General features: G+C 68.1%; 51 protein-coding genes and 1 riboswitch (2 of these 52 running past the window's edge). Of the genes, 25 read left to right on the top strand and 26 right to left on the bottom strand.

Annotated features, from left to right (window positions below; genetic code table 11):
* The 4 genes in view from ABD206_RS01210 to ABD206_RS01195 are tightly spaced (at most 5 nt apart) and all read right to left on the bottom strand, a layout consistent with a single transcriptional unit that may run on beyond the window.
* On the bottom strand, positions 1–1,030 hold the 5' portion of the coding sequence (locus ABD206_RS01210) for a hypothetical protein (protein ID WP_344068070.1). The gene continues 77 nt to the left of window position 1, outside the view; only the first 1,030 of its 1,107 coding nucleotides appear in the window; the start codon lies at positions 1,028–1,030; its stop codon lies beyond the left edge, outside the window.
* Entirely contained in the window at positions 1,027–2,289 is a 1,263-nt protein-coding gene (locus tag ABD206_RS01205; protein WP_344068067.1) for a sensor histidine kinase, read from the bottom strand. The genes ABD206_RS01210 and ABD206_RS01205 overlap by 4 nt, the downstream gene beginning before the upstream one ends.
* Positions 2,286–2,948 (bottom strand): response regulator transcription factor, encoded by a 663-nt coding sequence (locus ABD206_RS01200; RefSeq protein WP_344068064.1) that lies wholly within the window; start codon positions 2,946–2,948, stop codon positions 2,286–2,288. Before ABD206_RS01200 ends, ABD206_RS01205 begins: the two co-directional genes overlap by 4 nt.
* Positions 2,949–2,953: 5 nt before the next feature.
* Positions 2,954–4,252 (bottom strand): class I SAM-dependent RNA methyltransferase, encoded by a 1,299-nt coding sequence (locus tag ABD206_RS01195; RefSeq protein ID WP_344068062.1) that lies wholly within the window; start codon positions 4,250–4,252, stop codon positions 2,954–2,956.
* A 36-nt stretch (positions 4,253–4,288) separates the two neighbouring features.
* Here ABD206_RS01195 and ABD206_RS01190 point away from each other — a divergent pair, with 36 nt between their 5' ends.
* Entirely contained in the window at positions 4,289–4,936 is a 648-nt protein-coding gene (locus tag ABD206_RS01190) for a Maf family protein (protein ID WP_344068059.1), read from the top strand.
* A gap of 78 nt (positions 4,937–5,014) precedes the next feature.
* Positions 5,015–6,781, top strand: coding sequence for an acetyl/propionyl/methylcrotonyl-CoA carboxylase subunit alpha (locus ABD206_RS01185; protein ID WP_344068056.1), 1,767 nt, complete (start codon positions 5,015–5,017; stop codon positions 6,779–6,781).
* Between the two features lie 48 nt (positions 6,782–6,829).
* Here the strand turns inward: ABD206_RS01185 and ABD206_RS01180 are convergent, their stop codons facing one another.
* Entirely contained in the window at positions 6,830–8,278 is a 1,449-nt protein-coding gene (locus ABD206_RS01180; RefSeq protein WP_344068053.1) for an NAD(P)H-quinone dehydrogenase, read from the bottom strand.
* A gap of 28 nt (positions 8,279–8,306) precedes the next feature.
* Between ABD206_RS01180 and ABD206_RS01175 the strand changes: the two genes are divergently transcribed.
* Both ABD206_RS01175 and ABD206_RS01170 read left to right on the top strand, forming a co-directional pair.
* Positions 8,307–9,140 carry a purine-nucleoside phosphorylase gene (locus tag ABD206_RS01175; protein WP_344068050.1) on the top strand — a complete coding sequence of 278 codons (834 nt, stop codon included), beginning with the start codon at positions 8,307–8,309 and terminating at the stop codon, positions 9,138–9,140.
* Positions 9,137–10,795 carry a phospho-sugar mutase gene (locus tag ABD206_RS01170; protein WP_344068047.1) on the top strand — a complete coding sequence of 553 codons (1,659 nt, stop codon included), beginning with the start codon at positions 9,137–9,139 and terminating at the stop codon, positions 10,793–10,795. The genes ABD206_RS01175 and ABD206_RS01170 overlap by 4 nt, the downstream gene beginning before the upstream one ends.
* Before the next feature lie 208 nt (positions 10,796–11,003).
* On the opposite strand, the gene ABD206_RS01165 is transcribed toward ABD206_RS01170, so the two are convergent.
* The 6 genes from ABD206_RS01165 to ABD206_RS01140 form a co-directional block, all read right to left on the bottom strand.
* Entirely contained in the window at positions 11,004–12,164 is a 1,161-nt protein-coding gene (locus ABD206_RS01165) for a mannitol-1-phosphate 5-dehydrogenase (RefSeq protein ID WP_344068044.1), read from the bottom strand.
* The gene (locus tag ABD206_RS01160; RefSeq protein ID WP_344068041.1) at positions 12,164–12,601 is read right to left on the bottom strand and encodes a PTS mannitol transporter subunit IIA; all 438 of its coding nucleotides are present in this window, start codon (positions 12,599–12,601) and stop codon (positions 12,164–12,166) included. The genes ABD206_RS01165 and ABD206_RS01160 overlap by 1 nt, the downstream gene beginning before the upstream one ends.
* 91 nt (positions 12,602–12,692) lie before the next feature.
* Positions 12,693–14,369: a PTS mannitol transporter subunit IIBC gene (locus ABD206_RS01155; RefSeq protein ID WP_344068038.1), complete on the bottom strand. Its 1,677-nt coding sequence runs from the start codon at positions 14,367–14,369 to the stop codon at positions 12,693–12,695.
* Positions 14,370–14,383: 14 nt separating this feature from the next.
* Positions 14,384–16,054 (bottom strand): phosphoenolpyruvate--protein phosphotransferase, encoded by a 1,671-nt coding sequence (gene ptsP, locus ABD206_RS01150; protein ID WP_344068035.1) that lies wholly within the window; start codon positions 16,052–16,054, stop codon positions 14,384–14,386.
* 2 nt (positions 16,055–16,056) lie between these two features.
* Positions 16,057–16,329 (bottom strand): HPr family phosphocarrier protein, encoded by a 273-nt coding sequence (locus ABD206_RS01145; RefSeq protein WP_344068032.1) that lies wholly within the window; start codon positions 16,327–16,329, stop codon positions 16,057–16,059.
* Between the two features lie 47 nt (positions 16,330–16,376).
* Positions 16,377–16,703, bottom strand: coding sequence for a PTS sugar transporter subunit IIB (locus ABD206_RS01140; protein WP_344068030.1), 327 nt, complete (start codon positions 16,701–16,703; stop codon positions 16,377–16,379).
* A 171-nt stretch (positions 16,704–16,874) separates the two neighbouring features.
* On the opposite strand from ABD206_RS01140, the gene ABD206_RS01135 reads away from it, so the two are divergent.
* Together ABD206_RS01135 and ABD206_RS01130 are read left to right on the top strand one after the other, a co-directional pair.
* Positions 16,875–18,806 (top strand): BglG family transcription antiterminator, encoded by a 1,932-nt coding sequence (locus ABD206_RS01135; protein ID WP_344068028.1) that lies wholly within the window; start codon positions 16,875–16,877, stop codon positions 18,804–18,806.
* Positions 18,807–19,235: 429 nt separating this feature from the next.
* Positions 19,236–20,099 carry a DUF559 domain-containing protein gene (locus ABD206_RS01130; protein ID WP_344068026.1) on the top strand — a complete coding sequence of 288 codons (864 nt, stop codon included), beginning with the start codon at positions 19,236–19,238 and terminating at the stop codon, positions 20,097–20,099.
* Positions 20,100–20,360: 261 nt separating this feature from the next.
* Here ABD206_RS01130 and ABD206_RS01125 read toward each other — a convergent pair whose 3' ends face one another.
* The 9 genes from ABD206_RS01125 to ABD206_RS01085 form a co-directional block, all read right to left on the bottom strand.
* Positions 20,361–21,476 carry an adenosine deaminase gene (locus tag ABD206_RS01125; protein ID WP_344068024.1) on the bottom strand — a complete coding sequence of 372 codons (1,116 nt, stop codon included), beginning with the start codon at positions 21,474–21,476 and terminating at the stop codon, positions 20,361–20,363.
* Positions 21,477–21,512: 36 nt separating this feature from the next.
* Positions 21,513–22,841, bottom strand: a complete 1,329-nt coding sequence (locus tag ABD206_RS01120; RefSeq protein ID WP_425561148.1) for a thymidine phosphorylase — start codon at positions 22,839–22,841, stop codon at positions 21,513–21,515.
* Between the two features lies 1 nt (position 22,842).
* Positions 22,843–23,250, bottom strand: coding sequence for a cytidine deaminase (locus tag ABD206_RS01115; RefSeq protein ID WP_344068021.1), 408 nt, complete (start codon positions 23,248–23,250; stop codon positions 22,843–22,845).
* A 5-nt stretch (positions 23,251–23,255) separates the two neighbouring features.
* Positions 23,256–24,539, bottom strand: a complete 1,284-nt coding sequence (locus ABD206_RS01110) for an ABC transporter permease (RefSeq protein WP_344068018.1) — start codon at positions 24,537–24,539, stop codon at positions 23,256–23,258.
* Positions 24,536–25,789 (bottom strand): ABC transporter permease, encoded by a 1,254-nt coding sequence (locus tag ABD206_RS01105; RefSeq protein ID WP_344068015.1) that lies wholly within the window; start codon positions 25,787–25,789, stop codon positions 24,536–24,538. Before ABD206_RS01105 ends, ABD206_RS01110 begins: the two co-directional genes overlap by 4 nt.
* Positions 25,786–27,282 (bottom strand): ABC transporter ATP-binding protein, encoded by a 1,497-nt coding sequence (locus ABD206_RS01100; protein ID WP_344068012.1) that lies wholly within the window; start codon positions 27,280–27,282, stop codon positions 25,786–25,788. The genes ABD206_RS01105 and ABD206_RS01100 overlap by 4 nt, the downstream gene beginning before the upstream one ends.
* An 86-nt stretch (positions 27,283–27,368) precedes the next feature.
* Positions 27,369–28,451, bottom strand: a complete 1,083-nt coding sequence (locus ABD206_RS01095; RefSeq protein WP_344068009.1) for a BMP family lipoprotein — start codon at positions 28,449–28,451, stop codon at positions 27,369–27,371.
* Between the two features lie 162 nt (positions 28,452–28,613).
* Positions 28,614–29,597, bottom strand: coding sequence for a nucleoside hydrolase (locus tag ABD206_RS01090; RefSeq protein WP_344068006.1), 984 nt, complete (start codon positions 29,595–29,597; stop codon positions 28,614–28,616).
* Positions 29,594–30,709, bottom strand: a complete 1,116-nt coding sequence (locus ABD206_RS01085; RefSeq protein ID WP_344068002.1) for a mannose-1-phosphate guanylyltransferase — start codon at positions 30,707–30,709, stop codon at positions 29,594–29,596. Before ABD206_RS01085 ends, ABD206_RS01090 begins: the two co-directional genes overlap by 4 nt.
* A gap of 174 nt (positions 30,710–30,883) precedes the next feature.
* Here ABD206_RS01085 and sdhC point away from each other — a divergent pair, with 174 nt between their 5' ends.
* The 8 genes from sdhC to trpS all read left to right on the top strand — a co-directional run bounded on the left by sdhC (position 30,884) and on the right by trpS (position 38,438).
* Positions 30,884–31,318, top strand: coding sequence for a succinate dehydrogenase, cytochrome b556 subunit (sdhC, locus tag ABD206_RS01080; protein WP_344068000.1), 435 nt, complete (start codon positions 30,884–30,886; stop codon positions 31,316–31,318).
* Positions 31,318–31,773: a succinate dehydrogenase hydrophobic membrane anchor subunit gene (locus ABD206_RS01075; RefSeq protein ID WP_344067998.1), complete on the top strand. Its 456-nt coding sequence runs from the start codon at positions 31,318–31,320 to the stop codon at positions 31,771–31,773. Before sdhC ends, ABD206_RS01075 begins: the two co-directional genes overlap by 1 nt.
* Positions 31,774–31,807: 34 nt before the next feature.
* The gene (gene sdhA / locus ABD206_RS01070; RefSeq protein WP_344067996.1) at positions 31,808–33,643 is read left to right on the top strand and encodes a succinate dehydrogenase flavoprotein subunit; all 1,836 of its coding nucleotides are present in this window, start codon (positions 31,808–31,810) and stop codon (positions 33,641–33,643) included.
* Positions 33,643–34,419 carry a succinate dehydrogenase iron-sulfur subunit gene (locus tag ABD206_RS01065; protein ID WP_344067994.1) on the top strand — a complete coding sequence of 259 codons (777 nt, stop codon included), beginning with the start codon at positions 33,643–33,645 and terminating at the stop codon, positions 34,417–34,419. The genes sdhA and ABD206_RS01065 overlap by 1 nt, the downstream gene beginning before the upstream one ends.
* Before the next feature lie 36 nt (positions 34,420–34,455).
* Positions 34,456–35,202: a YqjF family protein gene (locus tag ABD206_RS01060; RefSeq protein WP_344067992.1), complete on the top strand. Its 747-nt coding sequence runs from the start codon at positions 34,456–34,458 to the stop codon at positions 35,200–35,202.
* A gap of 9 nt (positions 35,203–35,211) precedes the next feature.
* Complete coding sequence (locus ABD206_RS01055; protein ID WP_344067990.1) at positions 35,212–36,444, top strand: YihY/virulence factor BrkB family protein; 1,233 nt, start codon at positions 35,212–35,214, stop codon at positions 36,442–36,444.
* 37 nt (positions 36,445–36,481) lie between these two features.
* Entirely contained in the window at positions 36,482–37,330 is an 849-nt protein-coding gene (locus tag ABD206_RS01050) for an exodeoxyribonuclease III (protein ID WP_344067988.1), read from the top strand.
* Between the two features lie 103 nt (positions 37,331–37,433).
* Entirely contained in the window at positions 37,434–38,438 is a 1,005-nt protein-coding gene (trpS, locus tag ABD206_RS01045) for a tryptophan--tRNA ligase (protein ID WP_344067986.1), read from the top strand.
* A 248-nt stretch (positions 38,439–38,686) separates the two neighbouring features.
* Here trpS and ABD206_RS01040 read toward each other — a convergent pair whose 3' ends face one another.
* Positions 38,687–39,526, bottom strand: a complete 840-nt coding sequence (locus ABD206_RS01040; protein ID WP_344067984.1) for a DUF559 domain-containing protein — start codon at positions 39,524–39,526, stop codon at positions 38,687–38,689.
* Between the two features lie 267 nt (positions 39,527–39,793).
* Here ABD206_RS01040 and ABD206_RS01035 point away from each other — a divergent pair, with 267 nt between their 5' ends.
* Positions 39,794–40,351: a GNAT family N-acetyltransferase gene (locus ABD206_RS01035; RefSeq protein WP_344067982.1), complete on the top strand. Its 558-nt coding sequence runs from the start codon at positions 39,794–39,796 to the stop codon at positions 40,349–40,351.
* Between the two features lie 36 nt (positions 40,352–40,387).
* The gene (locus ABD206_RS01030; protein ID WP_344067980.1) at positions 40,388–41,269 is read left to right on the top strand and encodes an Fpg/Nei family DNA glycosylase; all 882 of its coding nucleotides are present in this window, start codon (positions 40,388–40,390) and stop codon (positions 41,267–41,269) included.
* 4 nt (positions 41,270–41,273) lie between these two features.
* Here the strand turns inward: ABD206_RS01030 and glpK are convergent, their stop codons facing one another.
* Together glpK and ABD206_RS01020 are read right to left on the bottom strand one after the other, a co-directional pair.
* A complete protein-coding gene (gene glpK / locus ABD206_RS01025; RefSeq protein ID WP_344067978.1) occupies positions 41,274–42,812 on the bottom strand; it encodes a glycerol kinase GlpK in 1,539 nt (512 codons plus the stop codon).
* Positions 42,813–42,865: 53 nt separating this feature from the next.
* Entirely contained in the window at positions 42,866–44,569 is a 1,704-nt protein-coding gene (locus ABD206_RS01020) for a glycerol-3-phosphate dehydrogenase/oxidase (RefSeq protein ID WP_344067976.1), read from the bottom strand.
* 108 nt (positions 44,570–44,677) lie between these two features.
* Positions 44,678–44,838, top strand: a riboswitch (FMN riboswitch).
* A 55-nt stretch (positions 44,839–44,893) separates the two neighbouring features.
* Between ABD206_RS01020 and ribD the strand changes: the two genes are divergently transcribed.
* From ribD to ABD206_RS00985, 7 genes are all read left to right on the top strand, one after another.
* Positions 44,894–45,940 (top strand): bifunctional diaminohydroxyphosphoribosylaminopyrimidine deaminase/5-amino-6-(5-phosphoribosylamino)uracil reductase RibD, encoded by a 1,047-nt coding sequence (gene ribD / locus ABD206_RS01015; RefSeq protein WP_425561147.1) that lies wholly within the window; start codon positions 44,894–44,896, stop codon positions 45,938–45,940.
* Between the two features lie 4 nt (positions 45,941–45,944).
* The gene (locus ABD206_RS01010) at positions 45,945–46,589 is read left to right on the top strand and encodes a riboflavin synthase (RefSeq protein ID WP_344067974.1); all 645 of its coding nucleotides are present in this window, start codon (positions 45,945–45,947) and stop codon (positions 46,587–46,589) included.
* Positions 46,586–47,857 (top strand): GTP cyclohydrolase II, encoded by a 1,272-nt coding sequence (gene ribA, locus ABD206_RS01005; protein ID WP_344067972.1) that lies wholly within the window; start codon positions 46,586–46,588, stop codon positions 47,855–47,857. The genes ABD206_RS01010 and ribA overlap by 4 nt, the downstream gene beginning before the upstream one ends.
* Before the next feature lie 43 nt (positions 47,858–47,900).
* Positions 47,901–48,377 carry a 6,7-dimethyl-8-ribityllumazine synthase gene (gene ribH, locus ABD206_RS01000; protein WP_344067970.1) on the top strand — a complete coding sequence of 159 codons (477 nt, stop codon included), beginning with the start codon at positions 47,901–47,903 and terminating at the stop codon, positions 48,375–48,377.
* Positions 48,378–48,416: 39 nt separating this feature from the next.
* Positions 48,417–48,776: a Fe-S protein gene (locus ABD206_RS00995; RefSeq protein ID WP_344067968.1), complete on the top strand. Its 360-nt coding sequence runs from the start codon at positions 48,417–48,419 to the stop codon at positions 48,774–48,776.
* 202 nt (positions 48,777–48,978) lie between these two features.
* Positions 48,979–50,427 carry an MFS transporter gene (locus tag ABD206_RS00990; protein WP_344067966.1) on the top strand — a complete coding sequence of 483 codons (1,449 nt, stop codon included), beginning with the start codon at positions 48,979–48,981 and terminating at the stop codon, positions 50,425–50,427.
* A gap of 109 nt (positions 50,428–50,536) precedes the next feature.
* Positions 50,537–51,652 carry a 5-methyltetrahydropteroyltriglutamate--homocysteine S-methyltransferase gene (locus tag ABD206_RS00985; protein ID WP_344067964.1) on the top strand — a complete coding sequence of 372 codons (1,116 nt, stop codon included), beginning with the start codon at positions 50,537–50,539 and terminating at the stop codon, positions 51,650–51,652.
* Between the two features lie 51 nt (positions 51,653–51,703).
* Here ABD206_RS00985 and ABD206_RS00980 read toward each other — a convergent pair whose 3' ends face one another.
* Complete coding sequence (locus tag ABD206_RS00980; RefSeq protein ID WP_344067962.1) at positions 51,704–52,732, bottom strand: VOC family protein; 1,029 nt, start codon at positions 52,730–52,732, stop codon at positions 51,704–51,706.
* 175 nt (positions 52,733–52,907) lie between these two features.
* On the opposite strand from ABD206_RS00980, the gene ligM reads away from it, so the two are divergent.
* On the top strand, positions 52,908–54,311 hold the full coding sequence (gene ligM / locus ABD206_RS00975) for a vanillate/3-O-methylgallate O-demethylase (protein ID WP_344067960.1): 1,404 nt from the start codon (positions 52,908–52,910) through the stop codon (positions 54,309–54,311).
* On the opposite strand, the gene ABD206_RS00970 is transcribed toward ligM, so the two are convergent.
* Both ABD206_RS00970 and ABD206_RS00965 read right to left on the bottom strand, forming a co-directional pair.
* Entirely contained in the window at positions 54,251–55,162 is a 912-nt protein-coding gene (locus ABD206_RS00970) for an IclR family transcriptional regulator (protein ID WP_344067958.1), read from the bottom strand. The genes ligM and ABD206_RS00970 overlap by 61 nt on opposite strands.
* Positions 55,163–55,311: 149 nt before the next feature.
* A complete protein-coding gene (locus ABD206_RS00965) occupies positions 55,312–56,682 on the bottom strand; it encodes an aminomethyl transferase family protein (protein ID WP_344067956.1) in 1,371 nt (456 codons plus the stop codon).
* 296 nt (positions 56,683–56,978) lie between these two features.
* Here ABD206_RS00965 and ABD206_RS00960 point away from each other — a divergent pair, with 296 nt between their 5' ends.
* Positions 56,979–57,671, top strand: the 5' portion of a protein-coding gene (locus tag ABD206_RS00960; RefSeq protein WP_344067954.1) for an ABC transporter ATP-binding protein. It continues 90 nt past the right edge of the window; only the first 693 of its 783 coding nucleotides appear in the window; it begins with the start codon at positions 56,979–56,981; its stop codon lies off the right edge, out of view.

The raw sequence follows: 57,671 nt of genomic DNA, 5'->3' as shown, positions 1-57,671 counted from the left end.
GCCCCCGGCCGCTGTCGGATCGCCCGACGACCGTCACCGCGACGCGCTCGTGCGGCGATGTCCGGATGAACAGACGATCCGAGCGCGCCTCGTGGAGCGTGGCGGCCAGCTCCCGCCGGATGATCTCGAGCTCTTCCCCGTCGATACCCTCGAGGCCACCCTCGTCCAGCACCGTCACGGTCGCGCCGCGACGCCGAGCCGCCTCGAGCTCGTGGCGCACCGCGTCGTCGAGCAGGCGCGCGGCGCGGAGCTCATCACGCAGGCTCCCCTCCGCCAGACGCGCCTCGACTTTCTCCTCGGGGCTGAGCGCCCCGCCCTGGGCGATCGTGTGCGTGAGGATCGGCCCGGCGACCGACAGTGCCCGCTGGATCTGCACGCGACGCTCGCGTTGACGCACGGCGTGCGCCGCCTGCCACGCGGCGGCCGAGCGCTGCAGTTCGACGAGCTTGCCGGTATCCACCGTCGCGCGATCTGTCAGCAGCACGATCAGCTGGGCCATCGCCACCCACACGATCGATCCGAGCAGTCCGCTCAACAGAGCCGGGACGGGCCCGAGCGCCGCTGAGGAAATGGCGATGAGGATGGCCGTGCCGATCCACGCGAAGACGGGGCGTCGCCGCACCATGACGACCACCATGAGCGCGCCGATGCCGCCCAGGTACCAGGTCACGTACGGTGCGTTGCGGGCGCTCTCCGGTACGGAGAAAGTGAGCGCCGCCGGCACGATCGCGGCGGTGACCACCGCGAGCAGCGCGCCGAGGATCGGCATCCGCACCACGCGCGCGCGCAGTCCCTTCAATCCGGCGGACACCGCGGGGTCCGCGGAGACCGGCCCGGTTTCGGTCTTCTCGGCGGCGGCCCGACCTCCCCACAGCACGACGATGACCGTCGCAAGGATGTAGAAGACGACGGATCCGATGAGGATGAACGGCCTGTTGACGTCACCGCCCGCCCACCACAGCCCCCGCGCGGCCAGATAGACCATGAAGGCGAAGGCGAGCCCGATGAGGAGGCGACGGACGCTGATCATGCGAACGACTCCTGCCAGGTCAGGCGGACAAGGGTGCCGGACGCGTCCGAGGTGATGTGCACGGTGCCGCCGACCGCCGCCACGCGGGCGATGATCGAGCCACGGATGCCCAGGCGATCATCGGGAACACTGTCCATGTCGAACCCGTCCCCGCGATCACGTACCTCGAGATGGATGCGAGAGGACACCGCCTCCTGCCGGGCGGTCACCACCAGGCCGATCCCGGCGGCGTGCTCGACGGAGTTGGCGATGGCCTGCATCGTCGCCAGCGTCAGCGCGGTCGCGACCCGTCCCGGGATCCGGAGCGCGTCATCGCCGAACGTCCGCTGCACGACAAGGTCGATGCCCAGACCTCGCGCGCCGCTCTCGACATCCTCGACGATCTCCTCGAAGGTCCGCGGCGCTTCGCTCCCGAGGCCCGCATCACCTTCCGCGTTGGCCAGACGCGTGAGTGCTTCCTGGGCCATCGCGACGGCGAGCGCCTGCTCGCGCGGAGACCGTGCGCGCTCTGCCGCGATCAGGGCGGCCAGCACACTGTCGTGCATCAGGGCGGCCACCGAGACGCGCTCATTCTCGGCGGCATCCGTGGCCGCGACCCGCGTATAGGAGACGACGGCAGCCTGCCGGGCGCGGTCGACGTTGTCGGCGATCGATCGGAACATCCACGCCAGGGTGACGAAGACCGTCCCGAGGATGATCGCGAACGAGACATCCAGCAGCGTCTGCCACCAGAACTCGGGCGCGAAGCGCACCTGCACGAGCCAGGTCACACCGAACAGCACCGGGACGAAGGCCGTCCACACCAGCTGCCACACCACCGAGAACACTTTGATGGAGGCCACCGTCGCCACCGTGACCAGGTACCACGTCCATGGTTGGGTCGACTCCTGGCCGGGAACCTCCATTCGGGGCAGCAACGGCCAGACGATGAGGGTGACGACGTAGATCGCTCCGAAGGTGATGGCCGCCGGCTGGATGCTGCGGCCGACGATGTAGGTCGTCAGGAGTGCCGCGAGGGCTCCGAAGTCGGCGACGACCGCCACGAGGAACCAGGGCCCGGTCTCGGCGCTCGCCGCGACCGCGAGGATGAACGCCTGGATGCCGAGCGCGGCCGAGCCGACGGCGAGCAGGATACTCGTCATCCGCTCGATGCGTCGTCGGGTGAAAGACCCGAGTCCGGCCGTCGGGTCGCTTCCGAGCGGAATCTGGCCCCAGGCCGTCGACAGCGACGACGTACGCGCGTTCGCTGCCGTCGTCATCCTCGGGCGTCCGCTCCTTCGGACTCGACGAGTCCATCCTCGATGGCCCGGCGCAGCAGCTCGAGTTTCGTCCGCGCGGGGCGGCCGACCTCGACGTACTTCGTGCGCACGCGCGTGATGTTCTCCTTCGCCGTGGAGTAGGCGATGCCGAGGCTGTCGGCGACGATCTTCAGCGGCAGCCCCGCGGCGTAGAGCCGCAGCACGTCCCGCTCCCGCGCGGACAACTGCGCATCGGCGAAGTCGCGGTCGCCGTCGACGGCGCTGGCCCACTCGACGTTGTGCAGCGGCTCACCGTCGGCCACGGAGCGGATCGCCGAGATCACATCGTCGATGGGAGAGGACTTGCTGACCACGCCGATGGCGCCGGCGACGAGCGACTCGCGAACCGCCGATGGGCGGTCGGCGACGGAGTGGACGAGGATGCTGGAGCCGTCGGCGACCAGACGCGCGACGTTCTCTGTCACGGTCGTGCCATCCCCCAGCGTCAGGTCGAGGACGACGACATCAACCGGCGCTGCCTGCGTCGATCGGCGCCAACGGACATACTCCGAGACCGTGCTTCCCGAGAACACGACATCCAACCCGCCGTCCCCCGCGCAGGCTGCTTCGACCCCCAGTCGCACGGACTCGTGATCATCGATCAACGCCACCCGTGTCATAGATGTCACTCTACCGACGACGAGGGGGCGAGGACGGCTACCGCCTCGAGGTGATGCGAGTGCGGGAAGAGGTCGAGCCCGTGCACCCGCGTCACCTCATAGCCGCGGCTGACGAATCGACCGAGATCCCGGGCGAGGGCGACCGGGTCGCACGCCACGTAGACGACCCTCGCCGGCGTCAGCGCCGCAAGCGCGTCGACGACGTCTTTGCCGGCGCCCGTGCGCGGCGGGTCGAGGACGACGGTCCCCCGCGACAGCCGCGATCGCTCGGCCGTCGTCGCCGCGTCGCGCAGGCGCCGGATCCAGCGGTCCACGCGCGCGGTCTCGGCGCGGGCTCCCACCCATTCGGCGAGATTCTCCCCCGCGTGCTCGGTCGCGCGCTCGCTCGCCTCGACGGAGGTCACTCGGGTGGCGGGTCCCGCAAGGTCGCCCAACAGTGCCGCGAACAGTCCGACGCCGCCGTACAGATCCAGGTGCCAGCCCTCGGGATCGACCGCTCCGGATCCGAGCATCTCCGCCACCACGGTCGTGAGAGTGGTCGCGGCCAGGCGGTGCACCTGCCAGAAACCGTCGGCATCCACGCGGAATGATCGTGCGCCGACACGCTCGGTGATGACGTCGTGGCGCTCAGGCCGCGCCGCTGCCCGGCGACCGGCCACGTCCGGGCGGTGCAGGGTCCGCACGTCCCCGCCGGCAGGCTGCACGAGATCGATCCGTCCCGGAGAACCGGCACGAAGCCCCGCCGCGGCCTGCTCGATCTCGGAGGTCGCCAAGGGCAACGAGGAGACGGGGATCACGCGATGACTCCGCGCGGCGTACGGACCGATCGCACCGTTCTCATCGACGTGGAGGGTCACGCGGGTCCGCCAATGGGCGCCATCCGCCTCCTCAGCGACAGTCCGCTCACCCATCCGCGCCGCGCGGGGTCCTTCGAACGAGACGGGAACCTCCAGCCGCCCGGTGCGGGCCAGCGCGGTCGCCAGGATGCCGCGCTTGAGCTCGCGCTGATGCGCGAGCTCAATGTGCCCGAAGTCGGCACCCCCGGCCCGGTCCGCGGGATCACGCGAGAGATCTGCCTCGGCCCAGATGTGGGGGCGGCGGTGCGGCGAGGCATCCAGAACATCGAGCAGCTCCGCACGCCAGAACGCCGGCTTGGAGACATCCGTGAGCCGCACGCGCACGCGTTCGCCCGGGATCGCGTCGGGAACGAACACCACACGCCCCTCGTGACGGCCGACGAACACGCCACCGTGGGCGACGTCCGCGATCGTCAGATCGACGATGTCCCCCGCAGCTCCCGTCATCCTTCGAGCTTCCCACATGCCCGGTAGCGTGAGGGCGTGCGCGTGCTGCTGGCCTCTACCTCCCCCGCCCGTCGGATGCTGCTGCGTCAGGCGGGCATCGAACCCCTGACTATGGCGCCCGACGTCGATGAGGATGCTGTCATCGCCGAGCTCGAGCGCACCGAGGCGCGCACCCTGCCACCCGACGAGCACGTCCTGGTCCTGGCCCGCCGCAAAGCCGCGGACGTCGTGGCGCGCCTGGCCGCGGAGGACCCCGAGTTCGAGGGGATCGTCATCGGCGGGGACTCGATGTTCGAGATCGACGGGCAGGTACTCGGAAAGCCGCATCTGCCGGAGGTCGCGACGGCACGATGGCACGCGATGCGCGGCCGCACCGGGATCCTCCACTCCGGCCACAGCGTGCTCCTTGTCACCCCGGGAGCCTCGGCGACGGAGGCGCACGCCGTCGCCGAGGCCGCCGTGTCGTTCGCCGCGGACGTCACGGACGAGGAGATCGATGCCTACGTCGCGACCGGCGAGCCACTCCAGGTCGCCGGTGCGTTCACGGTGGACAGCCTCGGCGGAGCCTTCATCGAGAGGGTCGTCGGCGACCCGTCCACGGTGGTCGGGATGTCGCTGTCCACGGTGCGGCATCTGGCCGCGGAACTGGGAGTCTCCTGGACATCCCTCTGGAACCGCTCGTAGACACCCCCGCACAGGATCTCCCGTTTCTTGTCGAGAAGATCCAATTTGGACCCCCCTGCTCTCGGTAGGCTGACATCCATGCCTCATATCGCCAAGGTGCTCGTAGCGAACCGCGGCGAGATCGCCGTCCGTGTCATCCGTGCCGCGCGAGACGCCGGAAAGAGCTCCGTCGCCGTCTACGCCGACCAGGATCGCGATGCGCTGCACGCCCGCCTCGCGGACGAGGCCTACGCCCTCGACGGCGTCACCAGCGCCGAGACCTACCTCTCGATCGAGAAGATCCTCTCGGTGGCGCGCCGCTCGGGCGCCGATGCGGTGCACCCCGGCTACGGGTTCCTCGCGGAGAACGCCGACTTCGCCCGCGCCGTGATCGCGGCGGGCCTGGTCTGGATCGGTCCCGCGCCCGAGGCGATCGAAGCCCTCGGCGACAAGGTCACCGCACGGCACGTCGCCGAGAAGGTCGGAGCACCCCTGGCTCCGGGCACCCCGGGACCGGTCGAGACAGCGGACGAGGTGCTGGCGTTCGTCGACGTCCACGGTCTGCCGATCGCAATCAAGGCCGCCTACGGCGGTGGCGGGCGCGGTCTGAAGGTGGCGCGCACCCGCGACGAGGTGCCCGAGCTCTTCGAGTCCGCCACCCGCGAGGCCATCACCGCATTCGGTCGCGGCGAATGCTTCGTCGAGAAGTACCTGGATCGCCCGCGCCACGTCGAGACGCAGTGCCTGGCGGATGCCTCCGGCAACGTCGTGGTCGTCTCGACCCGTGACTGCTCGCTGCAGCGACGCCACCAGAAGCTCGTCGAGGAGGCACCCGCCCCCTTCCTCACACCCGAACAGAACGAGATCCTCGTGAGCTCGTCGAAGGCGATCCTGCGCGAAGTGGGATACACCGGCGCCGGCACCTGCGAGTTCCTCATCGGAGCCGATGGCACGATCTCATTCCTCGAGGTGAACACCCGCCTCCAGGTCGAGCACCCGGTCTCCGAGGAGGTCACGGGCCTGGATCTGGTGCGCGAGCAGTTCCGCGTCGCCGAGGGCGAGGAACTCGGCTACGACGACCCCGTCGCGGTCGGCCACTCGATCGAGTTCCGCATCAACGGCGAGGACCCCGGTCGCAACTTCCTTCCCCAGCCCGGCGACATCCACGTCTTCAAGACCTTCGGCGGCCCGGGCATCCGCCTCGACTCCGGTGTGACCGCCGGCGACAGCGTCAGCGGGGCGTTCGACTCGCTGCTCGGCAAGATCATCGTCACCGGCCGCGACCGCGCCGAAGCCCTCGAGCGCGCCCGCCGCGCCCTGGACGAGTTCGAGGTGGCGGGTCTTCCCACGGTGCTCCCCTTCCACCGCAAGATCGTGCGCGATCCGGCGTTCACGGCCGAGGACGGCACGTTCGGTGTCTACACGAGCTGGATCGAGACCGCGTTCGACAACGACATCCCCGCGTGGGATGGCGAGGCGGGTCAGCCCGCGGCCGCCGAATCCCGCCACACTGTCGTCGTCGAGGTCGCGGGCAAGCGCCTCGAGGTGCGTCTGCCGGATCGGATCGTGAGCGCTCCGGCCGCGCAGGGCCGCCCCGTCGCGGTTCCGCCGTCGCGCCGCTCGCACGTCGCGAAGGGCGTCGGCGGTGCAACCGGTGACGCGGTCACCGCACCGATGCAGGCGACGATCGTGAAGATCGCCGTCGAGGACGGTCAGCAGGTCGTCAAGGGCGACCTGGTGCTGGTGCTCGAGGCCATGAAGATGGAACAGCCCATCCAGGCGCACAAGGACGGTGTCATCGGCGCGATCAACGCCACCCCCGGGACGACGGTCTCGGCCGGTCACGCATTGCTGACGATCTCCTGACCTCTGCCGGCCCGCGATGGGGCGGCGTCAGAGAAGGCCGTGTGGGCCTCACTCCTCGGGTTCGTCGACGTCCACGATGTGCATGGCGCGGGCCGCGTCCGTGATGCTGGTGGTCAGCGACGGATAGGCGGCGAACACCCGCGAGAGCTGATCGACCGTCAGCCGCCGCTCCACCGCGATCGCCACCGGATAGATGAGCTCAGACGCACGGGGACCCACAATCACGCCGCCGACGACAGTGCCACTGCCCTGGCGGGCGATGAGCTTGACGAAGCCGTCGGTGATTCCCATCATCTTGGCGCGCGGGTTGCCCGCCAACGGCAGCTTGTGGACGACACCGTTGACACGACCTGCCGCCACATCCGCCTCTCCCCATCCGATCGTCGCGATCTCGGGGGCGGTGAAGATGTTCGCCGTGATGCGGCGCTTCTCGAGTGGGATGACGACATCGCCGAATGCGTGGAAGACCGCGGTGCGGCCCTGCATCGAGGCGACGGATGCCAGCGGGAAGAAATTCGTGCAGTCGCCGGCGGCATAGATGTTCGGCACCGAGGTGCGGGCGACGCGGTTCACACGGATGTGGCCGCTCACGGTCATCTGAACGCCGGCATCCTCCAGGCCGAGCCCGGCGGTGTTCGGGATCGATCCGACGGCCATGAGGCAATGGCTGCCTTCGACCACCGTGCCGTCGCTGAGGGTGACCACCACTGCATCACCGTTGCGCACGACGGACTTGGCACGGGATTTCGGGAGAAGATTCATGCCACCGCGCGCAAAGACACTCTCGAGCACCTGCGCGGCATCCTCGTCTTCGCCCGGAAGCACGCGATCGCGGCTCGAGATCAGCGTGACCTTCGCTCCGAGGTTCATGTACGCCGAAGCGAATTCCGCCCCGGTGACGCCGGACCCCACCACGATGAGGTGCTCGGGGAGCGTCTTCATGTTGTAGAGCTGGGTCCACGTGAGGATGCGCTCGCCGTCGGGCTTGGCACTCTGCAGCTCGCGCGGGGACGCTCCCACCGAGACGACGAGGGTGTCCGCCTCGATGCGGTCGAAGTCGGTGCCGCCGGGACCGGTCGACACGATCACGGCGTGGTCGTCGTCGACGCGGCCATGGCCTTCGATGATGTTCACACCGGCGGACACGAGCGACGCGCGCATGTCCTCGGACTGCTGACCCGCGAGGGCGAGCAGGCGCTTGTTCACCTGCGCGAGGTTGATCGCCACTTCGGGCTTGAGGGGTTTACCCGACTCTCCGCGGGCGAACAACTGCACCCCGAGATCCCCGGCCTGGGCGATGGCCACCGCCGCGTCAGCGGTGGCGATCAGTGTCTTGGAGGGAACGACGTCGGTCATGACGGCCGAGCCGCCCACGCCCGCGCGCTCGACGAGCGTGACGTCGGCCCCGAGCTGCGCGGCGGCCAGCGCCGCTTCGTATCCGCCGGGGCCACCGCCGATGATCGCCACGGTCTGGGTGCGCTCGAAACTCAGGGACATGAGCACCATTCTTTCCTAGAGTGGACCCATGGCACAGTCTGCGGCACACCCGCTCGATGATCCGAACGCCGACCCCTTCGAGATCGCCCGCGTAGCCGCGGACGACATCGCACGGCTGACCGGTGTCGACCACCATGACATCGCACTGACCCTCGGGAGTGGCTGGGGCAAGGCAGCCGACCTCGTCGGCGAGACCGTGGCGACCATCCCGGCTCCCGAGATCACCGGGTTCTCCGCGCCGGCTCTGGCGGGCCACGTCGGGTCGGTGCGCAGCATCCGCACCCCGAAGGGCAAGAACGTGCTCGTGATCGGTGCGCGCACGCACTTCTACGAGGGCCACGGCGTGCGTCGCGTCGTGCACTCGGTGCGCACCGCGGCAGCGGCGGGCGCGAAGATCATGGTGCTCACCAACGGCGCGGGCGGCATCAAGAACACGTGGACGCCCGGACAGCCGGTGCTCATCAGCGACCACATCAACCTCACGGCGGCCTCGCCGCTGGAGGGCGCCACCTTCGTCGATCTGACCGACCTGTACTCCACCCGGCTGCGGGATGTCGCCCGGATGGTCGACCCGACCCTCGACGAGGGCGTGTACTGCCAGTTCCGCGGCCCCCAGTACGAGACGCCCGCCGAGGTGCGCATGGCCAAGACGATCGGCGGACAGATCGTCGGGATGTCGACGGCGCTCGAGGCGATCGCCGCACGCCAGGCAGGGATGGAAATCCTCGGGTTCTCACTCATCACGAACATGGCCGCCGGCATCCAGACCACGCCCCTCAGCCACCAGGAGGTCATCGAGGCAGGACAAGCCGCGGAGCCGGTCATCTCGGCGCTCCTGGCCCGCGTGATCGGGCAGCTGTGACGAGCGTGGATGCCGCGCGAGCCTGGCTCGCGCAGGATCCCGACCCCGTCACCGCCGCCGAGCTGGCGGCGCTCATCGATGCCTCCGACGGGGGCGACGCGACAGCGGGCGCGGATCTGGCAGACCGCTTCGGCGGACGACTCGCGTTCGGCACGGCGGGTCTTCGCGGCAGGCTCGGCGCCGGCCCGAACCGGATGAACCGCGTGCTCGTGACGCAGGCGGCCGCAGGGCTTGCCGCATTCCTGCTGTCCCGTGCCGGTGATGGCGAGACCCCGAGCGTCGTCATCGGCTACGACGGTCGCCGCAACTCCGACGTCTTCGCGAGGGACTCGGCGGAGGTCTTCGCGGGCGCAGGCGTGCGTGCGATCCTCCTCCCGCGCCTGCTGCCCACCCCCGTGCTCGCCTTCGCGGTGCGGCACCTGGATGCCGCCGCCGGCGTCATGGTCACCGCATCCCACAACCCACCCGACGACAACGGCTACAAGGTGTACCTCGGCGGCGCCGACGAGGGGTCGCAGATCGTCTCCCCCGCCGACGCCGAGATCGCGGCCTTCATCGACGAGATCGCCGCCGGAGACATTCGGGATCTGCCCCGCTCGACCGCGTACGAGATCTCCCCGGAGTCCGTGGTGGACGCGTACGTGGCCGCCACCGCCGCCGTCGCACCCGCAGCAGCGGGAGCAGCCGATCTGCCGTGGGTCTACACCGCGATGCACGGAGTCGGGTGGGAGACGCTCTCGACGATCCTCGAGGTCGCCGGCTATCCGGCCCCGGTCGTGGTCGCCGAGCAGATCGAGCCGGACGGCGCGTTCCCGACGGTCGCGTTCCCCAACCCCGAGGAGCCCGGCGCGATGGATCTCGCGTTCGCGACAGCACGGGCAAGCGGAGCCGAGCTGGTCATCGCGAATGATCCGGATGCCGACCGCCTCGCCGTCGCCGTTCCCGACGACACGGTCGAGGGAGGCTGGCGCAGACTGACCGGAAACCAGACCGGGCTCCTGCTCGGCTGGCGCGCGGCGCGCACCGCGGACACGACATCCGGAGCGACCCTGGCCTGCTCTCTGGTGTCCTCCCCCGGACTCCAGACCATCGCCGAGCGCTACGGTTTGGGGTTTTCTGCCACGCTCACCGGATTCAAGTGGATCTCGCGGGCCCCACACCTCGCATTCGGATTCGAGGAGGCCCTCGGCTACCTGGTGAACCCCGAGACGGTGCGCGACAAGGACGGCATCTCCGCCGCGATCGCCCTCCTCGGCATGGCCTCGGAGGCCCGTGCGGAAGGGCGCACCCTCGCGGACCTGTTGGGCGACTTCGAGCGGGAGTTCGGAGTGTTCGCCAGCGATCAAGTGTCGGTGCGGGTCGAGGACCTGTCGATCATCTCCGACACGATGGCGGCTCTCCGTGCCGCTCCCCCCACGCAGGTGGGGGGTGTGCCGGTCGCATCGATCGACGACCTGCTGCACGGCGCCGGAGACCTCCCGCCGGGGGACGTCCTGCGCCTCTGGCTGGAGGACGGTTCCCGCGTGATCGTGAGGCCCAGTGGCACCGAGCCCAAACTCAAGGTCTACCTGGATGTGCGCGCCGACACGTCGGCCGAGGCATCCGCGCGCTTGACAGCCCTCTCCGCCGGCGCCCGAGAGCTCGTCGCCGCCTGAACCTCGCGGGCTCGTCCCCGACCGCCCCGCGTTGCTAACTCCTCAATTCCCGGCGCAAGTGGCCGAGATCACCCACCTCCGGGGCCGACGAGCCGAAATCTTGAGGAGTTGGCAACAAGATCGCCGGGTGAACCGCCGGCAAGGGGGTTGGTGCCCCCGGGCGAGAAGTGGGAGGTACGGTCACACTCTCAGCCCGGGGACACCAACGTCAGGGGGCCGAGATCTGCGCCTTCTGGTGGGAGCTGATCACGGCGAGTACGTCGACGAACAGCGGATGCTGCGCTTCCAGACCCGTGATGCGGGTCACGGCGGCAGATGCGTCCAGATCGCGAAGGATCTCCTGCAGCTCGACAGACTGCGGGTCGGCCTCGTCGACGAAATCGAGCGCCGCGTCGACGGCCGCGAGCAGACCGGACACCGACATGCCGCGCTCGGCGGCCTCGGCGGCCGGGCCGATGAAGCGCTCATGACGTGAGAGCTTGCGCAGTGGCTGGCGACCGACCCGCCCGACCGTGTCGGGCAATGCCGGGTTCTGGAACCGCGCCAGAATCTTCGCCCGGTAGGCCGCGAGCTCCGCGACGGGCAGCTCGTGCTTCGCGGTGAGAAGAGCAGATGTCTCTTCCAGCGCGGCGACGACCTGGGCGGCAACCTCGGCGTCGGCCAGGGCCTGCGCGATGGTCTCGTATCCCGCCCGCGCGCCGAGGTAGGCGGCGGCGGCGTGCCCCGTGTTGACGGTGAAGAGCTTGCGTTCGATGTAGGGGGCCAGATCGTCGACGAAGTGCGCGCCGGGGATGACCGGCGGGGCATCCCCGAAAGGTCCCCGCTCGATCGCCCACTCGTAGAACGGCTCGACGGTGACATCCACTCCGCCGCCCTCGGGCTGGGCGGGAACGATACGGTCGACGGCCGTGTTCGCGAACACGGCCCGGGAGCTCAACGCCTCCCAGGTCTCGCCGGCGGCCGCCGCGACTTCCTCACGGAGCAGGTCTGTCGCGTTGATCGCGTTCTCGCACGCCATGATCTGGAGAACGGGCGCGGATGCCTCGCGGGCGGCGAGGCCGGCGGCGATGTGCGGCGCGACGAAGCGCAGCACGGTGGGGCCGACGGCGGTGGTGACGACCTCCGCCGTCGCGATCTCCGCGATCAACGCCTCCGCGTCGGTAGCGGAGTTGATGGCACGGAATCCGGTGACGGCCTTGTCGGTTCCACCCTCACCGACCTCGTGCACGGTGTAGCGGTCGACGGCGTTGATCGCATCGACCAACGGGGCGGCGACATCCGAGAAGACAAGCTCGTAGCCGCCCTCGTGCAGCAGCAGACCGACGAATCCACGCCCGATGTTGCCGGCGCCGAAGTGGACCGCTTTCATCAGACACCCGCCGCCGAAACGAGGGCGAAGAGCTCTTCGGGGCTGGCAGCTGCCTTGAGCTTGGCGACATCGTCCTCGTCGGAGAAGAGGATCGCGATCTGCGACAGGATGCCGAGGTGTTCATCACCCACACCGGCGATGCCGACGACGAATGTCGCCGTCTCCCCTCCCCAGTCGACGCCGCCGTCGTAGCGGACGACCGACAGTGCGGAGGCGAGGATCTCTTCCTTCGCGTCGTTCGTGCCGTGCGGGATGGCGAGCTCGTTGCCCATGTACGTGGAGACCGTCTGCTCGCGAGCCTGCATGGCGTCGTAGTAGGCGGGGGTCACCGCGCCGGCGGCGACGAGCAGGTCGGCCGCCTCTTTCATCGCCTCGTCGCGCGAGACGGAACCCGGGTGAATGCGCACCCGATCGATCGTGAGGACGTCACTGGTCATGATCGTCACCTTTCTGCGTCCATTGTCACGGTGTGCTGATCCGGTAGGTGCGGGGCCGGCCGAGGACCGACCCCGCACCTCTCAGATCGGGTTACGCACCATCCTGGTGCTGTTCCTTGACCAACTGCACGACCTCGTCATACCGCGGCGAGTTCATGAAGTTGTCGACGGAGACGTGGACCGCGTCCGGCGTCTTCTGCCGAGCTCGGTCGGTGAGCTGGTTCTGCGTGATGACCAGGTCGGCCGAGGCATCCAGGTTCGCGATCGCCTTGTTCGTGACCGTCACATCGGTGACGCCGGCCTTGGTGATCTTGTTGCGCAGGACGCTCGCGCCCATCGCCGACGAACCCATGCCCGCGTCACAGGCGAACACGATGTTCTTGACCTGCTTGGTCTGCAGCGCTCCGCCGCTGGCTGCGCCATCGGTCGCCCGGGCGGTCTCGGCCTCGTCGTACGCGGCCTCCGCGTCGGCGAGGGCAACGCCTTCGGCGCCTGCGCTCGCACGCAGCGCGTCCAGAGCCGCCGACTCCTTGCCCTTGTTCGCCTCGGTCTGCGCGATCGCAGCGCTCAGGTCTCCCGCGAGGCCCGACTCGAGGTCACGCTTGCGCGTGGCCCGCAGGATGATCCCGGCGATGAGGAAGGTCACCGCCGCGGCGGCGAGCACCGAGAGGTACACCACGAGCAGGTTGCCGATGCCGCCGGCCGCGGGGCTGGATGCCGCCGCGGTGACCGCGATGATGCTGCCGGGGGCCGCCGGGAAGGCCAGGCCGCCGCCGAAGAGCATGTTGACCGTGACGCCCGTGGCACCACCGGCGATCAGCGCGAGGATGGTGGCCGGCTTTGCCAGCGCGTACGGGAAGTAGATCTCGTGGATACCACCCAGGAACTGGATCACCGCGGCGCCGGGGGCCGACGCCTTGGCGGCTCCCACACCGAAGAAGGTGAACGCCATCAGCAGTCCGAGGCCCGGTCCGGGGTTCGCCTCGATGAGGAACAGGATCGACTTGCCGGTCTCAGCGGCCTGCTCGATGCCGAGCGGCGTGAACACACCGTGGTTGATGGCGTTGTTCAGGAACAGCACCTTCGCGGGCTCCACGATGATCGACACCAGGGGCAACAGGTTGTACGAGACGAGCCAGCCGACCGCCGCGCCCAGCACAGCGCTGATGCCGAGCATGAGCGGACCGAACACGAAGAATCCGACGATCGCGAGCAGCATGCCCAGGATTCCGGCGGAGAAGTTGTTCACCAGCATCTCGAAGCCGGGCTTGATCTTGCCGTCCCAGATTCGGTCCATCCACTTGGTGAGCAGCGCCGCGAGCGGGCCCATGATCATCGCGCCGAGGAACATCGGGATGTTCGTTCCGACGATGACACCCATGGTGGCGATCGTGGCGACCACACCGCCGCGCTCACCGTAGACCATGCGGCCGGCGGTGTTGGCGATCAGCAGCGGCAGCAGGTACACGATCATCGGGCTGACAAGTCCCACGTACTGCGGGAAGGTCGCACCGTCCGGAAGCTCGGCGAGGGCTGTCATGGCGCCCTGCCAACCGATCGTGTCAGCGTTGCCGAATCCACCGAGCAGCGGTGCGATCGGCTCCCACCAGCCCAGCCATCCCAGCGGGATGAAGAGCATGGTGATGAATCCCCAGGCGATGAATGCCGCGATGTTGGGCATGATCATGCCCGACAGGAACGTGCCGAATCGCTGTACCGCGACCCGCGCCTTCCCCGGGCTACTCGCCGATGGCGACATCGTTGTCATTGCGATCTCTCTTTCTAGGATGCGGAGGCGGCTCGTGCCGCCTCCCGCGCGGATGCCGCATCGGTCGCGGCAAGGGCTGCCTCGGCGATCGCCTTCGCGTCGTCGAGGGAGTACTGCAGAAGGGTCGCCCGCACGTCGGCCAGCGCCGTGGGCGCCATGGACAGCGAGGTCGCACCCAGACCCACGAGCACGACCGCGAGCATCGGGTCGGCTGCGGCCTCACCGCAGATGCCGACCGGACGCCCGGTGCGCGCTCCCGCGGCGCCGACCTCACGGATGAGGCGGAGGACGGCGGGGTGCCACGGATCCTGGTAGCCCGCGACCGAACCGAGCAGGCGGTCGGCGGCGAGCGTGTACTGCGTCAGATCGTTCGTGCCGATGGAGGCGAATTCGGCCGACGCGAAGATCTGATCGGCCATGAGAGCCGAGGACGGGACCTCGACCATGACGCCGGCGGTGCGGATGTCGTACTCGTGCGCGAGGGCTACGAAGTACTCGGATTCCTCGACGGTGGCGACCATCGGAGCCATGACCCAGAGGTCGGCGCCGTTCCCGGCGGCGCGGGTCTGCGCGTCGGCCTCGGCGAGCGCGGTGAGCTGCTCGCGCAGGATGTCTTCGCTGGCCCGCAGTGCACGAAGACCACGAAGCCCCAGCGCGGGGTTCTCCTCGTGCGCGTCGTTGAGGAACGGCAGCGGCTTGTCGGCGCCGGCATCCAGGGCCCGCACGACGACCTTCTTGCCCGCGAAAGCGGTCAAGAGCTGCGCGTAGGACTCGCGCTGCTGTTCGATCGTGGGGGCTGAGCTCGAGGACAGGAAGAGGAACTCGGTGCGGAACAGGCCCACACCTTCCGCCCCCAACGCGACGGCCTCGGCCGCCCCCGCGGGGGTGCCAAGGTTCGCCAGCAGAGGGACCGCCGTGCCGTCCTTGAGGGCGCCATCGGTGATCGGGGCATCGGCGGCCGCGGCGCGCGCGCTGGCGCGGTTCGCGGCACGGGTGAGTTCGTCGGCGGTGGGCTCGGTCACCACGACGCCGGCGGCGGCATCCGCGATCACGGTGTCACCATCGGGGAGGTCCGCGGCTGCCGCGACACCGACGACAGCGACGATGCCCTTCTCCCGGGCGAGGATCGCGGTGTGCGATGTCGGACCACCCTCGGAGGTCACCAACGCCAGCACCTGCTCGAGGTTCAGCAGTGCGGTGTCGGCCGGGGCAAGATCCTTGGCCACCAGGACGAAGGGGTGACCGGGGTCCGGCACACCCGGGGCCGCGACACCCTGCAGACGGGCGATCACGCGCTGGGCGACGTCATCGAGGTCAGCGGCGCGCTCGCCGAGGTATCCGCCGACGGCTTCGAGCTGGGCGCGGAACGAGGCGAAGGCCTCGAACACGGCACGCTCCCCCGTCTTTCCCTCATCCAGACGCTGGTCGACCTCGTCCTCGAGGGTGGGGTCCTCGGCCATCATGGCCTGCGCCTCGAGCACCTCCTGTGCGGCGCCACCGGCCTGTTCCCCGCGCTCCTCCAACTCCCGCGCGACGGCGGCGACGGCCTCGCGCACGCGAGACTTCTCCTCGTCGACGGGCAGCGCACTCGGCGCCTCATCCGGGGCGGGCAGCGGCTCCGCCATGCGTGCCACCGGGCCGTGGGCCACGCCCAGGCCGATGCCGACTCCTCGCAGCTGAGCCATCATCACGCGTCGTGGTCGGTGGTGAGCAGCTCTGCCAGCGTGTCGAGGGCGGCTTCGGCGCCTTCGCCGTCGGCGGTGAGGGTGACGTAATCGCCGTGCTCGGCGCCGAGCGCGATGACGCCGAGGATGCTCGCGGCGTTGACCGGCGCGCCGGCGTCCTTCGCGACGGTGATGGGGATGCCGGCCTCCTTTGCGGCCTGGGCGAACATCTTCGCGGGACGGGCGTGCAAACCGTTGGACGAACCGATCCGGACGGTGCGGGTGATCTGAGACATGAGTTGTACCTCCGCTGCGTTAGGGGTGTGGGGGTGCTGACGCGGTGTCAGCCGGAAGACTCGACCGCCGCAGCATCGATCGCGTCATCCACGAGGGCGAGGGTGCGGGTGCCGTCCCGGTCCTCGAAGACATCGGAAGGGAGGAGAGCGACAAGGCTCCCCCGCGCGCGGGCGGAGCCTGCGAGCTCGGGGAACCGATCATCCAGATGCGGCCCCACGAGCACCAGATCGACCGTCTCCGTGGCGCGCTCCAGCGTGTCCGGGGTTCCGGCTCGAACACTGAATTCGCGCCCCGCCGCGGCGGCAGCGGCACGCAGCCGCTGTGCGACGAAGGTGCTCGACGCTCCCGCGCCGCACATCACAAGGATCCTCATCGATCCGCCTCCTTCTCGGTTACCGATTCTTGTGAGGAAGCTGAGAGCGGACAACCAGTCCTTCTTCCGCCCCCGCGGAAGAAGGACTGGATCACCCCCCACGGCAGGGGCGCACATGGTTGACTTGCTCGTCGAGGACGCGTGCGGCCAGAGCCGCCGCCGAGGAGTTCCATGAGCAGACCCCGTCAGGATCGGATGCTGAGCCTGCTCGTCCGCGAGGGCGAGTGGGTCACCGCATCGACCCTTGCGGACGCACTCGGGGTCACGCCCCGCAGCATCCGCACCTACGTGACGGCGATCAATGCGCGTGTCCCCGGGGGCTCGGCGATCGAGTCCGGGCCGTCCGGCTACCGAGCCGGAGCGGATGCCGCCGTCGCGCTTCGCGCGTCTGCCGCCGCCGACGCCGGGACGCCGCGAGACCGGCTCTACACGCTCGTGCGTGCGCTGCTCGGGAGCGCCGACGGGATCGACGTCTTCGAGACCGCGGACCGACTCCACGTCAGCCCGGCAACCCTTGAAGCCGACCTCGGTCGCGTGCGCAGCCTCCTGGGCGGGACGGGAATCACCCTGGAGCGACAGGCGTCCACCGCGCGACTGCGCGGCACAGAGGTCGCTCAGCGGCGACTGCTGAGCACCCTGGCCCACGACGAGATGGAGGCCGGCGCATTCGACTTCGACGCGCTGCGCCGCACCCTCGGCGGAACGTCCGTGGGAGCGAAGGTGCTGGGACAGTTCAAGGTCGACCTGGTCGCACGGCTGGGCGAGCTCGGCTACTACGTGAACGAGTTCGGCATCGTCGATGTGCTCATGCACATCGCGATCGCCGCCGACCGCGTTTCGCAGGGTCGGGCACTCGAGGCATCCGGCACCGAGACCGCGACCGAGGACCGCCGCACGATCGCTGGGCTGCTGGACGAGCTCGTGCGCGAGCACCTCGACGTGGTGCTCGGGCAGGGTGACCTCGACCATTTGGCTGTGCTGGTTCTCACGCGCGTCGTGGCTCCCGGAGCCGCGGCCCCCCGGGAACGGGCGCGGGAGAACCTCGACCCCGAGCTCGAGCAGGTCGTCCGGGACGTCGTCGAGTCGGCCGCAAGCGAGTTCCTCGTCGACATCGCGCACGAGGACTTCATCCTGCGCCTCTCGCTGCACGTGCAGAACCTGCGCCAGCGCGCCGATGCACAGGCGTGGTCACGCAATCCGCTCACCCGTTCGCTGAAGACGAGCTACCCGATGATCTTCGAGGTCGCCGTCTACATCGCCGGCCGGCTCGACGAACGCGTCGGGCTCTCGCTGCTGGACGATGAGATCGCCTACATCGCGATGCACGTTGGCGGGCATCTCGAGCGCACCCGGTCCCGGGAGCAGCTCTTGACCGCCACGATCGTGTGTCCTGGGTACTACGAGCTGCACGAGCTGCTGCGCTCGAGCGTCGACCGCTCGCTGGGGCGGTCCATCGAGGTGGTGGGAGTCGACACGCGCGCGGATCCGCAGTGGGACGACATCCACACCGATCTGATCCTCAGCACGATCGATCCGCCGACGCCGTCCGACCGCGTCATCCGGGTGCAGCCCTTCTTCACGGACGCCGACCTCGAACGCGTCCAGTCCGGTGCGAGTCGCGTGCGGCGGGGGCGCCGCCTCGCGCGCTTGCGGGCAGAGCTGGCCCGCTACTTCCCGGCGGGGGCGTTCACACGGGACCTCGGCGGTGTCGCCGATCAGGAGGAGGCGATCCGGCGCCTCGCCGAGCCGCTGACGGCGCAGAACGTCATCGACGACGAGTACATCGAGCGCGCCATCCATCGGGAGCAGCTGTCGTCGACCGCGTTCACCGATGCCCTGGCGATGCCCCACGCGATCGAGATGACGGCGACGCGCACCGCGATCTCCATCGGCATCGCAGACCCGTCCCTCGGCTGGGGGGACGCGCGGGTGCAGGTGGTGGCGCTCGTCGCTTTCTCAGAGTCCGACCGCGCGGCCTTCCAGACGGTCTTCGAGCAGTTCGTCGAGGTGTTCTCCGAACGCGAGAGCGTGCAGCGCATCGTTCGTCGCGCGGCGGATCTGCCATCGTTCCTGGACGAGCTGACCGCCGTCATCGACGGCTGAGCCCGGTCCGCGTGGTGGCGGGACCGCGGCGTCGTCGCACGTGGCCCACCTCTCCCGGTGCCAACTCCTCAACATTCGTGCGGAACGGGCGCGGAGACTGCGCTCAGCACCGACAGTCGTCGACTCTTGCGGAGTTGGCGACGCGACATTTGCACAGTCGTGGGGCGCGACGTCAGCCGTGCCTGGGTACCGCAGCGATCTGTGAAGGGAGGAACTCTGCGGATGGCTCGTGATCCCCGCTGCCAACTCCTCACGTTCCCTGTCCACAGGTGGTGAAAGCGCGTCGATACCCAGACACCCGATGGCTTTTGAGGAGTTGGCGCCGCTGCGCACGCCATCGCCTCCTCCCGCCGGGTCGTGACGCGCGATCTCTCTCCCATCGCGTCGCGCAGAGCCCGACACGGCACATCACACCTGTTGGGTGGCGGCATGACAACCGACGCGGAGCGGCAGGCGGACATCTACTTCAGCGCCCGGCACATCACCACAGCCCAACTGACCCATGACGGATGCAGTGACCGCGCAATCCGCGAATTCGTCGCCAGCGGCATCCTTCACCGAGTGCGACGTGGAAGATTCGTCGCAGCCGGTACACCGGCCGACCTCGAGGCTGCGGCCCGGCTCGGCGGGCGGCTGGACTGCGTCTCTCTCTTGCGCGCTCTCGGCATCTTCGTTGCGCGGCATCACGCCCTCCACATTCAGATCACCGATCAATCCAGCAGGCTGCCAGTCCGCCCGACGGACGTCACTGCACATTGGCGCCAGACGAGTGCCAACCCCACTGCCCTCGCAGCGGACCTCATCGAAGCCCTCGCGCAGGCATGCCGGTGCCAGCATCCCCGCGACGCGATCGCGACGCTGGACAGCGCCTGGCACCTCGGCTTCGTCGATGAGGCCGGACTCACGAAGGTGTTCAGTCGCCTTCCGCGACGACTTCGCAGACTTCGCGACCTGCTCGACCCTCGATGCGAATCAGGCCCGGAAACACTGATGCGTCTGATATTGCGCGGACTCGGATGCGACGTTGAGGCGCAGGTACCGATCGCAGGAGTCGGGCATGTCGACTTCGTCGTCGACGGGTGGCTCATCATCGAATGTGACAGCAAGGCTCACCACTCAGGCTGGGACGCACAGCGCCGCGATCGCAGACGGGACCTGGTCGCGGCGTCTCTGGGGTACACCACCATCAGACCAGTCGCCGAAGACATCCTGTTTCGCCCCGAGACGGTGCTGGAGTACGTCAAGGCCACCCTCGCCCACCGCCCGGGAGCGAACTCCTCAAGGTCGCGCTGATGTTCCGCCAGAATCGGGACATACGGCATCGGAGACCTCGAATTCGAGGAGTTGGCGCCAACCGCTCGCCGTCGAGTTCACCGCTCGACCTCCTGACCCGCGAGCGAAAGCACACTCAGGAGCCAGTGGCACCCGTCGGCAACTCCTCACATACGAGACCCGGACGCGGGTTGATGCGCGAATCAGGCTGCTGGCGGCTCGAAATTGAGGAGTTGGCTCCGGTGTGGTGTGGTGTGGTGTGCGGCGGCGCGCTCGGCCGGACTAGCGGTCGAATCCCTCGCCGATGAGCTCGATCAGCTCCTCGCGCTCCTCGACGGGGAGGAAGGCCCCGGCTGCGGCGTTGAGCTGGAAGACCTCGAGGTCGTCCAGGTCGTACTCGAACGCCTGGGCGAGCAGGGCGAGTTCGCGCGTGAGCGAGGTGCGGCTCATCGTGCGGTTGTCGACGTTCACGGTCACCGCGAAGCCGAGCTGGTAGAGGAGGTCGAACGGGTGGTCGGCCAACTCGTCGCCCCAGGCCTGGATAGCACCGGTCTGCAGGTTCGACGAGGGCGAGAGCTCGAGCGGGATCTCCCGGTCGCGCACCCAGCGGGACAGGTCACCGAGCTCGACCATCACGTCCTCGCGGTCACGGGAGATCACGGAGAGGTCGTTGGCCAGACGCACACCGTGCCCCAGGCGCAGCGCGCGCCCGTCGATGAGGGCCGAACGGATGGAGTCCAAGCCCGCCGCCTCCCCCGCGTGCACAGTGACGGGGAAGAACTCGCTCGCCAGGTAGTCGAACGCCGCCCGGTGACGCGAGGGCGGGAAGCCATCCTCGGGGCCCGCGATATCGAACCCGACCGCCCCGCGCTCGCGCCAGTCGACGGCGAGCTTCGCGATCTCCAGAGACCTGTCGGTGTGCCGCATCGCCGTGATGAGCTGACCGACGCGGATGTCACGCCCCGCGCGCTCAGCGGCATCCTCACCCTCTTCGATGCCGTCCTGCACGGCCTCGACGACCTCGTCCAGGCTCAGGCCCCGCTGCAGGTGCTGCTCAGGAGCCCAGCGCACCTCACCGTAGATCACTCCGTCGGCGACCAGGTCCTCGACGAACTCGCGGGCGACGCGACGGAGCCCCTCCGTCGTCTGCATAACCGCGGTCGTGAGGTCGAAAGTCTTCAGGTACTCGACCAGGGACCCCGAGTCGCAGCTCTCGGCGAACCAGTCTGCGAGATCTTCGGCGCTGTCCTCGGGAACCTCGAGCCCGACCTCATCGGCCAGTTCGAGGATCGTTTCCGGGCGCAGCGCGCCGTCGAGATGGTCGTGCAGCGACACCTTGGGGAGGCTGCGCAGGGACAGGCCCTGCAGAACAGCATCGCCGTGCTGATCGATCGACATGGTGCTCCTTTGACGAACGGTCCGAGGGAAGGCGGGTCAGGCGGTGACGCGCTCGAGGACGAGGGGCACGGAGTCCGGAGGCGTCTCCCCAATGTCCCACGCGCTCCCCAGCGCGTCCAGCGCTCGCGCAAAACGGGCCGGGTCGTCGGCGGACAGCGTCATCACGGGCGCGCCCGCGACCACCGCATCCCCCGGCTTCACGTGCAGATCGATGCCCGCGGCGTGGATGACGGGATCCTGCGCCCGCGCGCGCCCCGCGCCCAGGCGCCAGGCGGCCACGCCGAATGACAGCGCATCCATCCGCGTGATGTAGCCCGCTCGCGGCGCGGTCACGACGTGCGTCTCGCGTGCGACGGGAAGCGCGGCATCCGGGTCACCGCCCTGGGCGCGGATCATGGATCGCCAGGAGTCCATGGCCCGCCCCTCTCGCAGCGTGCCCTCGACGTCGGCGTCGGGCAGGCCGGCAAGCGCCAGCATCTCCCTCGCCAGTGCGAGGGTGAGCTCGACGATGTCGGCGGGGCCGCCTCCGGCGAGCACCTCGACCGACTCGCGCACCTCGTTGGCGTTGCCGATGGCGAATCCGAGCGGGGTCTCCATGTTCGTCAGGAGCGCCGTGGTGGCGACCCCGGAATCCGTGCCGAGCGCGACCATCGTGCGCGCGAGCTCCCGCGCCCGCTCCGGCTCGCGCATGAACGCCCCCGATCCGAACTTCACGTCCAGCACGAGCGCGTCGGTTCCCTCGGCGATCTTCTTGGACATGATGCTCGAGGCGATGAGCGGGATCGCTTCGACGGTCCCGGTCACATCACGCAGGGCGTAGAGCTTCTTGTCGGCGGGGGCAAGGCCGGACCCCGCCGCGCAGACGACAGCGCCGACATCGCGCAACTGGGTGGTGAGTTCATCGTTCGAGAGCGCAGCACGCCAGCCGGGGATCGACTCGAGCTTGTCGAGGGTTCCCCCGGTGTGTCCCAGTCCGCGCCCGGACAGCTGCGGCACGGCGACTCCGAAGGATGCCACCAACGGGGCGAGCGGCAGGGTGATCTTGTCGCCCACTCCCCCGGTCGAATGTTTGTCGACGGTGCGCTTTCCGAGGCCGGCGAAGCTCATCCGCTCACCCGAGGCGATCATCGCCTCGGTGAGCACGCGGATCTCGTCGCGATCCATGCCGTTCAGGAGCACCGCCATCGCGAACGCGGCCATCTGCGCGTCGGCGACGTAGCCACGGGTATAGGCATCCACCATCCAGCGCAGCTCGGCCTCGGGCACCGCCCCGCCGTCGCGTTTGGCGCGAATCACGTCCACGGCATCGAACGGCTCGGCATTCACAGCGGCACCACCATCCGCGAGGGGTCGGGTGTGACGCACGTCACCGCGCGTACTCCTCGAGGTCGCGGGGGCCGAACGCATCCGGCAGCACCTCGTCGATGGTACGGATGCCGGACACGGTCTCGAGCAGCATCCCGGGAGCGGAGTGTTCGTACAACAGCTGACGGCACCGACCGCACGGCATGATGATGTCCTCATCGCCGTTCACGCAGGAGAACGCGATGAGCTTGCCACCGCCGGTCATGTGTAGCTGCGAGACCAGTCCGCACTCGGCGCACAGGCCCACACCATAGGAGGCGTTCTCGACGTTGCACCCCGAGATGATCCGTCCGTCGTCGACGTACGCGGCCACCCCGACGCTGTAGTTCGAATACGGCGCATAGGCGCGCTTCATCGCATCCACCGCGGCCTTGCGCAGCGTCTCCCAGTCGATCTGGTCCGTCGACATCGCTTTCACTCCTTGATGTAGGGCTTGCCCGCGGCCTTCGGGCCGATGACCTTGCCGGCCACAACCGCCACGGCCACCAGGGTCACGACGTAGGGGGTCATGGCGATGAGGTCCGGCGGCAGCTGGGACCCGGCCTGACCCGCCCAGATGCGGAAGTTGCTAGCGAAGCCGAACAGAAGCGCCGCGATCGCCACACCCCACGGGTTCCAACGCCCGAGGATGACGGCGGCCAACGCGATGAATCCCTGACCGGCGCTCATCTCCCGGACGAATGCGCCGACGGAGCCGATCGTGAGCGACGCGCCGCCGAGTCCGACGACGAGGCCAGCGATCGAGATCGTCCAGAAGCGCCAGACGTTGACCTTGATGCCGACCGTGTCGGCCGCGAGCGGATACTCGCCGAGCGCCCGGACGCGCAGACCCCACTTGGTGCGGAACAGCACGAACCAGGTCGCCGGCACGAGCACGAACATGATGTAGGTCGTGATCCGCTGATCGAACAGCACAGGCCCGATGACGGGAATGTCGGAGAGCAGCGGGATCGCGATCGCAGGGAGCGTGCCGGGATTGTTCCACTCGGCCGAGTTCGGGGCGAGGACGGCGGAGTACATGAAGTTCGTGACGGCGATCACCAAACCGATCAGCACCACGCCCACCACGACCTGGTCGACGAGGTAGGTGATCGAGAAGGCGGCGAGCACCATGGCGATCAGGGCCCCGGCGACCATCGCGCCGATGAGGGCGGCGATGTAGCTACCGGTGAGCGAGGCGACGACGGCGGCGACGAATGCCCCCGCGAGCAGCTGTGCCTCGATCGCGATGTTGACGATGCCGACGCGCTCGCCGATGACCCCGCCCAGAGCACCGAAGACGATGGGCGTCGACAGGGCGATTGCACCGGTGAGGAGGAACACCACCGGCACCGAACCACCGGCACCGACCCATGAAATCAGCGCGACGAGGAAGGCGAGTCCCGCGACGACGATGAGCCACATCGGTACGACCACGCGGCGGTAGGCGTACCAGAACGCGACCAGCGCCGCAGCGACCGCGACGAGCCCCATGAGGATGCCGACCAAGCGGACGTTGACGACTAGGGGCGTGAGCTGGACGGCATCGCCCGTGGCCGACCACTGGAATGCCACTTCAGCGTCACTGCCGAAGATCCCGAACGGCACGATCGTGATCGCTGCGAGGACCGCCAGGAGCACCGGGGTGCGCCAGGCCCGGGGCGGCAACGCGTCGATGTGTGCGTCCGCCGGGGGCGCCGAGATCGTGGGCGCGCTCATGCGTCCGACTCCTTCGCTTCGAGCTCGGGCATTTTTCGGGTGTTGAGCTCCACGGTCTCGCGCGGTTCGGGAAGGAACCGGAAGATCGCGCGCACCAGCGGCGGCGCCGCGATGAACAGCACGATGAGCCCCTGGATGACCCCGAGGATCTCCGGCGGCACATCGGCCAACTGCATCGCGGGGCCTGCGGCGCGCAGCATCCCGAACAGGATCCCCGCGAGGAGGACGCCGACCGCCTGTGAGCCGCCGAGCAGGGCCACCGTGATCGCATCGAAGCCGATCCCGGCGTCGATCGTCGGCCCGAAATTGCCGTCGCGGCCGAGCGACTGGTTGATGCCGGCAATGCCGATGAACAGGCCCGAGAGCACCATCGCGACGACGTAGGTGCGCTTCACGTTGACACCGGCCGAGCGCGCGGCATCCGGGTTCATGCCGACCATGCGCAGGCGGAAGCCGAGCGAGGACCGCTCCATGAGCCACCAGTAGACGACGACGGCGAGGATGCAGAGCACGAAGCTCCAGCGCAGGTCGAAGGCATCGCCGAACAGGTGTGGGAAGACCGCGGTCGCGTCGGGGGCGATCGTGGTCGGGTTGGTGCCGGAGTCCATATCGTGCAGCACGGGGGTCCGCATGAGGTAGGTCGCCAGGTACACCGCGATGTAGTTCATCATGATCGTCACGATGACCTCATGCGCCCCGGTCGTGGCCTTCAGGAGCCCCGCGATGCCCGCCCAGAGGGCAGCTCCGACGAGCCCGAACAGGACGGCGACCACCAGGTGGATGCCGTAGGGCAGGTGCAGCTGGAACGACGCCCACGCCGACCAGATCGCGGCCATCACCATCTGCCCCTGGCCACCGATGTTGAACAGCCCCGATCGGAAGGTCAGCGCGACGCCGAGGCCCGCGGCGATGAGCGGGCCCGCGAACCGGAGCGATTCCATGAGAGGACGGATCGCGGACTCGAACGAGGTCGCGTTGTAGTTGTAGATCGCGCCGCGGAACAGCGCGGCGTATGCGGCGCCGATCGCCTGGCCGGCCGCGACGAAGAAGTCCCCGGGACGTGCGAAGAAGTAAGGCAGGGTCTGCTGCACCTCTTCGTTGGTGAACACGATCATGATGGAAGCCACGATCAGCGACAGGACGATGGCCGCCAGGGTCCGGACGATACCGCCGGAGGCGATGTCGTGCAGCACCTCGCCGAGCGTCGGACGGCGTCGGGTGGTCTTCGCGGCAGGGGTCGCGGTGGTCATTCGTGAACTCCTGCCATGAGGCGACCGAGCTGCTCTCGGGGTGTGTCGGCGGGGACGATGTCGATGATCGCGCCACGGTACATGACGGCGATGCGGTCGGCGAGCGCGACGACCTCGTCGAGCTCGGTCGAGATGATCAACACCGGTACTCCCTGATCGCGCACCTCGATGATGCGCTCATGGATGAACTCGATGGATCCCACGTCCACACCGCGGGTGGGCTGAGAAGCCAACAGCAGTTTGAGGTCGCGGCCGAGCTCCCTCGCGAGGACGACCTTCTGCTGGTTGCCGCCGGACAGACGTCCCGCGAGCACACCGGCGTGGGGCGTGCGGATGTCGAACTCGGCGATCGCCTCGTCGGCGAACCTGTCGCGCGCGGCGAAGTCGATCGAGCCCGCCTTCGTGAACGGACCCGAGAACGAGCGGTCGAGCATCAGGTTCTCGGCCACCGTGAACTCTGCGACGAGACCGTCAACCTTGCGGTCTTCGGGGACGAAGCCGACACCGCGGTCGAGGACGCTGCGCACATGGGAACGTGACAGCTCCTCTCCGTACAGGCGCACATGGCCCGAGGACCGCTCCAGGAGTCCCATGATCGCCTCGGCAAGCTCGGTCTGGCCGTTGCCCTGCACACCGGCGATCGCCAGGACTTCCCCCTCCCGGATCGAGAAGGTGATGTCATCGAGCAGCGGCTGCCCCGAGGCGCCGAACACCGTCAGGCCCGAGACCGTGAAGGCCTCGTCGCCGAGCTGCGGCGGGTTCTTCGAGACGGTCAGCTCGACGTCGCGGCCGACCATGAGCGACGCGAGTTCGTCGGTGGATGCCTCGGGTGAGGCCGAGCCGACCACCTTGCCCAGGCGGATGACGGTGATGGTGTCGGCGACCGCCTTCACCTCGCGCAGTTTGTGCGTGATGAAGACGATCGAAGTGCCACTGTCGGCCAGGCGACGCATCGTGGCCATGAGCTCGTCTGTCTCCTGCGGGGTGAGCACCGCGGTGGGCTCGTCGAGCACGAGGACCTTAGCCTCGCGCGAGAGCGCCTTGACGATCTCGACCCGCTGCTGCACTCCGACGGGAAGATCCCCGACGAGTGCGTCGGGATCGATGTCGAAGCCGAAGCGGTCGGAGATCTCACGCACGCGGCGGCGCGCCTCCGGCAGGTCGATGACGCCGGCCTTCGTGGGCTCATGCCCCAGCATGACGTTCTCGGCCACCGTGAAGACGGGGATGAGCATGAAGTGCTGATGCACCATGCCGATGCCCGCGCTCATCGCCTGACCGGGCCCCGAGAAGTGTTGGGCGACATCGTCGAGGAGGATCTCGCCGTCATCGGGCTGATACAGCCCGAACAGGACGTTCATCAGGGTCGACTTGCCGGCCCCGTTCTCACCCAGCAGAGCGTGGATCTGACCGGGCTCGACGACCAGGTCGATGCTGTCGTTGGCGACGAGCGCGCCGAACCGCTTCGTGATGCCGCGAAGTTCGAGTTTCATGGTGACCCCATCCTGCCGGAAACCTGCTGACGACGACACGCGCCGGGGTGGATGCCCACCCCGGCGCGTGTGAGTACCGCTCGGCGTTACGGCGTGGCGAGCGGGTCGATCGAACCGTCGATGATGCCGGCCTGGATCGCCTCGAGCTCTGCGACCGTCTCGGCCGAGACCGAGTCCTCGAAGTCATAGAACGGGCTGAGGGCCGTTCCGTCGTTGGCGAGGGTGCCCACGTACGGGTCGACCGAGAAGGCCTCACCGGCGACCAGCGAGTCGATGACGTCGTAGACGGCCTGCGTCATGCGCTTCTCGACCGAGGTCAGGACGATGTCCGCCAGCTCGGGCTGGGTCAGGGCGATGTCCTTGTCGACGCCGAGCATCACGGCGCCCGAGTCGGCCTCGCGGATCGCCTCGGCGGTCGCGGTGAACAGGCTCCCGGCGACGGGGAAGATCACGTCGGCGCCCTGGGCGAGCTGACCCTCGGAGATCGTCTTGGCGACACCCGTGTTGGCGAAGTCGCCGACGAAGTCACCGGTCGCGGCGGCGGGGTCCCAGCCGACGACGGTCACCGGGGTACCGGTCTCGGCCTCGTAGTACTTCGCGCCGTTGTAGAAGCCGTCCATGAATGCGGTCACAGCGTCGATCTGCATACCGCCGTAGGTGCCGACCACCTTGGTGGTCGAGTAGGCGGCCGACAGGTAGCCGGCGAGGAAGCTCGACTGGTCCATCGCGTACGTGATGGGCTTGAGGTTGGTCTGACCCTGGTTCCAGCCGTCGATCCAGACGAAGTTCGCGTCGGGGTTCTCGTCGGCGACCGTGAAGATCACGTCGTTCAGCGAGAAGTTGAAGCCGACGGCGAAGGTCACGTCACAGCCGGCCTCGACCATGGCGGTGAGGTTGGGAGCGAAGTCTTCTTCGCTGCCGGACTCTGCGTCGGCGATCTCGACACCCAGCTCGTCCTGAGCCAGCACGAGGCCCTCATAGGCGGCCTGGTTGAAGCTCTTGTCATTCCAGCTGCCCTCGTCCGAGACGGCGCAGGCCAGGAAGTCGGTGCCTTCGGGGGCGGTGGTGGTGTCGCTGTCGGGCGCTGCTGCGCAGGCCGAAAGCAGAAGGCCGGCGACGCCGACCAGTGCGCCAGCGGTCAAGAGCCGCTTGGGGGTGAATGCAGTCACTGCTGTCCTCTCGTGAAGGGCCCGGACATCTCGCGGACGCGAGGACGGGCAGATACGAGAAACCTATGGTCTGACACTGCGTCTCGCCCAGTCCGAACGGCGTCGCGTCGCGAAGAGTTACAGATTCGCGATTGTCCTGTAACAGGATTGTTCTTTTTGGCCCTACCAGCCCTGAATCGGCAGGCTCGGGAGGACCTCGGCGCGGACCAGATCGCACACGTAGGCGAAGAACGCGTCGGCATCCACAGCCTCGATCACCCGGGCGTTGGATGCCAGTCCGTGCACGCCCCACGACATCGCCGAGTAGCCGCGCGTGAGGTCGGAACCCGTCTCGATGTCGACGGCGTAGTCGGCGGCCGCGGTCACGAGTTCGGGGTGCAGCAGCACGGCGGCCGTGAGCGAGTCGGGGTGGGTCGACCCGGGGATGCCGACGGACTCGTCGAACGCGAGCGTGGTCTCCACGATGGTGAAGAAGAAGCGCGCCAGCGTCGTATCGATCGCGGCGATCTCCGCCAGTCGCTCGCGGCTGAAGACCGCGTCTCGAATCGTCAGCGGGTGCCACGGCACGACGGTGATGTTCATGCCCGCAGCGAAGACGGCCTTGGCCGCCTCGGGGTCGACGTAGAAGTTGTACTCAGCGGCGGCGGTGATGTTGCCGCGTCCGTTGTTGGAGCCCCCCATGATGAACAGCTCTCCGACGTTCGCGGCGAATTCGGGATCCTTCACGAGCGCGGTGGCGATGTTGGTGAGCGGACCGATCGCGACGATGCGGAGCTCCCCGGGGTTCTCCGCGGCCAGGCGGATGAGCGCGTCGACGCCGTGCTCATCCGAGACCTCGGGAGCGGCATCCACCGACAGCCCCCCGGAGCCGTCGCCGTGCACGTTCTCCGCCGAGACCCACTCGCGCACCAGGGGTCGGCGGCACCCGAGATGGATGGGCACCTCCCCCAGGCGCCCGGCGACGGCGAGGGTCAGCTGGGCATTGCGCACCTGCTGGTCGAACCCGACGTTGCCGGCCACCATCGTGATCGCCTTCAGATCGGGGGTCGGGTCGAGCAGACCCACCAGCAGCGCGACGCAATCATCCTGCGCAGTGTCGGTGTCGATGACCAGGGGGATGCGCGCGCCCGCCGCGGCCGCGCTCACAACACGTCTCCTCGTCCGGTGAGCTTGAGCGCTTCGACCACGCCCTTCACGCGCTGCGCGTGCTCGCTCGTCGTGACCAGCAGCGCATCAGGGGTGTCGACCACCACGATGTCCTGCACGCCGATGAGGCTCACGATGCGGTCGGTGTTCGAGACGAGGATGCCGCTGGCGGCATCGGTCAGCACGCGGGCGTTCTCCCCGAGGATGGCCAGCTCGTTCTTGCGACCGTGGGAGTTGAGCTTCGCCAGGCTCGCGAAGTCGCCCACGTCGTCCCAGTCGAAATGACCGGGGATCACTGCGAGCTTGCCACGCTCGGCGGCGGGTTCAGCAACGGTGTAGTCGATCGCGATCTTCTGGAGTTTCGGCCAGATCCGGTCGACGGCAGGACCGCGGCGGTCGCGGTCATCCCACGCCTCGGCGAGCTCGATCAGCCCCGCGTGGAGCTCCGGGGCATTCGTCTGGATTTCGGCGAGGAGCACATCGGCGCGGGAGATGAACATGCCCGCGTTCCACAGGTACGAGCGATCGGCGAAGTAGGCCTTGGCGGTGTCGAGATCGGGCTTCTCCACAAACCGTTCGACGGTCGCGGCTTCCGGGGCGCCCTGGACCACCAGCTCGTCGCCCTTCTTGATGTAGCCGAAACCGACGGCCGGCTCGGTCGGTTGGATGCCGATTGTGCAGATGAGACCCTGGCGGGCGACCTCCACCGCCTGCTGCACGGCGAACTCGAAGACACGCGTCCCGCGTATGACGTGGTCGGCCGCGAATGATCCGATGATGACATCCGGCTCGCGGCGGACGAGCACCGCCGCCGCGAGGCCGATCGCGGCCGTCGAATCGCGCGGCTCGGATTCCAGGAAGACGTTGAGGTCGGGGACGCCCGGCAGCTGTTCCTCGACGGCTGCGCGATGTGCGCGCCCGGTGACGACCGCGATCCGGTCGTGTCCGGCGAGTGGCTCAAGCCGGTCCCAGGTGTCGCGCAGCAGCGAATGACCGGATCCGGTCAGGTCGTGGAGGAATTTGGGTGCCTCGGCGCGAGAGAGCGGCCAGAGGCGACTGCCGACACCTCCCGCGGGGATGACGGCGTAGAAGTCGGCGATCGCGTCGGACATGGCCTCCAGCGTAGTGCCGAAAGAAGGGGGCATCCGGGTGGCGGTTAGGCGGACCTAAGCGACGTTGTGATCCGTACCCCAATAAGATGAACGTGCGCCGAGTGACGCCGAGGGCTCTTCAGCCCCGAGGGGCAGTGATCGCCCCGCCTCGTGTTCGATCCAGGGAGGACGCCCGTGTCTGCACCAGCACGCGTCACGCCGTCGATTAGTGAAACCACCTCGAAGACGCCGCGCGGCACGCTGTACCGCGGGCACGAGGGAATGTGGTCCTGGGTGTTGCATCGCATCACCGGCGTGGCCATCTTCTTCTTCCTGCTGGTCCACATCCTCGACACCGCACTGATCCGCGTCTCGCCCGAGGCGTACAACGCGGTGATCGGCACCTACAAGAACCCGATCATGGGCATCGGCGAGGTCGCGCTGGTCGGCGCGATCGCGTATCACGCCTACAACGGGCTGCGCATCATCGTCGTCGACTTCTGGTCGAAGGGCGCACGCTACCAGCGCCAGCTCTGGTGGATCGTCATCGGTCTGTGGGCGGTGACGATGCTCGGGTTCACTCCGCGTCACCTCATCAACGTCTTCTCCACGATGGGAGGCGGTCACTGATGAGCACCACGATCGCAGAACCGCGCGCACCGCACGCCGCACCGAAGGGGCGCGGGATCAACCTCGAGAAGTGGGGTTGGTTGTACATGAGGGCCTCGGGCGTCGTCCTCGTCGTCTTGATCTTCGGCCACCTGTTCGTCAACCTCATGGTCGGGGACGGCATCCACGCCATCGACTTCGCGTTCGTGGCCGGAAAGCTCTCGGATCCGTTCTGGCAGTGGTGGGATGTCGCGATGCTGTGGCTCGCGCTGATCCACGGCGCGAACGGCATGCGCACCATCACGAACGACTACGTGACCCACCGCACCACGCGCAGCATCCTGCAGTGGGCGATCTGGCTGGCCGCGGCTTTCCTGATCCTGCTCGGCACCCTCGTCGTGTTCACCTTCGACCCGTGCCTCGGCTTCGACCCGGCCACCGCGTCGGAGACCATCATCGAACTCTGCGCCGCGTAAGCGCCCCGGAACGATCGAAAGCACAGCACACCTCGTGACTACTTCCAGCACTGCAGAGAGCACCAGCGTCGTCAAGGACGGCGTGCACTACCACCAGTTCGACGTCGTGATCGTGGGTGCCGGCGGCGCCGGCATGCGCGCGGCAATCGAGGCCGGCCCGGGCGCGAAGACCGCCGTCATCACGAAGCTCTACCCCACCCGCTCCCACACCGGGGCGGCGCAGGGCGGGATGGCGGCAGCCCTCGCCAACGTCGAAGAGGACTCCTGGGAGTGGCACACCTTCGACACCATCAAGGGCGGCGACTACCTCGTCGACCAGGATGCCGCGGAGATCCTCGCCAAGGAGGCCATTGACGCGGTCATCGACCTCGAGAACATGGGCCTGCCCTTCAACCGCACGCCCGAGGGAAAGATCGACCAGCGCCGCTTCGGCGGTCACACCGCCGACCACGGCAAGACCCCGGTGCGCCGCGCCTGCTACGCCGCTGACCGCACCGGTCACATGATCCTGCAGACGCTGTTCCAGAACTGCGTCAAGCTCGGCATCAACTTCTTCAACGAGTTCTACGCCCTGGACCTCATCACGGTGAAGGACGAGAACGGCGACACCCAGGTCGCCGGCGTCGTCGCCTACGACCTGGCCACCGGTGAGCTGCATGTCTTCCACTCCAAGGCCGTGATCTTCGCGACCGGCGGCTTCGGCAAGATCTACAAGACGACCTCCAACGCCCACACCCTCACCGGTGACGGCGTCGGGATCGTCTGGCGCAAGGGCCTGCCGCTGGAGGACATCGAGTTCTTCCAGTTCCACCCGACGGGTCTGGCCGGCCTCGGCATCCTTCTCACCGAAGGTGCGCGCGGCGAGGGTGCGATCCTGCGCAACGCCTCGGGAGAGCGCTTCATGGAGCGCTACGCCCCCACCATCAAGGACCTCGCCCCTCGCGACATCGTCGCCCGCTGCATGGTCAAGGAGGTGCTCGAAGGACGCGGCGCCGGCCCCCACAAGGACTATGTGTACCTCGACTGCACGCATCTGGGCGCCGAGGTGCTGGAGACGAAGCTCCCCGACATCACCGAGTTCGCCCGCACGTACCTCGGCGTCGACCCGGTCGTGGAGCCGGTGCCCGTCATGCCGACCGCGCACTACGCGATGGGCGGCATCCCCACGAACATCAAGGGCGAGGTGCTGCAGGCCAACGACAAGATCGTTCCCGGCCTGTACGCCGCCGGCGAGTGTGCCTGCGTCTCGGTGCACGGATCAAACCGCCTGGGCACCAACTCGCTGCTGGACATCAACGTCTTCGGCAAGCGCAGCGGCCGCAACGCCGTCGAGTACGTCCAGAGCGCCGACTTCGTGCCGCTTCCCGAAGACCCTGCCGCCGAGGTCCGCGAGATGATCGAGGGCCTGCGCAACAACACCGGGACCGAGCGCGTCGCGGTCCTGCGCAAGAAGCTGCAGGAGGAGATGGACGCCAACGCCCAGGTGTTCCGTACCGAGGAGACCCTGACCAACGTCATGGGCACGATCCACGATCTGCGCCAGCGCTACAAGAACATCCACGTCGACGACAAGGGCTCGCGGTTCAACACCGATCTGCTCGAAGCGGTCGAACTCGGGTTCCTGCTGGATCTGGCCGAGATCGTCGCCTACGCCGCCCGCAACCGCAAGGAGAGCCGCGGCGGCCACATGCGCGAGGACTTCCCGGACCGCGACGACGAGAACTTCATGCAGCACACGATGGCCTACCTCACCGGGGATCCGCACTCCCCCGACCCCGAGGACCACATCCGCCTGGATTGGAAGCCCGTCGTGTTCACCAAGAACGAGAAGGGCGAGTTGAATTACCCGCCTCTGGAGAGGAAGTACTGATGTCGGCAGCTGTTGTCGAGCAGGATGCCACCACCGGAGCGAGCGCCGGCGCGGGCGAAGCCCCGATCCAGTCGTACCTCGTCACCTTCATCATCCGCCGCTTCGACCCGGAGCTCGACGAAGAACCGCGCTGGGTCGACTACGACGTCGAGATGTACCCGACCGACCGCGTGTTGGACGCCCTCCACAAGATCAAGTGGGAGGTCGACGGGTCGCTGACTTTCCGCCGCTCCTGCGCACACGGTATCTGCGGCTCCGACGCGATGCGCATCAACGGCCGCAACCGTCTGGCCTGCAAGACGCTCATCAAGGATCTCGACATCTCGAAGCCGATCTACGTGGAGGCCATCAAGGGTCTGCCGCTGGAGAAGGACCTGGTCGTCGACATGGAGCCCTTCTTCGCGTCGTACCGCGAGGTGCAGCCCTTCCTCATCTCGGGCTCCGCTCCCGAGGCCGGCAAGGAGCGCATCCAGTCGATCGCCAATCGCGAGATCTTCGACGACACCACCAAGTGCATTCTGTGCGCCGCGTGCACGTCATCGTGCCCCGTGTTCTGGACCGACGGCCAGTACTTCGGCCCCGCGGCGATCGTCAACGCGCACCGCTTCATCTTCGACTCGCGCGACGACGCTGCGGACGTGCGCCTGAACATCCTCAACGACAAGGAAGGCGTGTGGCGCTGCCGCACGACCTTTAACTGCACCGAGGCCTGCCCTCGCGGCATCGAAGTGACCAAGGCGATCGCCGAGGTCAAGCAAGCCGTCCTGCGCGGCTGAGCGGTCCGCGGTTGTGAGTCGAGGCATCCCGCGGTCATGACCTCACCTGTCAGCCGGGTCGCTCCTCCCCTGCCGGGGCGTGCGATCGTGCGACAGACCTGGAGCGACGTGTCGTTCCTGCATTGGCAGGTCGACACCGAGCTGGTGCGCCCGCATCTGCCGCAGGGAGTGCACCCCGACGAGTTCGAGGGGACGAGCTGGGTTGGGCTGGTGGGGTTCGTTCTGGGCGACCATCGGTTCCTGCCGCTGCCGCCGGTCCCCGTCCTCGGCACCTTCGCCGAGGTCAACGTCCGGCTGTACACGATCGACGACGACGGCAACCGGGGCGTGGTGTTCTGCTCCCTCGACGCGCACCGGCTTCTGCCGGTCCTCGCCGCGCGCGCGATGTTCTCTCTGCCCTACATCTGGGCGCGCACGGGAGTTCGCCGCGGCGGGGATGTCTTCGACTACGCGGTGCTGCGGCACGGTCGCACCCACACCCGCAGCCGATTCACCGTGCGCGCCGCCGGCGAGCGCGATGACTCCGACCTGGCGACCTTCCTCACCGCCCGATGGGGCTTCCACGAGCGCACCTACGGCCGCACAATCTACGCGCGCAACGTGCACGCCCCGTGGCCGGTCGAGCGCGGCATCCTGGAGCGAATCGACGATGGGCTGCTGGCTGCCGCAGGCTTCGCGGATGCCGCGGGGCGTCCGCCCGACCTCGTCCACGTCGCGCGCGGCGGCGTCGTCACGGACTTCAGTGCGGGCAGGCCGGTCGGCAGCGAACGACACTCTGGGTAGCGTGGAGGTGTGACTACTCCCGACGACCCGCACGTGCGCGATTCCGCGCGCGAAGCGGAGGCGCACGAGCAGACGCTGCGCGCGCGCTGGGATGCCACACAGGCCGAGCTCAGGGACCGGTTCGAGCAGCCGATCTCGTTCGCGACCCGGGTGACACGAGAGACCCTCGCGTGGTTCCCGGTTCGCGTCTGGCGCACCTTCCTGATCAACAACGGCTTCCTGCTCGCGGCCGGGGTCAGCTACCAAGCTCTCTTCGCCATCTTCGCGGCTGTCTACGTCGCCTTCGCACTCGCAGGGATCTGGCTCGGCGCGAGCGCGGATGCCGTTCAAGGTCTCATCAACCTCATCGACCTCTACCTCCCCGGCCTCATCGATGACGAGGGCCCGATCTCGCCGGACGCTGTCCAGCAGATCGCCGCCCAGTCGGCGGGTGTCTTCGGGATCACGGGTCTGATCGCCCTGGGCGCCTTGATCTGGACGGCGATCGGGTGGGTGACCTTCTCACGGCGCGCGGTCCGCGAGATGTTCGGCCTTCCGCCGGATCGGCGCCCCTACCTGCTGCTCAAGGCCGGCGATTTCGTCGCCGCACTCACGTTCGGCATCGCTCTTCTCATCGGCGGAGCGCTCGGCGCCGCGGGCACCTGGGCACTCACGACCATCTTCGAGCTGCTCGGCCTCGACACGACATCCTGGTGGGTCTCGGGCGGCGTGCGGGTCGGCACGCTGCTGATCGCTTTCGCCGTCAACGCCGCAGCGCTGGCGGCCATGTTCCGATTCCTCACCGGAACGAGCCTGCGATGGCGGCGGGTCTGGCCCGGCTCCCTCCTGGCGGGAGCCGCCACGACCGTGCTCCAGTTGGGCGGCGGGTGGCTGCTGAGCTACACCCCCACCAACGCGTTGCTGGCCACCTTCGCACTGTTCGTCGGTCTTCTGCTGTGGTTCCGTCTGACGGGGATCGTCATGCTCGTGGGGGCGGCCTGGATCGCCGTGAGTGCTCGAGACGACAACGTGGCGCTGGTGCCCAAGACCGAAGCCGAGCGGCTCGCAGAGGAACACGCCGCACTGCTGCTTGCGGCGCAGGTGCGTCTTCGCACCGCCGAGGCCGCGCGGGACGTGGCGCCGTGGTACCGCCGCTGGCGAGCCGACCGCGACGTGCGGCGTGCCCGGGATGAGCTCGACGAGGTGGAAGCATCCGCTCCCCCGCCTCTGAAGAGACCGAGCGCGCTCGACGGCTTCGTCTGAGTCGGGCGCTGTCTGCCGGGGCGCCTAGGCTGTTCGGGTGCCTCGAACCATCCGCATCGCCTCGGTCAACGTCAACGGGATCCGCGCGGCGGTCCGCAACGGAATGGGCGGATGGCTGGAGACGGCGGATGTCGACATCCTGACCCTGCAAGAGGTGCGCGCCGGCGACGCCGACCTCGAAAAGTGTCTGCCCGGTTGGGAGATCGTCCACCACGAGTCGCACCAGAAGGGCCGTTCCGGTGTGGCGATCGCGAGTCGTGTCGCGCCGATGGCCTCGCGATCGGTACTCGGACCTGAACCGCTCGATCAGTCCGGCCGCTGGATCGAGGCCGACTTCGATGTCGACGGCGAGCCGCTGACGGTGGTCAGCGCCTACGTCCACTCGGGTGAGGACGGCACCCCCAAGCAGGAGGCGAAGTACGCGTTCCTCGACGCGATGGAGGCACGGTTGCCGGTTCTGGCCGAGCATTCACCGTTGGCCGTGGTGATGGGCGATTTCAACGTCGGACACCGCGAGCTCGACATCCGCAACTGGAAAGGCAATCTCAAGAAGGCCGGCTTCCTTCGCCGCGAGCGCGCGTATCTCGATCGCTTCACCGGACCCGCGGGACAGACCGTGCAGTGCATCGACGAGACCGAAGGCACCGGTCTCGGGTGGGTGGATGTCGGTCGCACCTGGGCGGGTGAGGTCGACGGGCCCTACACGTGGTGGTCGAACCGCGGACAGGCCTTCGACAACGACACCGGATGGCGCATCGACTACCACCTCGCGACCGCGGAGCTGGCAGCGCGGGTCTCGGCGTACCGCGTCGATCGCGCAGCCTCGTACGCCGAGCGCTGGAGTGACCATGCGCCGGTCGTGGTCGACTACACACTCGGACTGTAGGCGGCGCCGCGCGCAGCAGCCGAGGATGTCGAACGGCACCTGAGCGCACCTCCTGTCGCAGTCGGCCGCGGAAGGACGTGGAGCGCCGGACTAGACTCATCGGGTGAACAAGCCCCGCCTGTACTCCGGAATGCAGCCCTCCGCCGACTCGCTTCAGATCGGCAACTACATCGGGGCGCTCATGCAGTGGCGGGACCTGCAGGAGGCCTACGAAGCATTCTTCTCGGTCGTCGACCTGCACGCCCTCACCCAGCCGAACGACCCCGCCGAGCTCCGCGCGAAGACGCGTCGCACCGCGGCCCAGTACATCGCCGCCGGCATCGAGCCGTCCAAGTCGACACTGTACGTGCAGTCGCACGTACCCGCGCACGCGGAGCTCGCGTGGATCCTTTCGACCCTCACCGGCTTCGGTGAAGCCGGGCGCATGACCCAGTTCAAGGACAAGTCGCAGCGTTATGGCACGGACGCGACATCCGTCGGGCTGTTCACCTACCCGGTGCTGATGGCCGCCGACATCCTGCTGTACCAGACCGACATCGTGCCGGTGGGCGACGATCAGAAGCAGCACGTGGAGCTCACGCGCGACCTGGCGGAGCGGTTCAACGGCCGCTACGGCGAGGCGTTCCGGGTGCCGATGCCGGTCATCCAGCAGGACACCGCGCGCATCTACGATCTGCAGAACCCGACCGCCAAGATGTCGAAGTCCGCGGAGTCGGAGGCGGGCGTTCTCTGGCTTCTCGATGACCCGGCCAAGAGCGCGAAGAAGATCATGCGCGCCGTCACCGACAACGAGGGGTCGGTCCGCTACGACCGGGAGAACAAGCCCGGCGTCTCGAATCTGCTGGTGATCTACGCGGCACTGACCGGCCGCCAGATCCCGTCGATCGAGGACGAGTACGCCGGTCGCGGCTACGGGGACTTCAAGAAGGGCCTGGCCGAGGTCGTGGTCGGCGAGTTCGAGCCCGTGCGCAACCGCGCCCTGGAGCTGCTCGATGACCCCGCCGAACTCGACCGGGTGCTGGCCGCCAACGCCGCCCGCGCCGAGGAGGTCGCCAACACGACCCTCGCCGACGTCTACGACAAGATCGGCCTCCTCCGCCGCGTCTGACCGGCCGCCCCGCGCGCTTTCTTCCCGCCGCGCGCCGCGGCGCGGCACGGCACGGCATCCACCTGCGAGGTCCCGCCGGGTCGGCATCCACTCGGCCTCTGCTCGTGGGTCTTCCCTGCCGTACTCAGGCTGGCAGACCGCGTCAGTGCCCGCCGGCCGCGTCGAACCGGGGTGCTTGGTATTGGATGTCTGCTCATAGCCTGAGTACGGCAGGTTGACACACCTCCAACTGACCTGGACGCAGGAAGTCAACGACGACGCTTCAGCATTCCCACGACTGCGGCGGCGACGCGACCCGGAGTCTCGGTGATCATCGCCGCCGTCGGTCGGATGCGTGCATACCCCAGGGCCGCGAGCGCGAGGTCACGCTCACGATCCTTCACCTGCGCCGCCCACTCCGAGTGGTGAGCACGACTGTCGCACTCGACCACCAGCCATCCGTCGACGAGAAAGTCCACACGTCCGACCCCACCGATCACCACCTGCGCTTCGAAGCCGCATCCCAAGGAGCGCAGGATGAGCCGCATGAACGTTTCGGGACCAGATTCTGCGCTCGAGTCGATCAGCGGCCGAAGAACGGCGAACTTCTGAGGGAGCAGCGAGAACACCTCGGCGATGTCTGCACCATCGACGATTCCGCGATGCAGCGCACTATCGATGGACGCCACCGCCGCGCGTGGACCCTGGCAGAGCACCGAGTGGGCGAGCGCCACGGTGAGCGGGGCACACATCTCCTGCCCGACACGGAGCGCGCGGGGTGTCCAGTGCAGCACAGGAGCGCGCGTGGACCTGTCGGCGAGCCTGACCCACCGCGAATCAGGCGAGCGCATCCGACTCGCGTTCGCCTTCATGTGGACGTGCAGTCTTGTGTTCTTCAGGACATAGACCCCATGCAACTCAAGGAGTGAGAGGCAGGTGAGCTGGCCGCCCACCCGAACCGCCTGCACGATCGGTTCGGGCGCGTCAGGGGTGACGTATCGATCGCGCCGGGCGCGGATCAATTCACCCGAACGCACGGCCTCCTCGACGGAATGGCGAGACATCCCGTCGGCGATCAGCTCGGCTCGTGTGAGAAAGTCAGCATGCACAGGGCCACCCTCGCTGCGCGGATCGTAGCGAGAGGCCACACCGCCTACACGACGAGAACGGCGACGGCGATACCGAGCCTGGGGAGGAAAGCCGACAGCGCACCAGCAACCACGACTCAGGCTGGGAGGTGCGATTGCACAGCAACTGGCCCGTAATGACGCAGCGGTGGGTTTGCCCGCAGCGCACACAGCCTGAGTACGGCACCATTCGACCCTGAGGACGGTACGAGACGCAAGCCCTGCCGCGCCCGCAGGTACAGTCGTGGGGTGGATGTGATCGTGCTGCGTACCGAACGGTTGGAGCTCTCTCCGCCGACGGAGGCCGACATCGACGCGCTATACGAGGCGTGTCAGGATGACGCGATCCAGCGCTATACGACCGTGCCCTCGCCCTACACCCGGGCCGACGCCGAGAACTTCGTCGCCCTGATTCCGGAGTGGTGGGCCGACGGCAGCGAAGCGAACTGGGCGATCCGCCTCGGCGGGAAACTCGTCGGCATGATCGGCCTGCACAAGATCTCGCTCGGCGCCGCCAAGTTCGGCTATTGGATCGCGCCCGAAGCGCGCGGCATCGGCGTCAGCACCGAAGCCGGCCGCGCGGTGATCGATGCCGGGTTCCAGCACTTCGACCTGCAGCGGATCGAGTGGCGCGCCGTCGTCGGTAACGTCGCATCCGCGGGCGTGGCCCGCTCCCTCGGCTTCCGGTACGAGGGCATCCTCCGCCTCGCGCTCTACAGCCCTCGCGGTCGCGAGGATGCCTGGGTCTCGGGCATCCTCACGACCGACGACCGTACGCCCCAACCCTGGCCTCCGCTCGGGGATTGACTCCCCCGTGTCCGTGACCGGTGGCAGGATGGCCGCATGCCGGAGATGCCCGAGGTGCAGGGTCTGGTCGATTTCCTCTCGTCGAGGATCATCGGCCTGCGCATCTCGCGGGTGTCGGTGACGGGGTTTTCGGCACTCAAGACGTACGACCCACCGGTCGATGCGCTCAAGGGGGCGGCCGTTGTCGGCATCGACCGTCACGGAAAGTTCGTGGATATCGCGGCGGCGACCTCTGAAGACGGCGCGGTCGACATCCACCTGGTGTGCCACCTCGCCAAGGCAGGTTGGCTCCGCTGGCACGACACACTGCCGACAACGGTGATCAAGCCGGGCCGGTCCCCGATCGCGCTGCGGGTCGGGTTCGACGACGGCTCCGGTTTCGATCTGACCGAGGCCGGCACCAAGAAGTCGCTCGCCGCGTACGTCGTCCGTGACCCGGCGGATGTCCCCGGAGTCGCTCGGCTGGGGCCGGACCCGCTCGATCCGAGCTTCACCCGTGATGCGCTCGCCGACCTGCTCGCGGGCCGCCGCACGCAGATCAAGGGCGTCCTGCGCGACCAGTCGATCATCGCCGGCATCGGAAACGCGTACTCCGACGAGATCCTGCATGCCGCCCGGATGTCGCCCTACGCGCTGGCCGCAACCCTCACTGACACCGACCTCGACGTCCTGTACGCCGCGATGCGCGAAACCCTCACCGATGCCGTCACCGAAGCGACCGGCAAGCCGCCCGCCGAACTCAAGGACGCGAAACGCCGGGGGATGGCCGTGCACGGCCGCCGAGGTCAGGCGTGCCCCGTCTGCGGAGACGACATCCGCAGCGTCTTCTTCGCCGATAACTCACTCGAGTACTGCCCGACGTGTCAGACCGGCGGAAAACTGCTCGCCGACCGCCGCCTCTCGCGCCTCCTCAAGTAGAGACTCAGGTTCCGGCGGTTCCCATGAGCGTGCGGGCGTCGTTGTCGACCCATCCCAGGGACTTCGTGACCGCCTTCTGCCACTGGCCGTAGCGCATGCGGCGCTCGTCCTCGCTCATCGAAGGCTCGAACCGGCGGTCCTCCTGCCAGTGCGACCGCAGCTCGGCAAGGTCCTTCCACACACCGACGGCAAGGCCGGCCGCGTAGGCCGCTCCGAGCGCAGTCGTCTCGACGACCTTCGGCCGGATGACGGGGATTCCGAGGATGTCCGCCTGGAACTGCATGAGCAGGTCGTTCCGGGTCATCCCCCCGTCGACCCGCAGCTCGGTCAGCGCGCGTCCCGTATCGCCGACGGTGGCATCGACGACGTCGCGCGTCTGGAACGCGGTCGACTCCAGTGCCGCCCGCGCGATGTGAGCGCGGGTGACGTAGCGCGTGAGCCCGACGATCGCACCGCGCGCATCCGGGCGCCAGTACGGTGCGAACAGACCCGAGAACGCGGGGACGAAGTATGCGCCGCCGTTGTCGGCGACCTGTCCGGCCAGCAGTTCGACATCCTGCGACGTCTGAATGATGCCGAGGTTGTCGCGCAGCCACTGGACGAGTGACCCGGTCACGGCGATCGAGCCTTCGAGCGCGTAGCGGGCCGGTTCATTCCCGATTCGGTATGCGACGGTGGTGATGAGCCCGTGCTGCGATCGGACGATGTCGGTGCCGGTGCCGACGAGCAGGAAGTTTCCGGTTCCGTACGTGTTCTTCGACTCCCCCGCCTCGAATGCCGCCTGCCCGAACGTCGCTGCCTGCTGGTCACCGAGAATGCCGGCGATGGGCAGCTCGCGGGCGGCGCCCGGCATGGCCATCTCACCGACGACGTCGGACGAAGATCGGATCGCGGGCATCATGGCCCGAGGGATTCGCCAGATCGCCAGCAACTCCTCCGACCAGTCCAACGTCCGCAGATCCATCAGCAAGGTCCGGGACGCGTTGGTCACATCGGTGACGTGGACGCCGCCGCGGGATCCGCCCGTGAGGTTCCACACCACCCACGAGTCGGGGGTACCGAACAGCAGATGGCCGGCCTCGGCATCCGCGCGAGCACCCGGCACATTGTCGAGCAGCCAGGCGATCTTGGATGCCGAGAAGTACGTCGCCAGCGGAAGTCCGGTGACCTCGGCGAAGCGATCCGCTCCGCCCTCCGCGGCCATCGCGTCGACCCGTGGCTGCGTGCGGGTGTCCTGCCAGACGAGCGCGTGGTGAACCGGCTGGCCGGTCCGCCTGTCCCAGACGATGACGGTCTCCCGCTGGTTGGTGACCCCCACCGCGGCGATGTCTGCCGCACGAAGTCGCGCGCGGGAGATCGCGGCGGAGATCACCCACTCGGTGTTGGTCCAGATCTCGAGCGGGTCATGCTCGACCCAGCCGGCATGGGGGAAGATCTGCTCGTGCTCTCGCTGAGCCACCTGCACAACGGCCCCGCCGCGATCGAACACGATCGCGCGTGTGGATGTCGTGCCCTGATCAATCGCCAGGACGAAGTCGGCCACGATGCCTCCTCAGGAATGTTCAACGCGCGGATCGCCGGTGCTGCGCCGCCAGATTAGCCGGTCGTGACCGGGACCCAGGTGGGGTCGGCGGCATGGATACGAGTGCGTGCACGGTCGATCTCGTGGACCAGACGCTCGCTGTCCCAGCCCAGCACGGGCGCGATCGTCTGCGCGATCTCCGTGACCGCGTCGGTCGTCGCACGGCCGGTGAAGGCGAGGTTGGTCCGGCGCATCAGCACATCGTCCAGATGCTCGACATGCTCGGAGCGGGCGAGGTGACGCAGCTCGGCGCTATGGAAGTCGGGAAGGGTGACGAGCGCTCGGTCATCGGCGTCGGCCGCGATCGCTGCGAGGTAGTCCGCGGCAACGGTGCCGTAGCGGGCGAGGTATCGCACCGCCTCATCGTCCGAGAGCGCACCGCGGTGCTCCGCGACCCACGCGTCCCACGCCACCCGCGTGCGCGGATAGCCCGCTCCGCCACCGAACGGCACCCCGCGCGTCGAGCGAGCACGAGGCCGCCCGAGCGTCTCCAGCGCCCGGTCGGTGAGGGCCTCAGCCGAGGCGCGGAATGTCGTCCACTTGCCGCCGACCAGGCTGAGGACGGTGGTCGCCGCGTCGCCGTGCAGCGGCGCAGCATCGATCCGATAGTCACGCGACACGAAGCCGGGGGCGAGATCCCCGTGGCCCGGAAGCGGACGCACGCCGGAGTACCGGTAGACGATGTGGCTCCGATCGACGCGGATGCCGGGAAACACGTGAGCGATGAGGTCGATGAAGTAGTCGACCTCCTCCTCCGTGCACACCGCCGGCTCGCTCATGTCGTGCTCGAGATCGGTGGTCCCCACCAGCACACGGTCGTGCAGCGGGTAGATGAGCACGATCCTGCCGTCGCGGTGCTCGAAGAAGATCTCCCGCCCCGCCGTCGCATCACGCAGCTGCGGGTGATCGAGCACGATGTGCGACCCCTTGGTCCCGCCCATTCGCCGGGAGGGATCGCCGAGCTCGGCGTTGGTGAGGTCGGTCCACGGTCCGGAGGCATTGATGACGACGGATGCCGAGAACGGCACCCGCTCTCCGGTCTCAAGGTCTTCGAGCACCACCGTGCCGGACTCGACGCCGACAGCTGCGACATAGTTCGCGGCGCGGACGTGATCGGCGTCCACGGCGAGCGCGTCCCGCAGCACATCCTGCGCGAGTCGTTCCGGCTCTCGCAGGGAGGCATCGTCGTAGGTTGCCGTGTACTTCACGGCGGGGTTCAGCTGCGGAAGGATCCGGAGGGACTTCCGTCGGCCGTGAAACGCGTGACGCCGGATCCGCCCGCCTCCGCGTGAGAACGAGTCGTAGATCTCCAGCCCGATCTTGATCAGCACCGCCCCGCGCTCGGTGCGACGTCCGGCACCGTGCCGGAGGAACCGCAGCGGTGCGCTCAGAACGCCCGAGAAGGTCGAGAAGATGGGAATGGTCGTCGCCAGTGGCCTCACGTAGTGCGGCGCGGTCTGCAGCAGGCTGTTGCGCTCGGTCACGGCCTCGTGCACAAGACGGAACTCGCCGTTCTCGAGATAGCGGATGCCGCCGTGGATCATGTGCGACGAGGCCGCTGAGGCGCCGCCCGCGAAGTCCGCGCGCTCGACGAGCGCGACATCCACCCCCTGCATCGCAAGATCGCGAAGGGTCGCGAGCCCGTTGATCCCTCCGCCGATGATCAGGACGTCCGCTCTCGGACGTTCGGCCAGCCGTGCGAACATCGTGCGCTGCATGCACCCTCCTGTCCCCAGCGTATTGCCGCGCTCGTGCACGGCGGCGCCGCACTCGAAACTCACGGGAATGACCCAGAAGCACGCGCGTTGAGTAGAATACGAACAAGCAATCGTGCTCCGGGGTCGGTGAGAATCCGAACCGGCGGTGACAGTCCGCGAACCGCGGCGGTATCCGATGAGGATGGCGCAGCGGCCGATCCGGTGAAATTCCGGGACCGACGGTGATGCGACGTGACACACGTCGTCAGTCCGGATGGGAGGGTGCACGGGCTACGCGATCGCGCGTTGCCAGCCCTCCCTCGGTGCACTCGAGCGGAGAAACAAGTGACGGCCCACCCCAACGAGATCGCCGCGATGCGACGCGCCCTCGCCGTGGCCGCGAACGGCCCCCGCGGATTCAATCCTCAGGTCGGCGCCGTGATCCTCTCGCCGGCCGGCGACGTGCTCGCCGAAGGGTGGCACCGGGGCTCGGGCACCGCGCATGCGGAGGTCGACGCGCTCTCGAAGCTGCGCCCCGAACAGACGCGGGGAGCGACGGCCGTCGTCTCGCTCGAGCCGTGCAACCACACAGGACGCACCGGTCCCTGCGCACAGGCGCTCATCGACGCCGGCATCTCCCGGGTGGTCTACGCCGTTGACGACCCCGGCGATGACTCCTCCCACGGCGCCGACCGCCTGCGGGCCGCGGGAGTGGATGTCGTCTCGGGTGTCCTCGGGGACCAGGCGCGCGAGGTCATCGACTCGTGGCTCGCCGTGCAACGTCTGGGCCGCCCGCACGTCACGGTCAAGTGGGCGCAGAGCCTGGATGGGCGCGTGGCCGCGGCCGACGGCACGAGCCAGTGGATCACGGGACCCGCATCCCGCGCGGACGTCCACCGCCGCCGGGCGCTGGCCGACGCCATCGTCGCCGGCACCGGCACGGTCCTGGCCGACGACCCCGCCCTCACCGCACGCACGCCCGAAGGGGACCTGCTGCCCGACCAGCCCACACCGGTGGTGATCGGTGAGCGAGAGGTTCCGGAGGGCGCGCTGCTGCGCCGGCATCCGAAGCCCTTCGAGCAGTACTCCGGGCGAGATCTGCCCGGAGTACTCGCACACCTTCGACAGGCCGGCGTACAACGCGTCTTCGTCGAAGGCGGCCCGACGCTGGCCAGCGCCTTCATCCGCGCCGGACTCGTCGACGAGATCCTGACCTACGTCGCGCCGGTGCTGCTCGGCTCCGGCGAGTCGGGAGATCATCCCGCGATCGGCGCCATCGGCGTCGACACCATCGGCGCGGCCCCTCGGCTCGCGCTGCAGTCCGTCGAGCGTCTCGGTGACGACATCCTGCTCGTCTCGACGCCCGTCCCCATCCCCAGCCCCGCGAGGTAGCACCATGTTCACCGGACTCATCGAAGAAATCGGCACCGTCACGAGCGTCGAGCCCGCCGGCGACGGCCTGCGCCTCACCCTGCAGGCGCCCCTGGTGGTGACGGATGCCGCGCACGGCGACTCCATCGCCGTCAGCGGTGTGTGCTTGACCGTCGTCGCGTACTCGACGGAGGGCTTCACCGCCGATGTGATGCGTCAGACCCTGGACATGTCGACGCTGGGCGCGCTGAGCGCGGGCGACAGGGTGAACCTCGAGCGAGCCACCACAAGCGACGGGCGGCTGGGCGGCCACATCGTGCAGGGCCACATCGACGGGACCGGTGAGATCTCGCAGATCCGCCCCGGCGGGCAGTGGCAGGTCGTCCGCGTGACTGTCCCGCTCACGCTGGCGCCACTCATCGTCGACAAGGGGTCGATCGCCGTCGAGGGCATCTCGCTCACCGTCAGCGCCATCAGCGACGCCGATGAGACCGAGCAGTGGTTCGAGATCTCCCTCATCCCCGAGACCCTCGCGGCGACGACCCTCGGCACCGCGCAGGTCGGCGACCTCGTCAACCTCGAGACCGACATCCTCGCGCGTCACGTCCAGCGCCTGATGGCCTTCTCCGCCACGGCTCCTGCCACCCCGAGTGAAGGAGGCTCACGGTGAGCCTTTCCCCCATTTCCACCGCTCTCGATGCGCTGCGTGAGGGTCGGCCGGTCCTCGTCGCCGATGACGAGAACCGCGAGAACGAGGGCGACATCGTCTTGTCCGCCGAGAAAGCGACGCCCGAGGCCGTCGCATGGATGGTGCGCTGGTCCAGCGGCTTCGTCTGCGCGCCGATGCCGGCGGAGTGGGCGGATCGTCTCGACCTCCCGCCGATGGTCGCCGTGAACGAGGATGCGCGCAGCACCGCCTACACCGTCTCGGTCGACGCCGCCCAGAATGTCACCACCGGGATCAGCGCAAGTGACCGTGCGCACACGCTGAATGTGCTGTCCGACCCCGACTCGACGCCGTCGAGCGTGATCCGCCCCGGCCACATTCTGCCGTTGCGCGCCGTAGCCGGAGGCGTCCGCGAGCGCGGCGGACACACCGAAGCCGCCGTTGAGCTGACGCGCCTGGCCGGACTGCAGCCAGTCGGTGCGATCGCCGAGGTCGTCGACGAGGACGGCTCGATGATGCGGATGCCGGGCCTGCTCGCGCTCGGCGAGCGCGAGGGCATTCCGGTCATCACGATCGAGCAGCTGGCTGCCTACCTCGACGAGCACGAGCCGCGCGATGCGGCCGCCGCGGCACCGTCGCCTCGGCGCGTCAGTCTGCGCGCCGAGGCGACGGTACCCACCGCCCACGGTGTGTTCCGGTTCCTCGCCTACAAGGACCGGATGACGGGCACCGACCACATCGCCGTCGTCGCCGGAGACCTCCGTGCCGACGCGCCCCTGGTGCGCGTGCACTCGGAGTGCCTGACGGGAGAGGCCTTCAGCTCGCTCAAATGCGAGTGCGGCCCGCAGCTGGATGCCGCGATGGACGCGATCGCCCGCGAGGGCGGCGTCGTCATCTACATGCGCGGCCACGAAGGACGCGGGATCGGCCTGATCAACAAGCTCCGTGCGTACAGCCTGCAGGAGGAAGGGCTGGACACCGTCGACGCGAATCTCGCGCTCGGCTTCCCCGCGGACGCTCGCGACTACGCGGCCGCCGCCGGCATCCTCGCCGATCTCGGTATCGAGAAGGTGCGTCTGCTCACGAACAACGCCGACAAGGTGAGCCAGCTCGGGGTCTTGGGCGTGGAGGTCATCGAGCAGGTGCCACTCCTGGTCGGCGTCGGTCCGAACAATCACCAGTACCTGACGACCAAGGCGGCGCGCATGGGACACACGATCGAGCTGGATGCGCTGAACCGCGCGCTGGCGGGAGAAGGGACCCAGCCGTGAGCCAGGAGGAAGGCACAGGCGTGAGCCAGAAGGAGAACACCCGATGAGCGGCAGCGGAAGCCCGACCACCCAGACCCCGCCCGACGGGAGCGGCCTCACGATCACGATCGTCGCCGGGTCGTGGCACGAGGTGATCACCGACGGACTCATCGACGGCGCCACGCGGGCGTTGACTGCTGCGGGCGTCCGTCACCGCCTCGTCCGCGTGCCCGGTTCGTTCGAGTTGCCCGTAGTCGCACAGGCGGCGCTGGATGCCGGCGATGACGCGGTCGTCGCCCTCGGGGTCATCATCCGCGGCGGAACCCCGCACTTCGACTTCGTCTCCTCTGCCGCGACCGACGGCCTGACCCGTGTCGCCCTCGACACCGGCAAGCCCGTCGGCTTCGGCGTGTTGACCCTCGATGACGAGCAGCAGGGTCTGGACCGTGCGGGACTGCCCGGCTCGCACGAGGACAAGGGCTACGAGGCCGCCGACGCGGCGGTGCGCGCGGCTCTCACCCTCCGCGACATCCGCGGCTGATCCATCCACCTTCAGTAGCCCGTAAGGTACGCTGGGCGCATGGAGATCCTTCGTCACGCCGTCCTTCTCGTGCACCTCACCGGCTTCGCGATCCTGTTCGGCGCGTGGGTGGTCCAGGTGGTGAACGGCCAGCGGCGCCTGACCAACCTCATGAACTGGGGCCTGCTGATCGCGGCCGTCGGCGGCATCATCCTCTCCGCGCCGTTCGGGCTCTACCCGGGACAGGAGCTCGACTACGTCAAGATCGGTACGAAACTCGTCATCCTGCTCGTGATCGGCGCCCTCCTCGGCATCGGCATGGGCCGTCAGCGCAAGACCGGCGCCACCCCGCCCGCGCTCTTCTGGCTGGTCGGCATCCTGACGTTCGCGAACGCCGCGATCGCCACGCTCTGGCACTGATCGCGTTCGCGGGTCGCATTTCCTGCCCGCGCGAGCCTGGATGCCGCGAATCGGCGTAGAATCGTCGGTTGTGCGCCGGCCACCCCGCCGGCGCGACGGTGACACAGCGAGGTGCCTTCTGCGCACCATCCTCGCCTGGAGGCCCACCACCGCCCGCGTCTGATCTGGACGCCGCCTCTTTTCGCATCTCCGACAGGCAGTCATGAGCACTTCTGTATCCGCTCCGTCCAGCTCCGCCCCCGCCAACCCGCGCGGCCGGGTCATCACCGCCAGCCTCGTAGGCACCACCATCGAGTTCTACGACTTCTACGTGTACGCGACCGCGGCGGTCCTGGTCTTCCCCACCCTCTTCTTCCCCACCGGCAACGAGACGACGTCGCTGCTGGCCTCGTTCGCCGTCTTCGGCGCCGCGATGGTCGCCCGCCCGCTCGGAGCGGTCATCTTCGGGCACTTCGGCGACCGCTTCGGCCGCAAGGCGACGCTGGTCGCATCGTTGCTGACCATGGGCATCGCGACCTTCGCGATCGGGCTCCTGCCCACCTTCAACGAGATCGGCGTCTGGGCGACCATGCTGCTGCTGATCCTGCGCCTCGCCCAGGGATTCGCACTCGGCGGCGAGTGGTCGGGCGCGGCACTGGTGGCGACCGAGAACGCACCGGCGGGCAAGCGCGCCTGGTACGGGACATTCCCGCAGCTGGGAGCGCCCATCGGCTTCATCATCGCAAACGGGATCTTCCTCTCGATCAATTTCCTCCTCCCCCACCCCGAGTCCGCCGCGCAGCGCTCGGACGAGTTCCTCGCCTGGGGCTGGCGGGTGCCGTTCCTGTTCTCGGCCGTCATGGTGATCATCGGGCTCTGGGTGCGTCTGCGCCTGGTCGAGTCGGAGTCCTTCACCCGCGCCGAGAAGACCGGGACCCTCCGCAAGTTCCCCCTCGGCGCCGCCCTTCGCCGTCACTGGTGGCAGCTGATTCTCGGCACGTTCATCATGCTGGCCACCTACGTGCTCTTCTACCTGATGACCAGCTTCACGCTGTCGTACGGCACCAAGGCCACGGCTGAGACCGCGCAGGCGGCGGCCGAGGCATCCGGCACCGCCTTCGACCCATCGACGTACATCGCCGGACTCGGATTCGGATACACCGACTTCGTGATCATGCAGATCGTCGGCGTCGTCTTCTTCGGCATCTTCACGCTGCTGTCCGGCCCTGTCGCCGACGCGATCGGGCGCCGCAAGCTCCTGCTGTGGATCACGGGAGCGATCATCGTGTTCGGCCTGACGTTCAACATCTTCCTGATGCCGCAGGTGGACCCGAAGTTCACGGGGGCGCTCGTACAGGCCTTCCTCATCTTCGGCTTCATGCTCATGGGGGCCACCTTCGGTCCGATGGGCGCGGTGCTGCCAGAGCTCTTCCCGACGCAGGTGCGCTACACCGGCTCGGCGGTCTCGTACAACGTCTCCTCGATCCTGGGAGCCGCCCTGGCCCCCATCGTCGCGGTGGCGTTGTGGGCAGCGGCCGGCGGCAGCCCATGGCTGGTGGGCGTCTACCTCTCCGTCATGGGAGTGCTGACCTTCATCGCACTCCTCCTCTCCCCCGAGACCAAGGATGTCGACTACGACGAGATCGGCGCCGGCGAGACCGTCTCGCTCTGACGCATCCCTCTCTCACGCGAGGGGTCGCAACACGCCGTGTGCACGCGCACACGAACGGTGTGTTGCGACCCCTCGCGCGTGAGGCATCGTCGCGAAATAGACTCGCCGTGTGAACACCAACGCTCTTCCCCGGCGCGCCGACATCGTCGGCAGCTTCCTCCGACCCGCGACCCTCGCCGACGCCCGCGCGCAGTTCGCCGCGGGAGTGATCGACGCCGACGCACTCCGAGCCGTCGAGGATGCCGCGATCGCGGATCTCGTGACCACGGAGGCCGGTAGCGGCCTGACCATCGCGACCGACGGCGAATTCCGCCGCTCGTGGTGGCACTTCGACTTCTACGGACTGCTCGACGGTGTCGAGGTCGTCGAGCTCGACCACGGTATTCAGTTCCAGGGTGTGCAGACCAAGCCCCGCGGACTGACGGTTACCGGGAAGATCGGGTTCTCCGAGACGCACCCTTTCCTCGCACACTATCGCGCGCTGGCTGCGGTCGCCGAGGTCTCGGGCGTCGTCCCGAAGTTCACGATCCCCGCCCCCACGGTGTTCGACTTCCGCCTCGAGCCCGAGAACATCGACGCGACGGTCTACGCCGATCGCGATGCGATGGTCGCCGACCTCATCCAGGCCTACCGGGACGCCGTCGTGGCCTTCTACGACGCCGGTTGCCGCTACCTGCAGTTCGACGACACGGCCTGGGCCTACCTGTGCTCGGAGGTCGAGCTCGAGAAGGCCGAAGCCCGCGGCATCCAGACCGACGGCATCGCGGCCCGCTACTCGGCCATGCTCAACGCCATCCTCGAAGCGCGTCCCGCAGACATGACGATCACGACGCACGTCTGCCGCGGGAACTTCCGCTCCACCTGGATCTCGTCGGGCGGGTACGAGCCGGTCGCCAAGGAGCTGCTGGCCGACACCGACTACGACGGCTACTTCCTCGAGTACGACAGCGAGCGCGCCGGTGGGTTCGAGCCCCTGCGGTTCCTCCCCGTGGGCAGCAAGCGCGTCGTCCTGGGCCTTGTCACGTCGAAGTCTGGCGAGCTGGAGGACCCGGAGCTGCTGAAGGCCCGGATCGCGGAAGCGGCGACCTTCGCCCCCCTCGACCAGCTCGCCCTCAGCCCGCAGTGCGGCTTCGCCTCGACCGAGGAGGGCAACGTCCTCACCGAGGACGAGCAGTGGGCCAAGGTCCGCCTTGTCGTCGATACCGCCGCGGACGTCTGGGGGTGACGTCAGGCTGGGGTGCGAGGCCCGGTCCTGTACCTCGCCGTCCGTTCGCGTCTATGCGGACTCTTCGTCGCGCTCGGGCGTGACGTACGTTCGCCCATCGAGCGCGGCTTTGTCGATCTCTTCCTGATCCTCGACGTAGGGCGTGCCGTGGGTGTGAAAGGTCGGCACGGTCTTCATGCCCCACGCTTGGCCCTTCGCGCGCTCGGCCTGGGTCCATTCGACGACCGGCCAGTCCGGGTCGAGGAGGAGACGACCCTGCGCCGTGGCGAACTCGATGCGGTTGCCGCCGGGCTCCCAGACGTAGAGGAAGAACGTCTGGTTGATCGCGTGCTTGTACGGGCCATATTCGATGTAGATGCCGTTCTCGAGGCAGATGTCGGCGGCCTTCAGGATGTCCTCACGCGAGTCCGGTGCGATCGCAAAGTGGTGGAACCGGCCGCGCTGACGGGTCCAGTCGTCGGAGTAGACGACGTCGTAGGACTTCTGGTGGAAGCGGAACCACCACGCGCCGTAGCCGCCATCGTCGAGCTTGACGCGCTCGGATTCGCGGGACTTCATGACATCCCGCCAGAACTCCCCCGCGGCGTTGACGTCGGACGCGAGGTAGTTAATGTGGTCCATCCGGCGCGCGTTGATGCCGCGGCCCGGGTAGGCCGCGGCCTGGTTCTTCAGCGCCGGTCGATCCTCGTCATCCGGCACATAGTGCTCGGTGTCGTAGTACAGCGCCATGAGGTGCCCGTCCGGATCCTCGAACTCGTACGAGCGACCCACGCCCACCTCGGCCTCGCGCCAGCCGTGACCGAGGCCGGACGCCTCGATCGCCCTCACCCTGCGTTCGAGCGCCTCCTCGCTGGTCGTGCGGTACAGCGAACGCCCCACACCGTTGGTGTCTGAGGCCGTCAGCTTGAGCGTGTACAGCTGGTACTCGTCCCAGCAGCGGAGGTACGCCGAGTCGCCGATCCGCGCCACCTCGCGCATCGCGCAGATGTCGCGGAAGAAGTGCAGACTCTCCTCGAACCTGGGAGTGAACAGCTCGACGGCTCCCAGGTGAGCGAGGTCGAAGTTCTCGAAAGTGGCCACGCGGCGTCCTCCTTGACGAGTGGGGTGACGATGTCGAGAGAAGCACATGAGGGCCGAGCGGTCAAGATTCTGTCTACAATCTTGGCTACGGAAATTTCCCTCTGGACATAGGTAAATTTCCTGCATACGATCATCGCTGTAGCCACATTGACGACAAGGAAGTCGAGGACACCTCATGGCGAGCAACCTGCAGGAACTGCTGGACGAAAAGGGCGACACCGTCCGGATGCTGCGCGACTCGCAGCTCGGGACCTACATCTACCCGGTGGTTCCTGCCGAGTTCAGCAACTGGCGGCGCGAGCAGAAGGCCTGGCGCGACTCTGCGGTGCTCTTCGACCAGAGCCACCACATGGTCAACTTCTTCGTCTCAGGCCCTGACGCACTGAAGCTGCTGAGCGACACCGGCATCAACAGCTTCGCGAACTTCCCGCTCAACACGGCGAAGCAATTCGTCCCGACCGCCTCCAATGGCGGGGTGATCGGTGACGGCATCCTGTTCCGCGAAGGCGAGGACGACTACGTCTATGTGGGTCGCGCCCCGGGCGCGAACTGGCTGCAGTTCCACGCCGAGACGGGCGGATACGACCTCGAGTTCCGCTACGACGACCGTTCCCCGTCGCGTCCGTACGGCGCCGCCGTGCACCGCGAGTACTACCGTTTCCAGATCCAGGGACCGAACGCCTGGCCGATCATCGAGAAGCTCGCCGGAGGCCCGGTCGAGAAGGTGAAGTTCTTCCACATGGGCGAGATGACGATCGCCGGCGAGAAGGTGCACACCCTGCGCCACGGAATGGCAGGAGCACCGGGCCTGGAGATCTGGGGCCCCTACGAGCAGCACGGCAAGATCCGTGACGCGATCCTGGAGGCCGGCCGGGAGTTCGGCATCGAGCCCTGTGGCTCCCGCGCCTATTCGTCGAACACGCTCGAATCAGGCTGGATCCCCTCGCCGCTGCCCGCCATCTACTCGAGCGAAGCCGAGCGCGCCTACCGCGAGTGGTTGCCCGCGAACAGCTATGAGGCGATCAACGCGCTCGCGGGCTCGTTCGTCTCATCGAACATCGAGGACTACTACCTCAGCCCGTGGGAGCTCGGCTACGGCTCGTTCGTCAAATTCGATCACGACTTCATCGGCCGCGATGCGCTCGAGAAGATCGACCCGACCACCCAGCGCAAGAAGGTCACTCTCGCGTGGAACGACGAGGACCTGTCCAAGATCCTCTCGTCCGTCCTCGACCGTGAGGGCCCGGGATACCAGTTCTTCGATCTTCCGAACGCCAACTACGGATCGAGCAACTACGACGCCGTCATCGACGGGGACGGCAACACCGTCGGCCTCTCACTGTTCACGGGTGTGACCGCGAACGAGAAGCGCGGCCTGTCACTGGCAACGGTCGACGCGGATGTTCCGGTCGGCGCCGAGGTGCGCGTGGTGTGGGGCGAGCCCGACGGCGGTTCCGGCAAGACCACCGTCGAGCCGCACGATCAGTTCGCCGTGCGCGCGATCGTGAGCCCGGTGCCCTACGCGGAGACCGCGCGACTGGAATACCAGGGCGGCTGGCGCACCACCGGACTCCGCTGATCGGAGTCGAGCTCGGCGAGATAGTCGAGCGAACTGCGCGAGCTGGTCAGCAGCGCACGGATGCCGGGGGCGGGATCGCCTCCGGCATCCGCCGGCAGGTACACCTCTTCGAGGGCGTGACGGATGCCCGCCGCGGCGAGCGCCAGCACCTCCACCGCCGGCAGAGGTGACGTCCGGTCATTCGGGACGACGACCCCCAACGCCGCATAGAGCACGTTGTGGGGCCCGTAGACGGGAACGGCGATCCCCCGCGAGGCCTCGTGAATCTGCCCCTCGGCGACGGCGAATCCGTCGGATCGTGTCTTCGATATCGCCCGCCGCAGCGCACCGCCGTCGCGGATCGTCTGCGAGGTGTGCAGCGGCCACCCCCGTTCGATCGTCTGGTCGACGATGCTCGGGTCGGCCGCGGCGAGCAGCACGAGACCGCTCGAACTCAGCGGGAGCGGAATTCGTCCGCCGATGAGCGTCGCGTTGATGACGGCGTCGGGGGTCGACATCCGCTCGACGAACAGCGCATCCAGGCCGCTGCGCACGGCGAGCTGCGTGTGCTGTCGCACCCGCGCGTGCACCGCGCCCAGCCAGGGCCGGGCGAGCTCGCGCAGACCGAGCGCTCCGGGAGTGCGCGCCGCATACTCCCACAAACGGACGCCGAGGCGGTAGGTCTTGTCGGGAAGTCGCTCGAGCATGCCTTCCGCTTCGAGCTCGGCGATCAGTCTGTGCGCCGTCGACACGGCAAGGCCGGATTCCGCGGCGATCTCGCTCAGCGTGCGGAACGGATGCCGGGCATCGAAGGCATCCAGCACCCGCAGGTGCTTGTGCAGGACGGATTCACCGCCCGACGCTCTCGCCATCCCGTCCTCCTCGACGTCCCTGATGCTACTCCCGCCCAGGCTCTCCCTCACGGCACCGTCAGAAAGTGGGACATGCCGGTGCCGGCGGAGGTGGCGCAGCGCCGCGGCCGCCGACATCCGGTGGTGTCGACGGCCGCGGCGTGTGAGTGTCAGTCGTCGGCGCGATAGACCGTGCGGGCGAACTCGTGGTACGGCGCCGGGGCGACGGTCGCCCGGATCTTCACCTGGCGGTGGTTCTGGTCGACCGAGTCCTTGCGGCTGATCGGGTCTTCACCCCACACCACCTCGACCTCCTCGCCGTCGGCGATCTCGTTGTCGAGCGTCGCGAGCGACATGTACAGCTGGTCGAAGGCAACATAGCCGGCGTCGGTCGAGATGCCGACGCGCTCGCCATTCTTGACGACCTCGTCCATCTGGAACAGGCCGTAGCGCGCCTTCGGGAAGTCGAGGAATTTCGCGGGCGTGCCCGGCTCCACCTGCGAGCGCACGATGTCTGCGACGTCCTGCGCGTTCCACAGCAGGGTGACCTTGCGACGGGTGGGGTTCGCAGCGATCTTCTCGAGGGCCTCACGGCCGTGGAAGTCGTGGTCGAAGCGCACCGAGCGCCCCAGCCCCAGGTCGAAGGGCGTCATGTAGTAGTCGTGGATGTCGTCGGAGTACAGCGAACCCGCGACCGACCCCGCGCGAGCTGCAGGCAGCCACGTGCGGTACTCGGCGAAGTCCTCGTCGAAAATCGCGGGGAACGGGGTGGGGACCCAGCCCGACTCCAACGGGGACGACGAGTAGGCCTTGGCGCCTACGCGACGGATGCCGAACTCGGCACCCGCCTCCATCAGCGCCTCGAGAACGACCTGGTTGTCCTCCCACGGTCCGTAGAACTCGAATCCGGGCTGCCCGGCCATGCCGTGGCGGAGGGCCTTGACAGGACGCCCGGCGATCTCGACATCGCCGATGTGGAAGAACTTGATCTCGGGAACAGGGCCGCCGAAGATCTTCTCCATCACGACATCCGCCTGCGGGCCCTGCAGTTCGTAGCGATAGAACGTGGGCGCACCGTCGCGCATGTGCGAGTTGGGCTCGAGGCGGTAGTGCACGTCCTTGCCGGCGGCCTCGGCGAGTTCGACGTTGTAGCGCACCCAGTCGATGAGCAGGTGGTGGCCGATGAGCACGAGACCCTCGCGACCGGCGTGGTTGTAGAAGAGGATGCCGTCACCGATGAGGTAGCCGTCCTTGTTGACCGCGATCAGCTGCTTGGCGACGCCGGGACGGAACGTCTTGAAGGTGTTCGGCGAGATCGACGAGAGGAGCTCGATCAGGTCGTCGCCCCCGAGGAACAGCTGCGTCATGTGGTGGGACTGGTCCATGAGAGCGACCGTGGTGTTCCACGCGCGCTGCTCGTCGCGCCAGTTGGTGAACTCGGGCGCCACCGGGAAGGTGAACGCGGGCCAGTTCTGGTTGCGCAGCAGGCTCACGGCGCTGCCGACGCGTTCGATCGCCTGTGAGAGGGATTCGGATGTCATCATCGACCTTCCTGTCGGGGGTTGCGGCCCCATGCTAGGCACGGCCGCACACGACCTCACAGATGGTTTCCGTTGAATCGAAGACCCCTCCCGCGGCGCCCCCGATAGTGGTGTTCTCGATGTCGTGCACACAGACGTGCGCGGCCTCGCGAACACATCGCAGGCAACGAAACGGCAACGACTTGTGCATCGCGCTCAAAAATGTTGACAATTTCGGCGCGCAAAAGTACCGTCCACAGACACAAGACACAGCAGTCCTGTGCCCGCAAAGATGCGAAAACACCCCGGAGGTGGCGATGGCCGCTCGGCTCACCGTACGAGACGTCAGTCTGCATTTCGGTGGCGTGAATGTTCTGGACGATGTGAGCTTCGAGGCCGAACCCGGCCAGATCTTCGGCCTCGTAGGTCCGAACGGCGCGGGAAAGACATCGCTGTTCAACTGCATCAGCGGTCACTACACGCCGAGCGCCGGCTCCATCAAGATCGACGACACCGAGGTACGAGGCTCCCGGCCGTCGAACCTGGCCCGACACGGCTTGGCCCGGACGTTCCAGCATCCCGCGCTGCAACTGCACAACACCGTGCTCGACAACGTCATGCTCGGAGCCCACTCGCGCCTGCCGGGCGGGCCCGTCGAGTGGTCGCTGAAACTCCCCCACACCGGACGCGCCGAGAAAGCGATGCGCGCCGAAGCACGCGCGCTGCTGGAGAGGGTCGGTCTCGGATGGGCCGCCGATATGCGACCCGATGAGCTCTCGCACGGTCTTCACAAGGGCATCGAGATGTGCCGTGCGCTGATGATGCACCCGCGTCTGCTGCTTCTCGACGAGCCGGCCGCCGGACTCCCGCACTCCGAGGTCGAGCACCTGATCGAGACCGTCCGTTCGATCCGCGACCAGGACGACATCACCGTCATCATCGTCGAACACCACATGGGTCTGATCGCCGCCCTCACCGACCGGGTCATGGTCCTCGACCACGGTCGCACG

The organism is Microbacterium sediminicola (assembly GCF_039531125.1).
GTDB lineage: Bacteria > Actinomycetota > Actinomycetes > Actinomycetales > Microbacteriaceae > Microbacterium > Microbacterium sediminicola.
The sequence above is the reverse complement of the archived record's forward strand: the minus strand, read 5'-3'. Positions and strand labels throughout refer to the sequence as shown.

What these genes read in the sequence shown, in the direction of transcription:
- ABD206_RS01100 (WP_344068012.1), bottom strand. Translation starts at nt 27,282, where the DNA reads ATGAAACTCGAACTTCGCGGCATCACGAAGCGGTTCGGCGCGCTCGTC.
- ABD206_RS01145 (WP_344068032.1), bottom strand. Translation starts at nt 16,329, where the DNA reads ATGTCTCAGATCACCCGCACCGTCCGGATCGGTTCGTCCAACGGTTTG.
- ABD206_RS01155 (WP_344068038.1), bottom strand. Translation starts at nt 14,369, where the DNA reads ATGACAACGATGTCGCCATCGGCGAGTAGCCCGGGGAAGGCGCGGGTC.
- ABD206_RS00995 (WP_344067968.1), top strand. Translation starts at nt 48,417, where the DNA reads ATGGAGATCCTTCGTCACGCCGTCCTTCTCGTGCACCTCACCGGCTTC.
- ABD206_RS01195 (WP_344068062.1), bottom strand. Translation starts at nt 4,252, where the DNA reads ATGACGGGAGCTGCGGGGGACATCGTCGATCTGACGATCGCGGACGTC.
- ptsP (WP_344068035.1), bottom strand. Translation starts at nt 16,054, where the DNA reads ATGGCTCAGCTGCGAGGAGTCGGCATCGGCCTGGGCGTGGCCCACGGC.
- ABD206_RS01140 (WP_344068030.1), bottom strand. Translation starts at nt 16,703, where the DNA reads ATGAGGATCCTTGTGATGTGCGGCGCGGGAGCGTCGAGCACCTTCGTC.
- ABD206_RS01030 (WP_344067980.1), top strand. Translation starts at nt 40,388, where the DNA reads ATGCCGGAGATGCCCGAGGTGCAGGGTCTGGTCGATTTCCTCTCGTCG.
- ABD206_RS01060 (WP_344067992.1), top strand. Translation starts at nt 34,456, where the DNA reads ATGACCTCACCTGTCAGCCGGGTCGCTCCTCCCCTGCCGGGGCGTGCG.
- ABD206_RS01175 (WP_344068050.1), top strand. Translation starts at nt 8,307, where the DNA reads ATGGCACAGTCTGCGGCACACCCGCTCGATGATCCGAACGCCGACCCC.
- ligM (WP_344067960.1), top strand. Translation starts at nt 52,908, where the DNA reads ATGGCGAGCAACCTGCAGGAACTGCTGGACGAAAAGGGCGACACCGTC.
- ABD206_RS01165 (WP_344068044.1), bottom strand. Translation starts at nt 12,164, where the DNA reads ATGAAAGCGGTCCACTTCGGCGCCGGCAACATCGGGCGTGGATTCGTC.
- ABD206_RS00965 (WP_344067956.1), bottom strand. Translation starts at nt 56,682, where the DNA reads ATGACATCCGAATCCCTCTCACAGGCGATCGAACGCGTCGGCAGCGCC.
- ABD206_RS01110 (WP_344068018.1), bottom strand. Translation starts at nt 24,539, where the DNA reads ATGAGCGCGCCCACGATCTCGGCGCCCCCGGCGGACGCACACATCGAC.
- ABD206_RS01085 (WP_344068002.1), bottom strand. Translation starts at nt 30,709, where the DNA reads ATGTCCGACGCGATCGCCGACTTCTACGCCGTCATCCCCGCGGGAGGT.
- ABD206_RS01115 (WP_344068021.1), bottom strand. Translation starts at nt 23,250, where the DNA reads ATGTCGACGGACCAGATCGACTGGGAGACGCTGCGCAAGGCCGCGGTG.
- ABD206_RS01020 (WP_344067976.1), bottom strand. Translation starts at nt 44,569, where the DNA reads ATGCAGCGCACGATGTTCGCACGGCTGGCCGAACGTCCGAGAGCGGAC.
- ABD206_RS01135 (WP_344068028.1), top strand. Translation starts at nt 16,875, where the DNA reads ATGAGCAGACCCCGTCAGGATCGGATGCTGAGCCTGCTCGTCCGCGAG.
- ABD206_RS01105 (WP_344068015.1), bottom strand. Translation starts at nt 25,789, where the DNA reads ATGACCACCGCGACCCCTGCCGCGAAGACCACCCGACGCCGTCCGACG.
- ABD206_RS01130 (WP_344068026.1), top strand. Translation starts at nt 19,236, where the DNA reads ATGACAACCGACGCGGAGCGGCAGGCGGACATCTACTTCAGCGCCCGG.
- ABD206_RS01185 (WP_344068056.1), top strand. Translation starts at nt 5,015, where the DNA reads ATGCCTCATATCGCCAAGGTGCTCGTAGCGAACCGCGGCGAGATCGCC.
- ABD206_RS01160 (WP_344068041.1), bottom strand. Translation starts at nt 12,601, where the DNA reads ATGACCAGTGACGTCCTCACGATCGATCGGGTGCGCATTCACCCGGGT.
- ABD206_RS01200 (WP_344068064.1), bottom strand. Translation starts at nt 2,948, where the DNA reads ATGACACGGGTGGCGTTGATCGATGATCACGAGTCCGTGCGACTGGGG.
- ABD206_RS00990 (WP_344067966.1), top strand. Translation starts at nt 48,979, where the DNA reads ATGAGCACTTCTGTATCCGCTCCGTCCAGCTCCGCCCCCGCCAACCCG.
- ABD206_RS01075 (WP_344067998.1), top strand. Translation starts at nt 31,318, where the DNA reads ATGAGCACCACGATCGCAGAACCGCGCGCACCGCACGCCGCACCGAAG.
- ribH (WP_344067970.1), top strand. Translation starts at nt 47,901, where the DNA reads ATGAGCGGCAGCGGAAGCCCGACCACCCAGACCCCGCCCGACGGGAGC.
- ABD206_RS01125 (WP_344068024.1), bottom strand. Translation starts at nt 21,476, where the DNA reads ATGTCGATCGATCAGCACGGCGATGCTGTTCTGCAGGGCCTGTCCCTG.
- ABD206_RS00970 (WP_344067958.1), bottom strand. Translation starts at nt 55,162, where the DNA reads ATGGCGAGAGCGTCGGGCGGTGAATCCGTCCTGCACAAGCACCTGCGG.
- ABD206_RS01065 (WP_344067994.1), top strand. Translation starts at nt 33,643, where the DNA reads ATGTCGGCAGCTGTTGTCGAGCAGGATGCCACCACCGGAGCGAGCGCC.
- ABD206_RS01205 (WP_344068067.1), bottom strand. Translation starts at nt 2,289, where the DNA reads ATGACGACGGCAGCGAACGCGCGTACGTCGTCGCTGTCGACGGCCTGG.
- ABD206_RS01010 (WP_344067974.1), top strand. Translation starts at nt 45,945, where the DNA reads ATGTTCACCGGACTCATCGAAGAAATCGGCACCGTCACGAGCGTCGAG.
- ABD206_RS01180 (WP_344068053.1), bottom strand. Translation starts at nt 8,278, where the DNA reads ATGTCCCTGAGTTTCGAGCGCACCCAGACCGTGGCGATCATCGGCGGT.